The following is a 57,671-nucleotide window of genomic DNA, read 5'->3' on the forward strand; positions in this document are numbered from 1 at the left end:
CCTGTTCGTCCTCGTACATGACGGTGACGGTGCCCTTGTCCTCGTCCACCTGGGTGTCGGTGACGCGGGCCGAGAGGCGGATGTCCAGTCCCTGCTTGCCGAAGATCTTCAGGGCCTCCTGGGAGACCTGGTCGTCGCAGAAGGAGAGGAAGCGGTCCTGGGCCTCCAGCACCACCACTTCGGACCCCAGGCGGCGCCAGACGCTGCCCAGCTCCAGGCCGATGACGCCGCCGCCGATCACGCCCAGGCGCTTGGGTACCTCGTCGAAGGCGAGGGCGCCGGTGGAATCGACGATGTACTTGCCGTCATAGGGGGCGCACTTGAGTTCCACCGAGTGGGAGCCCGGCGCCAGGATGATGTGTTCCGGCTCCAGGATCTCTTCCTTGCCGTCGTGGGAAGAGAAGCAGACCTTGCGCTCCCCCTGAAGCTGGCCCTGGCCCTTGAGCCAGGTGACCTTGTTGGCCTTGAACAGGCCCTGGATGCCCTGGGTGAGGTTGCCGATGAGACGGTCCTTGCGGGCCATCATTCCGGCCAGATCCAGTTCCACGTCGCCCACATGCACGCCGTGGGTGTTCAGGTGCTTGCGGGTGTGTTCGTACAGCTCCGAGGATTCCAGCAGGGCCTTGGAGGGGATGCAGCCCACGTTCAGGCAGGTGCCCCCCAGGCGCTCCTTGCCCGCGTCATCCCGCCAGCGGTCGATACAGGCGGTCTTGAGTCCTAGCTGGGCGCAACGGATGGCGGCCACATAGCCTGCCGGGCCGGCGCCGATCACTACTACGTCATAGTCCTGCTGTGCCATGGTCTGGCTCCCGATCTTATTGTCTTGTGTTCATGTGGCCCGTGTCGCGGCCTCAACCGCCACACGGGCATGGTTCAGGATGATCCCTACACTTCCAGCAGCAGTCGGGCCGGGTCTTCCAGCATGTCCTTGATGGTCACCAGGAACTGCACGGCCTCGCGACCGTCGATGATGCGGTGATCGTAGGACAGGGCCAAGTACATCATGGGCCGGATCACCACCTGGCCGTTCTCGGCCATGGGGCGCTCCTGGATGCGGTGCATGCCCAGGATGGCGCTCTGGGGCGGGTTGATGATGGGGGTGGACAGCAGGGAGCCGAAGACACCGCCGTTGGAGATGGTGAAGGTGCCGCCGGTGAGGTCCTCCATGCCCAGACTGCCCGCCTCGGCCTTCTTGCCGAAGTCGTTGATGGTGCGCTCGACCTCCGACATGGTGAGGGTGTCCGTGTCCCGCAGGATGGGCACCACCAGCCCCCGGGGCGCGGAGACGGCGATGCCGATGTCGAAATAGCCGTGGTAGACGATGTCCTTGCCGTCGATGGAGGCGTTCACTTCGGGGAAGCGCTTGAGGGCCTCGGTGGCGGCCTTGACGAAGAAGGACATGAAGCCCAGGCGCACGCCGTGGCGTTTCTCGAAGCGGTCCTTGTACTGGGCCCGCAGGTCCATCACCGGCTTCATGTTCACCTCGTTGAAGGTGGTGAGCATGGCGGCGTTCTGCTGGGCCTCCACCAGGCGCTCGGCGATGCGTGCCCGCAGGCGGGTCATGGGGACACGCTTTTCCGGGCGGGCACCGCTGGGGCCGGTGGACGGGGCCGGCGGCGGGGCGCTGGGTGCCGGGGCCGCCTTGGCTTCCGGGGCGGTGGCAGGCGCTGCCGGTGCCTGGGCGGCCTCTGCCTCCAGGGTTTCCAGGTACTTGAGCACGTCTTCCTTGAGCAGGCGGCCGCCCTTGCCGGTGCCTTCGATCTCGGCCGGGTCCAGGCCGTGTTCGTTGACCAGGCGGCGTACCGCCGGACTCAGGGCCGGGTCATCCCCATCATCGGCGGCATCCCGCCCGGCGGTGGCGGTATCCGGTTGCTTCGCGGTTTTCCCCGCGTCCTTGCCGCCGTCATTACTGGCAGCCTTTTTCTTGCCGCCGCTCTTGCCGCCCTTGCCGGCTTTTTCCAGGCGGGCGATCACTTGCCCCGCGGTGACGATGGCACCCTCCTGCTCAATGATCTCCCCCATCACCCCGTCCTCGGGGGCGGGAACTTCCAGCACCACCTTGTCGGTTTCGATGTCGACCAGTATCTCGTCCCGCTTGACCTCGTCTCCGGGTTGCTTGTGCCAGCTGACGATGGTGGCATCCGAGACGGACTCGGGGAGTTGCGGGATTTTGACCTCTGTACTCATGGCGTGTGTGTCCTTATGGTTCCGGCCTTGGGACGCGGATGCGATGCACATCCGTTGGCCCCCTGTGTGTCTCTCGCCCTGGTGGTGGCCAGGTCAGTTCTGGCGCAGGGCCCGTTCGATCAGGGCTTCCTGCTGTTTCACGTGAACGTCCAGGTGGCCCACCGAGGGTGAGGCGGAGGCGGGCCGTGTGACATGCTGCAGGTAGCGGTCTTCGCCCAGCAGGGCGCGGATATGATGCTGGCTGGAGTACCAGGCACCCTGGTTGAGGGGCTCTTCCTGGACCCAGTAGAACTCGGTGGCGTTGGGGTATTGTGCCAGGATCCGGCTCAGTTCCTCTTCCGGGAAGGGATAGAGTTGCTCCAGGCGCAGGATGGCGATGCCGTGTTTCTCCTCGGCGCGGCGACGCTCCAGCAGGTCGTAGTAGACCTTGCCGGCACAGAGCACGATCCGGGTGACGCCCTGGGGATCCAGCGGATCGATCTCGTCGATGACGTTCTCGAAGCGGCCTTCGGTGAGGGATTCCAGGGTGCTCACCGCCAGCTTGTGGCGTAGCAGGCTCTTGGGTGTCATCACGATCAGCGGCTTGCGGTAAGGGCGGATCATCTGGCGTCGCAGCAGGTGGAAGATCTGTGCCGGGGTGGAGGGGACACAGACCTGCATGTTGTGCTGGGCGCACAGCTGCAGATAGCGTTCCAGGCGGGCGGATGAGTGTTCCGGGCCCTGGCCTTCATAGCCGTGGGGCAGCAGCATCACCAGGCCGCACAGACGTGCCCATTTCTGTTCGCCGGAGCTGATGAACTGGTCGATCACCACCTGGGCACCGTTGGCAAAGTCGCCGAACTGGGCTTCCCACAGGGTCAGGGTGTTGGGGGCCGCGGTGGCATAGCCGAACTCGAAGGCCAGTACCGCCTCTTCCGACAGCAGGGAGTCGATGACCAGGAACTCCTCCTGGTTCTCGGCCAGATTGCGTAGCGGTATCCAGCGGTTGCCGTCGCGCTGGTTGAACAGCACGGCGTGACGATGGAAGAAGGTGCCGCGGCCGCTGTCCTGCCCCGTCAGACGTACCGGGTAGCCTTCGGTGACCAGACTGGCGTAGGCGGAAATTTCGGCAAAACCCCAGTCCAGAGGCAATGAGCCGGCGGCCATCTTGCGACGGTCGTCCATGATCTTGGCCACCCGGGGGTGCAGCTCGAAGCCCTCGGGCAGGTCCACCATGCGTCGCCACAGCCCGCGCAGGGTATCCAGGCCGACCCGGGTCTCGGCGGGCTCCCGCCAGTCCCGGTCGAGGAAGGGCTTCCAGTCCACGGCCTTGTCGTAGGGGGATTCGGACTTGTCGATGACAAAGGGCATCAGACTGGTGCCGGCGTCCAGACGGGTGCGACAGGAGGCTTCCATGGCCCGGGCCTCTTCCCCGTCGAGGATGCCTTGCTGTTCCAGTCGCTCCGCGTAGCGGGCACGGGTGGTGGGCATGGACTTGATGCGCTGGTACATCACGGGCTGGGTGGCGGAGGGCTCATCGGCCTCGTTGTGGCCATGCCGTCGATAGCAGATCAGGTCGATGACCACGTCCTTCTTGAAGGTCATCCGGTAGTCGAGGGCGATCCGGGTGGCAAACAGCACCATCTCCGGGTCGTCGCCGTTCACGTGCAGGATGGGGGCGTTCACCATCTTGGCCACGTCGGTGCAGTAGGGGGTGGAGCGGGCATCCTTGAGGGTGCTGGTGGTGAAACCGATCTGGTTGTTGATGACGATGTGCACCGTGCCCTTGGTGGAGAAGCCCCGGGTCTGGGACATGTTCAGGGTTTCCATCACCACGCCCTGACCGGCAAAGGCGGCATCGCCGTGGATCACCACCGGCAGCACCTCGTCTCCGTCCCGGTCGTCACGGCGGGTCTGCCGGGCACGCACCGAGCCTTCCACCACCGGTCCCACGATTTCCAGGTGGGAGGGGTTGAAGGCCAGGGCCAGGTGCATGGGGCCGCCGGGGGTCTGGATGTCGGAGGAGAAGCCCATGTGGTATTTCACGTCGCCGGTGCCGGGGTGCCGGCGGCCGGTGCCCTCGAATTCCTGGAACAGCTCCGCCGGGGATTTGCCCAGGATGTTCACCAGCACGTTCAGGCGGCCCCGGTGGGCCATGCCCATGACCATCTCCCGAACCCCCTGCTCACCACCGCGCCGGATCAACTCGTCCAGCATGGGAATCAGGCTCTCGCCCCCTTCCAGGGAGAAGCGTTTCTGGCCCACATAGCGGTTGTGGAGGTAGCGCTCCAGGCCTTCGGCGGCGGTGAGGCGGTCGAGGATGTAGCGCTTGCGATCGGCGGTGAAGCCGGGTTCGCCGCGCACCGGCTCCAGGCGTTCCTGCAGCCAGCGTTTTTCGGTGGTCTCGGTGATGTGCATGTATTCGGCACCCAGGGTCTTGCAATAGGTGCTCTTGAGAATGCGGCCGATCTCCCGCAGGGAGGCCTCTTTCGGGCCGAACAGGGAACCGGTGTTGAAGACGGTGTCCAGGTCGCCTTCCGAGAGCTCGTGGTGTTCCAGGGTCAGTTCCGGCAGGGCGCTGGCGGGTTCATACAGGCCCAGCGGGTCCAGGTCCGCCTGCAGGTGGCCCAGGAAGCGATGGGCATTGATGTACTGAAGTACCCGGACCTGCTTGCGTTCATGTTCCAGGCTGCCCATGGGCAGGCCGCGCTGGGTGCCGGCCTCGGCCATCTGGCGGAATTCATCGCGGATCCGGCTGTGGATGACCTGGGGCTCCCGGCCGGCTCGGGTCATATCCTCGAAATAGGTTCGCCAGGCTTGTGACACCTGCTGGGGGTCTTCCAGGTAGGTCTCGTAGAGCTGGTCCAGGTAGGCGGCATTCCCGGCATCCAGATGGGAGGTGTTCCATTGGGCCTGCATGTCGCGGGTTTGGGTCGCTTTGGTCATCGGCGCGTCCGCTGGTGGCGTGAATAGCGTGAGTTTATGGTTTCGGGGGTCCCTATATATGTAGACCTTTCCGGCGTTCTATCCAAGAGGAATCACCCCCGGATTCACCCGGCCACGGGTTTTGATAGACTCCCCCGGATGGATGCTGCTCCCCTGCTTGAATCACTCAACGAAGCCCAGCGCGAAGCGGTGGGCAGTCCCTGCGGTCCTCTGCTGGTGCTGGCCGGTGCCGGCAGCGGCAAGACCCGCGTCCTGGTCCATCGGGTGGCCTGGCTGATCCAGGTGGAGGGACTCTCGCCCCACAGTATCCTCGCCGTGACCTTCACCAACAAGGCCGCCGGTGAGATGCGCGGGCGGCTGGAGAGCCTGCTGGGCATCCCGCCCCGGGGACTGTGGGTGGGGACCTTCCACGGTCTGGCCCATCGCCTGCTGCGTACCCACTGGCGCGAGGCCGGCCTGCCGCAAGCCTTTCAGATCCTCGATTCGGAGGATCAGTTCCGCCTGGTGAAGCGGGTACTCAAATCCCTGGAGCTGGACGAGGCCCGCTGGGTGCCCCGGCAGATGCAGTGGTACATCAACAGCCGCAAGGATGAAGGGGTACGGCCCGAACACATGCAGGACACCGGCGATCCGGTGAACCGGCAGATGATTCGCATCTACAGCGCCTACGAGGCCGCCTGCCGTCGCGCCGGGGTGGTGGATTTCGCCGAATTGCTGCTGCGCAGCCTGGAGCTGTTGCGGGACAACCCCGACCTGCTGGAACACTATCGCCATCGCTTCCGCCATATCCTGGTGGACGAGTTCCAGGATACCAATGCGATCCAGTATGCCTGGTTGCGACTACTGGCGGGTGAGCGCACGCCGGTGTTTGCCGTCGGCGACGACGATCAGTCCATCTACGGCTGGCGCGGTGCCCGCATCGAGCACATCCAGAAATTCTGCCGTGACTTTCCGGGTGCCCGCACCGTGCGCCTGGAGCAGAATTACCGCTCCACCGGGACCATCCTCCAGGCCGCCAATGCCCTGATCCGCAACAACGGTGAGCGTCTGGGCAAGGAACTGTGGACCGAGGATACCGCCGGTGCTCCGGTCACCCTCTATGCGGCCTACAACGAGCATGACGAGGCCCGCTTCGTGCTGGACCAGATCCGTGCCTGGCGGGCGGCGGGTGGCGCCTGCCGCGACGTGGCCATTCTCTACCGGTCCAATGCCCAGTCCCGGGTGTTCGAGGAGGTGCTGATCCAGGCCGCCGTGCCCTACCGCGTCTATGGCGGGCTGCGCTTTTTCGAACGGGCGGAAATCAAGGACGCCCTGGGGTATCTGCGCCTGGTGGAAAACCGGGCGGATGACACCGCCCTGGAGCGGATCATCAACCAGCCGGCCCGGGGGTTGGGAGAGCGGACCCTGGCCCTGATCCGGGAGCAGGCCCGTGAACAGGGCAGCAGCCTGTGGGCGGCCGCCGACCGTCTGTTGTCGCAGGGGACCCTGACCGCCCGCGCCGGCAATGCCCTGCGCGGCTTCATGCAACGGATCGATGCCATGCAGCAGGCCTGTCAGGGCATTGAACTCCACGAACAGGTGGAACATGTGGTGGCCCATTCCGGTCTGAGGGAACACTATGCCCAGGAGAAGGGTGAAAAGGCCCAGACCCGGCTGGACAACCTGGACGAACTGGTCAGTGCCGCCAGGGGCTTCGTGCCCGATGGCGAGGCCCAGGGAGACATGTCGCCCCTGACCGCCTTTCTCTCCCATGCCGCCCTGGAGGCGGGGGAAGGGGAGGCGGACCCCTGGGAGGACTGCATCCAGCTCATGACCCTGCATTCCGCCAAGGGGCTGGAGTTTCCGCTCGTGTTCCTGGTGGGCATGGAGGAGGGGCTGTTTCCCCATCGCATGTCCCTGGACGAACCCGGGCGCCTGGAAGAGGAGCGGCGACTGGCCTACGTGGGCATCACCCGCGCCTGTCGCCGGTTGGTGATGAGCTATGCGGAGACCCGTCGGCTGCACGGCCGGGAGACCTATAACGCCCCCTCCCGCTTTGTTGGGGAGCTGCCTGCCGAACTGTTGGAGGATGTCCGGCCCCGGGCCATGATCCGGCGCCCGATGCCCGAGAGTCCGGCCCGGCCCCCGGCGCGACCGTCTCCGTTCCGGGCACCGGCGCAGGAGGGTGGGCTGGCCATGGGCGCCCGGGTGCGTCATCCCAAGTTCGGGGAGGGCGTGATCACCGACCTGGAAGGGCAGGGCAAGTCGGCCCGGGTCCAGGTAAGATTTGCCGGCCAGGGCAGCAAGTGGCTGGTGGTGGGCTTTGCCAAGCTTGAGCCCATCTGACTGAGAGCACACAGAACCGAGGTCATCCATGCATCGACGGGATTTCCTGGGCAAGGCCGCCCTTACCGCCCTCGCGGCTGGCGGCGCCCTGACCGGTTGCGGTATTCCCCAGGGGAGTGAAACTTCGGCGCCGGACACCGGCCGTCGCTTCCACTGGCGCATGATCACGGCCTGGCCCCATGAGTCTCCCGGCCTGGGGGGCGGTGCGCAGCTACTGGCGCGAACCCTTCACGAGCTGTCCGACGGTCGCATTCAGGTCCGGATCTTCGCGGCGGATGATCTGGTGTCGCCCTTCGAGATCTTCGGGGCGGTCTCCCGCGGTGCCGCCGAGATCGGTCACGGTGCCGCCCATTACTGGCAGGGCCTGAGCGGTGCCGCGCAGTTCTTCACCGCGGTGCCGTTCGGCATGGGCGCCCTGGAGACCCAGGCCTGGCTGCATGCGGGTGGCGGTCTGGAGCTCTGGCGGGACCTGTACCGTCCCTTTGACGTGATCCCCTTTCCCTGCGGCAACACCGGAGCCCAGATGGGGGGCTGGTTCCGGCGCGAGATCCGGACCATCGAAGACTTCCGGGGGCTGCGCATCCGTGCCGTGGGGCTGGGGGGCGAGGTCCTGCGGCGCGCCGGTGCCGAGGTGATCCGGCTGCCCGGTGACGATCTGCCGGAGGCCATGCAGTCGGGGCTGCTGGAGGCGGCCGAGTGGATGGGGCCTTACGAGGACATGGCGCTGGGCCTGCATCGCCAGGCGCCCTATTACTACCACCCGGGCTGGCAGGCCCCCGGTTCCCAGGTGGAGGCCCTGATCAATCGGGACGCCTACGAGGCCCTGCCCCAGCACCTGCAGATTGCCGTGGCCCAGGCCTGCCGCCTGGCCGGCGAGCAGATGATCCATGAATTCCTGGCCCGCAATCAGCAGACCCTGGATCGACTGGTGAGTGAGCAAGGGGTTCAGCTGCGGCGTTTCCCGGATGCCGTGCTGGATGATCTGCGCCGGCTGAGCCAGGACATGTTGCTGGAGATGACGGCGGACGACCCCTTCATCCGCCGGGTTCATGCCTCCTACATGGGGTTCGCGTCGGAGATGGTCCGCTGGAAGGAAATTCACTCGATTTGACTGTGCGGGCCCCTTCCATGCTGGGAGACGGAAGCCATCAATGGACTTTCCACACGGTCGCTGCCAATTCCGCCAATCTCTTCTGGCGGGCCTCAATTCTGCCCTCGTCCCAGTCCTCGTAGTGTTCGGCGACACTACGGGTGATCTGAAACTGGCTGTTGCGGTACGCCTCCCGTTTGACATCATAGCCAACATTGCCAAGATCGCGGTTGGCGCCAGTTTCCATGGGGGTCATGTTGCCCAAGCGGTAGATACTTCGCTCCTGCTGGCTTTCATTCATGTGGTTCCATGCCTCGGAAGGACTTTCCGGCAGGATGTGCTCCAGATTGTAGGCGCTGCTTTCAAAGTCAAAATCCTGCCCGGAGCGCTGCTTTTCCAGTGCGAATAGAATGTATCTCACCACTTTCTTGTTGCGGCTGTTGGTGGTCTTCAGCGACTTGCTGGTGAAGGCGGCCTTGAATGTCCGATCGTCGGGGTACACATCGCCCAATGCGGCCAGCACCTCGGTCGCGTTGTGGTACTCGCCGTTGCTCAGTTTGCGGGCAATGTCGTTGTACACTCGCTCCTGATCGTGGGTTTGTAAACTGCAGATGACGTTATAGCGCAGCGACACCACCGCCACGGCACGCAGGATGCGGCTGAAACTGTCCCGGTCGGTGGTATAAAAGCGCCGGTAGCTGGCCACGAGCATCGCCAACGGCTGGCGCACATTGAACATCATCAGTTGCTGCAAGGCTTCCCGCTCTGGCGGCTGCCAACCGCTGTGCATGGGGTCGCGCAGGGCGGCATAGGTCTCGGCGGCGTGGTCCAGCTCTCGTACCAGCCCAAATGCGGCCTGCTTGGTGGCGATGCGTCGGCGAATGGTCTTGAACAGATCGGACTTGCGTACCAGCCGGTTGCAGCTGTTCCAGTACACCCGCAAGAACTCCGGGAAGCTCTCGCTACCGAGCAGGCCGACAATGCGCTCCCAGCGATCTTCCAGCGCCTTGATTTCAGCCTCATGGAGATCGCCGCTGCTGATCAACGAGAACAGGTAGTTTTTCAGCAAATCGGTGGCGGAAAGCCGCACCCCACGGGCATTCAAGGTTTCGAACACCTTGAAGGCGTTGAGCTCATCGGTGACCGTGATCACGGTGAAGAACAGTTTATCGACCAAGGCATCCAGCATGGCGGCAAAGCACCGACCGCTGTCGGCAGCCCGGCCAAACCGCTGGCTGAAGCGCTCCTTGAACCAGTGGAAGGCCTTGCGCAGCTGATGCTCGGAGGCATGTAGCCCCCGCTGGGGCATGGTCTCCAGGGGCACCAGATAGGTCTGGTAGAAGCGGTTGTTATGGCGGTTTAGTTCCAGCTTGGAGCGGGGCACCAGAGTGACCGGATCCACATAGCCGATGTAGCTATTCTGTAGCTGTTCCTTGCGTCGGGTGTTGTTGTCCGCATCATGGCCGGTAGCCACCAGATCCTGCAGATAGGACAAACCCGCCAGGATCATCACGCTGAGGGTGGTCAGGCGCTGCTGGCCATCGATAATGTCGAATCGCTTGCTGTCGGAGGATTGCAGCACCAGATAGCCCATGTAGTGGGCTGGCTCGCCATCCTCCTCGAACAGGGCGGTCATGTCCTGCCAGAGGTCGTCCCACTCGTCTTCGGACCAGGAATAATCCCGCTGAAACGGCGGCACCTTGTAAGTCAGCCCATTGCCCAAAAGCTGCCGAAAAGTGCTGTTGGTGGTGTTGAAATTCATGGCACTTCCAAGTTTAAATTCGGGTCATGGTTTGCCAGCAAGGACTCGATGCGCATCAACCAGTCATTAAACAGAACGCAGTGTTTGCGCATCGCATCGAGACCGACCTCAAGCGCCGCAAGCGAACCCATCAAAGGTTTTTCATAGCCAGGAACCAATCGCATGATGCGTTTGCTAGGCGCTGTAATCGGACTGTTGTTGATGTGCTCTGGCGTATCGAAGCTGTCTCTGATCTCACTGAATGCAACGGCCAAGCTGGGCTGATCGATCCCCTGGGCAAATGATTGCGGATCGCTGAAGAGTAAAGCCTCGAATTCATAAATCTGCACGAACGGGAGGAATCGACGCATAGGGTCTTCCCCGATCACTCGCTTGAGTTCATCAAACATGGCGTTTTGCAGCACTTGCGCTTTATCGCGAATGTCCGCCTGGCCTGGCAGCGCACCCTTACCAGGAAATCCTTGTGGAAGACCATAATAATCAAAAAATGTGGTGCAGTATGCGGTTCGATCACCCAGCAGGCGATTTTTAACGTCCACCAGCAGACGCTGAAATTTGAAGTTTCCACCCTTATGGCCAGGTTTGCCTACCAGGGCAGGAATGAGTTGAATGCCCTTGGGTAACATAGCCGGCGCAAGCAGCTCGTTGACGAACATTTCCTCGGTTTGGCCTTCACAGATCACATGAACACGAATCATCGGGAAGGCCTCCCGCCCAATACGTTCTTCTCCCACAGTTCACCGATGCTGTAATCCTCTAGCCAGCTTACAAAGTCATCTGCATCCAGCCGTTTGAATGCGCTACCGCCACCTTCGCGCTCGACGACAATCAAATCGTCAATCTCAAACTCGTTGAGAAGCGGGACTGACTGTGTGGATACGATGACCTGGGTACGCTTTGAAGCCGAACGTATCAAGGCGCCGAGCAACGTGATTGCATAGGGATGCAGCCCCAGCTCAGGCTCATCAATAATGATCGTCGTAGGCGGGTTGGGTTGCAGCAAGACCGTAACCAGGCAAATGAAACGAATCGAACCGTCCGAAAGTTGGCTGGGCCATAACGCATAATCGCTGTCGTTTTGCTTCCAAAGGAGCCGAATTTGCTGCTCTTCAGTGGGCAGTGTGATGGGGTTGAGGACAAAGTCATCGAAGAACGGAACTGCCAGGCGAACCGTCTTGCGTATCTGGCTGTAAACCTCAGGTGCCTCATTTTTTAGCCGGTAGAGAAATGCAGCCAAGTTAGAGGCATCCATGCGTAAATAGGCATTGTCATGAACAGCGCTTTGTCGCTTGACTCCGGCAGTATCACCCGTGTCATGGAAGTGATATACCCTCCATCCGGAGATAGCCTGATAACAAAAATCTGCAACTGAAGCTCCAGCACCTGACTGAGATCGCGCCTTAAGCTTGGATTCGACATGCCCTGTGCCAATGACCTTATCAGTTGGCCCAAAAAAAGCGCCAGAAAAGAAGATCCGCTCTTTCGTAAATGTAAAGCCAGCGTCTACATTAGGTTCGAGCACCAATTCGTACTCATTACTACCGAAGCAGACAAGTGTGCTCAGTGAGTGGGTTTCCTTAACTCCATAGCTCAGAACCCTATCTGCACCACCTTGCTTGCTTGTCCATACCTGCAGCCGTCCCTCGACTAGCTCCGAAAGCATGCGGAAGTAAGCCACAAAGTTACTTTTGCCAGCGCCATTGGCTCCAATAAGAATATTAAGATTCGACAGATGCAAGTCTTCAAGCCTGCGAATGGACTTGAACCCGCTAATGGACAAGGTTCGAATTGGGGTCATGGTAATCGTGGCTCAGTCATGGGGCTTTGGATGTCAAAGGCTGGGGTATCCCCACGTTTTGCGGGTAGAAATTTTTATGAAACAGTGGGGTAAAAGGGCCGGGTAGCCGTGGGTGAAGCGATCACCCGTAGCCACCCGGCCGAGATATCCAAGACAAAACTCATCCGCCAGCGCATGCACTTCCTCTTGGGTGATGCCCAGGTATCGCATGGTCACCGCCGGACTGCTGTGATTGAGGGCCATGCAAATCAGTTCGATGGGCTTGCCGGCATTGTGCATGGTCCAGTCCCGGATTTTCCGCATACTGTGGGTGCTCAGCTTGAGGTCGATGCTGCGCCTTTCGCCCACGGCCTTGAGAACGCGGGCCACCACTTAGCGGGACAGGGGCTGGCACAGTGCCTTGGCCTGATTGCTCTCGCCCTGGAATAGACAGACATGATCCGGGTGTTCCCGTCTTCTCCGGTCGAGTTCCGCCCGGGATTACGTTCCCCATCTGCGAGACATACCGACTAGAACCGGAAGATCACCCAGGCCGGCACCAGGATCTTGGCATCCAGCTCCGTCATGCGGGTCTCCAGCTGGCCGTCTCCGTCCGTGTCCACCAGGTAATAGGGGGGCGCGTTGGCCGGTGTGACCCGGATCATGTAAAGCTCCCCATGGAGCCGGTATTCCTCGATCCGTTCCCCCTCCCGCTCAATGATGGTCACTGTGGGCTCCAATAGCTCCCGGGTGGCCATGTCGCTGTCGTCCAGCAGCGGCGGCGGGGGAGGCGCCGCCTGCTCCTGGGCCGACAGGGGGAGGGCGGCCGGCCAGAACAGGAGGGCGGCAAGAACAACGGGCAGGGTGCGATAGCTGTTCACAGGTCCATCAGCCTCTCTCTCTCTTCGGAGGTCGGTTCCAGGCCGCCGAATTCGTAGAAATTGAAGATCGCGTCCACCACGGACTTGGCGTCATCCACGAGAGTATAGAGGTCCAGGTCTTCCTCGCTGATGGTGCCTTCCGTCACCAGGGTGGTTTCAAACCATTCCAGCAGCCCCCGCCAGAAGCTGCTGCCCACCAGGATGATGGGGATGCGCCGGGTCTTGTTGGTCTGCACCAGGGTGAGGATCTCCGCCAGTTCGTCCAGGGTGCCGAAGCCTCCGGGCAGCACCACATAGGCGGAGGCATATTTCACGAACATCACCTTGCGGGAGAAGAAATGCCGGAAATCCAGCGAGACATCCTGATAGGGGTTGGCCGTCTGCTCGTGGGGAAGCTGGATGTTCAGGCCGATGCTGGGGGACTTGCCGGCAAAGGCGCCCTTGTTGGCCGCCTCCATGATGCCGGGACCGCCACCGCTGACCACGGCAAAACCCGCGTCGGAGAGCTGACGGGCGATGTCCTCCGCCAGTGCATAGGTGGGGTGTCCGGGGGGGATGCGGGCGGAGCCGAAGATGCTCACCGACGGCTTGATGCGGGCAAGGCGCTCGAATCCTTCCACGAACTCCCCCATGATCTGGAATATCTTCCAGCTCTCGCGGGTGAGCATGGTGTCGTCCATGGGTTGCAGTCCCGGATGGCTGGCGCGTTCGTGGCTCTTCATGTCGGCCCCTTTTTCATTGTTGTGTACTCCGGCAAGGTTAGCCCTCCGGGCGGCCAGTGGCTAGTGGCTGGCCTGATCCCTTGCGCCCGGGTACCCTGTGGTCCCGGTCCTTGAACACTGCTGAGAACCCGCCTGGTGAACACTTCATCTCCCCTGATCCTGGTGGACGGATCTTCCTACCTCTACCGCGCCTTCCATGCCCTGCCTCCCCTGACCAATTCCCGCGGCGAGCCCACCGGGGCGATCTATGGTGTGGCCGGCATGTTGCGTAAGCTGATCGGTGAGTATCAGCCCAGCCACATGGCCGTGATCTTCGATGCCAAGGGCCGGACCTTCCGCGATGATCTCTATGCCGAGTACAAGGCCCATCGCCCACCCATGCCGGAGGAGCTGTCGGCCCAGGTGGCGCCCCTGCACGCGCTGGTACAGGCCATGGGCATTCCCATGCTGGTGGTGGCCGGCGTGGAGGCCGACGACGTCATCGGCACTCTGACCCGGCAGGCCCGCCGGGCGGGCATGGAGGTGATCATTTCCACCGGCGACAAGGACCTGGCCCAGCTGGTGGAGCCGGGGGTGACCTTGGTCAACACCATGAACGGCACCGTGATGGACGAGGCCGGGGTGGAGGAGAAGTTCGGTGTCCCCCCGGCGCGCATCGTGGATTACCTGACCCTGGTGGGAGATGCCGTGGACAATGTCCCCGGTGTGGACAAGGTGGGTCCGAAGACGGCGGTGAAATGGCTCAAGGCCCATGGCAGTCTGGACGAGATCATGGCCCGGGCCGACGAGATCAAGGGCAAGGTGGGGGAAAACCTGCGCACCGCCCTGGCCTGGTTGCCCCTGTCCCGGGAGCTGGTCACGGTGCGCTGTGACGTGGCACTGGACCGGGAGCCTTTGGACCTTCAGTTGCAGGGGGCCGACACGTCGCAATTGCGGGAGTTGTTGGCCCATCTGGAGTTCCGCCAATGGCAGGCCGAGTTGGAAGGGGGCGAACCGGTCCCCGAGCCGGACCCTGACGCGGCGCCCGAGGTCCGTTATGAAACCATCCTGGAAGCGGAGCAGCTGGAGCGCTGGATGACGCGACTGGCCGAGGCGCCGCTGTTCGCCTTCGACACCGAAACCACCAGCCTGGACTACATGCAGGCCCGGGTGGTGGGACTGTCCTTCAGCGTGACCCCCCATGAGGCGGCCTATCTGCCCCTGGCCCACGACTATGGGGATGTACCGGACCAACTGCCCCTGGACGAGACCCTGGAGAAGCTGCGCCCCCTGCTGGAAGATCCGGACCGACCCAAGCTGGGGCATCATCTGAAATACGATCGCAATGTCCTGCTCAACCACGGCATCGAGCTGCGGGGCATCACCCATGACACCATGCTGGCCTCCTACGTGCTCAACAGTACCGCCGGGCGCCACGACATGGACAGTCTGGCCCAGCGCTGCCTGGGGCTGAAGACCATCCACTACGAAGACGTGGCCGGCAAGGGGGCGAAGCAGATCCCGTTCTCCCAGGTGCGGCTGGACGAGGCCGCCCCCTATGCGGCCGAGGATGCGGACATCACCTTGCGGCTGCACCGGCATTTCTGGCCCCGGCTCAAGGACCTGGAGGGGCAGCGGCGGATCTACGAAACCCTCGAAATCCCCCTGGTCCCGGTACTCTCCCGGATGGAGCGAACCGGGGTGCTGGTGGACCCGGAACTGCTGTTCACCCAGAGTCATGAACTGGCCGACCGCATGGGCCAGATCGAGCGGGAGGCCTACGATCTGGCCGGCGCCGCCTTCAACCTGAGCTCACCCAAGCAGATTCAGGAGATCCTGTTCGAGCGCCAGCAGTTGCCTGTGATCCGCAAGACCCCCAAGGGCCAGCCCTCCACCGCCGAGGATGTCCTGGAACAGCTGGCCCTGGACTACCCTCTGCCGCGCCTGATCCTGGCGCATCGTGGGCTGTCCAAGCTCAAGTCCACCTACACCGACAGGCTGCCGGAGCGCATTGACCGGGATACGGGGCGGGTCCACACCTCCTATCATCAGGCGGTGGCCTCCACCGGGCGGCTGTCTTCCTCGGAGCCCAATCTGCAGAACATTCCCATCCGCACCCCGGAGGGCCGCCGCATCCGGCAGGCCTTCGTTGCGCCCGAGGGGCGCCGGATCCTGGCGGCGGACTATTCCCAGATCGAACTGCGCATCATGGCCCATCTGTCCGGTGACCGGGGGCTGTTGCAGGCCTTTGCCGACGGGCAGGATATCCACCGGGCCACCGCCGGCGAGGTCTTCGGCGTGGGGGTGGAGGCTGTGACCACGGAGCAGCGGCGGGCGGCCAAGGCCATCAATTTCGGTCTGATCTACGGCATGTCCGCCTTCGGGCTGGCCCGGCAGCTGGGGATCGACCGGGGTTCGGCCCAGGACTATGTGGACCGTTATTTTGCCCGCTATCCGGGGGTGAAGGCCTACATGGACGGCACCCGTGAGCAGGCCCGGGAGCAGGGGTACGTGGAAACCCTGTTCGGGCGTCGTCTCCATCTGCCGGATATCCGTGCCCGCAATGCCCAGGTGCGCGCCCAGGCGGAGCGGGTGGCCATCAATGCGCCCATGCAGGGCACCGCCGCGGACATCATCAAGCGGGCGATGCTGGCGGTGGACGGATGGATTCAGGCGGAATCCCCCGGTGTCACCATGATCATGCAGGTGCATGACGAGCTGGTGTTCGAGGTGGATGCGGCCGAGGTGGCCTCGGCCCGGGAGCGGATCACCGCGCTGATGTGCGGCGCGGCCGAATTGGATGTCCCGCTACTGGTGGAAGTGGGGGTGGGGGACAACTGGGACGCCGCCCATGCCTAGGGAAGCGCCGCACGATCCCTCGGTCATCGCTTCCGGCATGCCGTCGCTGGATTCCCGCTTTCGCGGGAATGACGCATTCAGGACGGCCCTGCCCCTGGGTGGAGGGGCGGCGATGGCGGAGGTGTCCCGGCCAGGGCGTTCCCGGTGGCGGAGGTGCCGGTGGCGGAGGTGCCTGTCCCGGTCCTGATGTTCCTGTCGGAATCCGCTGAAAACGGCGCTGAATCCGCCCTGATAGGCCCCTTTTTTGAGAGATCTTTCACAGATCCGAAAAGTCCCGCCGGCATCAAGAACTTCCCGGCGGGCAGATAGTCTTTAATCAGTGAGCACCATTTCCATGGGTGCTCCCCGCTTAACCCCCTAGGCGGGAAGCTCTGACTCCCCCAAGTCGAGCCCAACCTGACCCCGGACCACGTAAGTGCTCCGGGGTTTTTTTTCGGTACGCGGAAAATTTCTTCTTTACCCGACCTATTTGGTGAACCATGTGCGAAACGGGGAGTCATATCATACAAGCGCTGCAGCCCGGCGCTTCCCGCTTACCTCCCTGAGCGGGATGGCTCGAACTCCCCCAAGTCGAGCCGGATTCTGCCCCGGTCCACGCCAACCCCCAATGGCAGCCGGGGCTTTTTTATGCCTCTTCCATGGGGCATGCAGGGTTTTCTTCAGGGAACAGCCACCCGTCCAGTACGGAATGGGCATCATCCACCCCCTGTTTCTTCAGAGAAGAAAACGGCTGCACCGTTGCCTCCACTCCCTCGCCGCCGAGGGTCCGGGCCACTTGACGCACCGTATCCATCACCGGCCCCCGCTTGAGCTTGTCGGACTTGGTCAGCAGCACGTGCAGGGGAAGTCGGCGGGCATGGGCCCAGCCGATCATCTGCCAGTCATGGTCCGTCAGGGGATGACGGATATCCATGACCAGCACCAGCCCTTGCAGACAGGTGCGACGGGTCAGATAATCCTCCATCAATTTCCCCCAGCGACGCCGCATCGCTTCCGGCACCTTGGCATAGCCGTAGCCGGGCAGGTCCACCAGTCGACGTTCACCATCCAGGGCAAAAAAATTGATCAACTGGGTTCTACCGGGTGTCTTACTGGTGCGCGCCAGGGCGCGTTGCTGGCACAATGTGTTGATGGCGCTGGACTTGCCCGAATTGGACCGACCGGCAAAGGCCACTTCACGGCCCTGCTCCGGTGGCAGGCCCTTGAGGCTGGCGGCGCTGGTGAGGAATTCCGCCTGGTGATAGGCCGGGTTCATGGATGATCTGACTCGCTGTGTTGTCATGTCGGGTTGACCGTCGTCGACTTTTGCGACGGTGGAGTTAGTATGATATACATTGCGGCTATTTTTGAGGCTGCGCCCGGCGCGCGAGTCAGTGTCAGGTTACCAACGAAGCGCTTATTGTTTCAGGTTCAGGAGTCAACCCACGATGAAAAAACTTGTCCTTATCGCCGTCGCCACACTGGGTATGAGCATGTCGGCGTCGCTGCTGGCCGAGCCCGGTGACCCGGTGCGCGGCAAGGAACTCTCCAGCCCCTGCGTGGCCTGCCACCAGGCCGACGGCAACAGCGTGGTCCCGGCGTGGCCGAAGATCGCCGGCAAGGACGAGGCCTACCTGCTCAAGCAGCTGCGCGACTACAAGGCCGGTCGTCGTAGCCACGCCCTGATGAACCCCCAGGTCGCCGTGCTGGATGAGGAAGACCTGCCTCACCTGGCCGCCTACTTCGCCAGCCAGACCCCCGCACCGGGCCGTACCGCCGCCAGTGCGGAAAAGCTGGCTCTGGGCAAGCAGATCTACTTCGGCGGCAATACCGCCACGGGTGTGGCCGCCTGCGTGGCCTGCCATGGCCCCAACGGCAAGGGCAACCCCGCCGCCGTGTTCCCCAGCGTGTCCGCCCAGCACGGCGTGTACACCCTGGACCAGCTCAAGCAGTTCCGTGATGGTCTGCGTGCCAATGATCCCGGCCGCATGATGCGTAACGTGGCCGGCCGCATGACCGACGAGGAAATGTCCGCCGTGGCGGAGTACATCGCCACTCTGCCGGCCAAGTAAGACCGGATCGGCAAGACCTTTGAAAGGGTGGCCCGGCGGCCACCCTTTTTTGATTCCATCCGGCAGGTCCCGAGTCCCGGGGGTATTTGATCCAGGACAACAAGACCTGCTGATCACGTGGTTTTTGTGCCCGGTGGCAGAACTTGTCTGCCCTTGAGGGTCAAACAGGCAACCACTTTCCGACCCGAGAATCATGAGCAGCACGCCCACCGACCCGACGCCGCCAGGCCGGCGTTCCACCTTTGCCGTTCTGATGGCCTTCCTCGGGTCCATGGGCCTGGCCATCACGTTGCTGGTTGCGCTGGCCGTGGCCTCGGTGGTGGGTACCGTCCTGCAGCAGAACCAGTCCTACGAAACCTACCTGCTGGACTACGGCCCCTTCTGGCACGAACTGTTCCGTACTTTGGGCATCTATCACGTCTACTCCGCCGGCTGGTATCTGCTCATTCTCGTCTTTCTGGTGATCTCCACCAGCGTGTGTGTCTATCGCAGCACGCCGGCCATGATCCGTGACATGAGCCGGTTCCGGCTCGGGGTGAAGGACAAGTCCCTGCGCAGCTTTCAGCACAACGTGCAGCGGGATGCCCATCCCGAGGCGCCGGCGGTGCTCATGTCCCGGGCCGAGGCCGTGTTCCGGGCCCGGGGTTATCGTGTGCGGCAGGCGGATCAGGGTGATCACCGGGTGCTGTCGGCCATGCGCGGCAGTGCCGGCCGTCTGGGCTATTTCTTCACCCATGTGGCCATCGTGGTCATCTGTATCGGTGGTCTGGTGGACGGGCGTCTGCCCTTGATGCTGGCCGAACTCACCGGCCGACTGGAGATCGAAACCCGTCAGGTTCCCGTCTCGGAGATTCCCGAGCAGAGCCGTGTCTCCGTTTCCAACCCCTCATTCCGTGGCTCGGTGGAGATCCCGGAAGGGCAGCGGGTGGACGTGGCCTTCGTGACCATGCGGGACGGCTATGTGGTTCAGGAACTGCCGTTTCACATCGAGGTGAAGGCATTTCGGGTGGAGCGCCACGCCACCGGCCAGGAGCGTTCCTTTGAAACCGATCTGGTTATCCATGATGAATTGCTGGATGAACCCCTGGCGCATACCATCAGCGTGAACCATCCGCTGGTGCATCGGGGCTATACCATCTATCAGGCCAGTTTCAGGGACGGAGGGTCCCGCCTGAACCTGGACATGCATCCCCTGGGGCGGGGCGCCGACCGTCCCATGCCGCTTAATGCCCGCGTTTTCGGCACCTACTCCCAGACCGGTGAGGATGGTACCCGCCTGCGGGTGGAGTTCACCGATTTCAACGACACCAATCCGACTCTGATCGAGGAAGACGGCGTGCGCGAGCGCATGGACATGGGGCCGAGCTTCGAGTACGTGGTCCGGGACAGCAGCGGTGCCGGCTGGTTTCATCGCAACTTCCAGCAACCCATTGAACGGGATGGGCGCCGGTATCTGCTCAGTGGTGTGCGGCAGAATCCGGCGGAACCCTTCAGCTTCCTCTATATCCCCCTGGACCCCCAGGGGGATGGCGTGGATCGCTTCATGCGCTTTCTGGCTCGGCTGACCGATCCCGCCGTGGTGGCCGATGTGGTGGACGAGGCCACCCGGACCGCCGCCGGACAATTCGAGGGGGTGGATGAAGGAATCCGTGCCCAGGTGGCCGAGACCATGCGCGGTCTGCTGGAAACCTTTACCGTCGGCGGCTATGAAGAGGTGATCGCTCAGGTACAGGAACAGGCACCCGAGGGACAATGGGACCGGATGGCGGATATTTTCCTCCGGATCCTCAACTCCGGGCTGGATGCCATCTATCTGCGGGTGCTGGCGGAAGAAGGGATCGAGGTGGTCAGCGACGAGGATGAACGGTTTCTGGAAGATGCCCTGCGGGCCATCAATGCCCTGCCGTTCTACGGCTCGCCGTTCTTCCTGCGCCTGAACGATTTCGAGCATATCCAGGCCTCCGGCCTGATGATCACCCGGGCCCCCGGGCAGGCGGTGGTCTATGCCGGCAGCGTGATGCTGATCCTGGGCATCTTCCTGCTCCTGTATGTGAGCCATCGCCGTTGCTGGCTCTGGGTACAGCCCCGTCCCGAGGGTTCGGGTCTGGTGCTGGCGGGGACCAGCAACCGCAACACAACGGATTTCAACAGGGAATTCGATGAAATATCCCGGGCCGTTCTGGGTGAGTCACGGCCCATGCCGGCGGATCAGGATGCCCGCGCCCGACCATGATTTCGAATGCGAGGTAAGCACATGTCCGTCACCCAAGACACCGTAAGCGCCGAATATCCCGGTTATTTCCGTCGCCTGTCTCCGGCTGACTGGCTTTGGGCCGCCGGCGTGGTCGTGGCCACGATCTTCATCCTGGCCGTTTACGGCCACCGGATGGATATCTACCAGTCCGGAACCCTGGTGGTCACCGCTGCCTCCGGTCTGTGGCTGGGCTGGTTCTGGAAATCGTTCAAGGGCTATGCCCTGGCGGTGACCGGCATGAGCCTGCTGGGGGTGTTCAGCTACGGCGACACCCTGGCCAGTGCCCAGACCAATTTCTTCCTCAAGTACCTGGTCTCGGGCGAGGCCGCGGTCATGTGGATGTGTGCCTTGCTGTACATGTCCACCACCGCCTATCTGGCATCGTTGTTCCGGCGCGAGGCCGGCCGCGGCGTGATGCCGGCCCTGGTTACCGCCGCGGTGACCGGTGCCGTGGGCCTGCTGGGGCTGTGGATGGGGCGCAGTGGTCTGGTCCCGGGATTGGAATGGGCCAGCCCCCTGGTCCTGCTGGTGGCGGTGGGTGCCCTGCTGGGTCCCATTGCCAGCACCGACTTTGCCGCCCGAGTGGGCAGTGCACTGGCCTGGTGCGCCGCCGCCTTCGGCCTGGCCGGATTGCTGGTGCGCTGGCGTGAAACCTACCTGCATGACCCCACCTGGGGTTACATCCCGGTGAGCAACCTGTGGGAGGTCTTCGTCCTTTTCTGTGTCATCACGGTGCTGATGTACCTCTATTACCAGGGTCGTACCCGCAACCTGGGCATGGGCGGCTTCGTCATGATGGTGGTCAGCGCCGCCGTCGCCTTCCTGCTCTGGTACACCCTGGACCGGGAGGCCCATGTGGTACAGCCGCTGGTACCGGCCCTGCAGAGTTGGTGGATGAAGGTCCATGTCCCCACCAACTTCGTGGGCTACGGCGGCTTTGCCATTGCCGCCATGCTGGGCGTGGCCTATCTGATGCGGGTCCGTGGCGAGCGCCGCCGTCCCGACGGCCTGCTGGCCCGGCGGCTGCCCAGCCGCGAGGTGCTGGATGATGTGATGTACAAGTCCATCGCCATCGGCTTTGCCTTCTTCACCATTGCCACGGTGCTGGGCGCCATGTGGGCGGCGGAGGCCTGGGGTGCCTACTGGTCATGGGATCCGAAGGAGACCTGGGCCCTGATCGTGTGGCTGAACTATGCCGCCTGGCTGCACCTGCGCTTCACCAAGGGCTGGCGCGGCGTCCCCATGGCCTGGTGGGCCATCCTGGGCCTGCTCATCACCACGTTTGCCTTTGTCGGAGTGAACATGTTCCTGGGCGGGTTGCATTCCTATGGCAGTCTCTGAGTCCGGATACATGCAAGGCAACAACGGATATGATCATGCTGCCCTGGCGGACACCCTGTCCATCGGACCCAGCACCCCGCCGGTGGCGGGGGGGCAGCGGCTGCGGATTCTCAGCTACAACGTCCAGGTGGGCATCGCCTCGGGGCGCTTCCACCATTACCTGACCAACAGCTGGAAGCATGTGCTGCCCTACGAGGGGCGCATGGGTAACCTGAACAGCATCGCCCGCTTCATTTCCGGGTTCGATCTGGTGGGGTTGCAGGAACTGGACGCTGGCAGTCTGCGCAGCAACTTCATCAACCTGGCCGAATACCTGGCCCATCGGGGGGAATTCCCCTACTGGTACAGCCAGACCAACCGCAACCTGGGCAAGCTGGCCAAGCATAGCCTGGGGCTGCTATCCCGCTTCCGGCCCCACTCGGTGGTGGAGCATCGCCTGCCCGGTCGCATCCCCGGGCGGGGCGCCCTGGAGGCCCATTTCGGTGCCCATCATGGGGAGGACTCCCTGGTCATCATGCTGGTGCACCTGTCCCTGGGCCGCAAGGCCCGCATGTTGCAGATGCAGTACATCGCCGAGGTGCTGCGCGACCATGAGCACGTGGTGGTGATGGGCGACATGAACACCCCGGCCCATTCCCAGGAAGTGCAGCGTCTGGTCAGTCATACCCGGCTGCAGGAGCCCCTGGCCAGTGCCAAGACCTATCCCAGCTGGCGGCCCATGCATGCCTTCGACCACATCCTGGTGACCCCGGGGCTGGGGCTGGAGCAGGTCCATGTCTATAACCTGAACTATTCCGATCACCTGCCGGTGGGCGTGGAGCTGGTGATTCCCGAAACCGTGCGGATGGCCCATACCCGCATCGAACAGTTCTGCCAGTAATGCCTCCCAAGGCCGCTGTGGGAGCGGCCCTGGCCGCGAACAGCGTGGCCCATCAGTATCTCGCCCGAAACCTGCATCGGGTTGCACACTGGCATCCCCCCGCCTAAGCTGAAAGGCCACTCACCGACGGCGGGAGGCCTCCTGTGACCCGGACACCTCGGAACCAGCCCGTGATCTTCGGCGAAGTCCTGTTCGACTGCTTCGAGGATCGCTCCATCCTGGGCGGCGCGCCCTTCAACGTCGCCTGGAATCTCAGGGGACTGGGGGCGGATCCGCTCTTTGTCGGCGCCGTGGGGGATGATGAACTGGGCCGTCGTGTCATGCAGGCCCTGAATCACTGGGACATGCGTCCGGAGGGATTGCAAATGGACCCCGGTCATCCCACCGGCCAGGTCAGGGTGACCCTCAAGGGCGGCGAGCCTCGCTATGACATCCTCCCCGACCAGGCCTACGACCACATCGACACCGCTTTGGCCCTGGCGGCAGCTCCCGCCCGGGCCGGGGTGCTCTACCACGGCAGTCTGGCCCTGCGCGATCCCGTCTCCCGACAGGCCCTGGAAGCGCTGCGCGAGCAGCTGTCGGTCCCGGTGTTCATGGACGTGAACCTGCGCGCTCCCTGGTGGGATCGTGACACCGTGCAGGGGTGGATGGCCCATGCCCACTGGGTCAAGCTCAACCAGGATGAACTGACGGCGCTGTCCCCGGCGCCCGATGAGCCGGATCTGGTGGTTCAGGCCCGTCTTACCCTGGAACGGTACGGGTTGTCGGCGGTGATCGTCACCCGGGCGTCGGAGGGTGCGATGGTGCTCACCCGCGAGGGTGAGCTTCACCAAAGATCGGCGCCGCCGGTGACGGGGTTGGTGGATACCGTGGGGGCCGGAGACGCCTTCAGTGCCGTCACCCTGACCGGCATTCTGCAGGGCTGGGACTGGGAAACCATCCTGACCCGCGCGGCGGATTTTGCCGCCAAGGTCTGTACCCTGCACGGGGCCACCACGGAGGATCGGGAGTTTTATCAGGGAAGCGTCAATCCGTGGAAGGCCTCATGAGGTTTCCGTATCCATGTCCGATTTCACGGTGCGGCCGGCAAACAGGTAGTACAGCAGGATACCGGCCATGATGGTGAGCAGCCCGTACAGGGCCACGCTTGGCCTGCTGTAGAGAACGTATCCGATGATCCAGCCGTTACCGGCGATGAAGATCAGCGGTGTCCAAGGGTAGGCCAGGGTTCTGTAGGCCCGCTGGCGTTGTGGCTGCTTGTGCCGAAGATACATCAGGCCGAGTACCGCCCCGCTGGATGAGATGGACAGGGTAAAGCCGATGTAAATGAGCAGGGCATCGTAACTGGTCGTCAAGATGATGATGGTGGCCAGGATGCCCTGAAAGGCAATGGCCCATGCGGGGGTGCGGTGTGTTCGGTGGACCTCGCCGCATTGCCTGAAAAAGACACCATCCCGCGCCATGGCGAAATAGACCCTGGGACCTGCCATGATCATGGCGCTGATGACGGACAGCAGTCCCAGTGCGATGCCCAGGCTGAACAGTGTGCCGATTTCATCGCCAAAGAGCGCGGTAGCCGCGGCATTCCCGATATCCAGCACGCCGCTCATGTGCTCCGGTGGCAGCGCGTAGATATAGACGATATTGATCAGCAGATACAGACCACTGACCAGCAGGGTGCCGATTGCCAGGGACAGGGGCAGGTTACGCCCCGGATTCCTGATCTCGCCGCCCAGGTAGGCGGCAGCATTCCAGCCACTGTACGCGAACAGGACGAATACCAGAGAGACGGCCAGACCTTCTCCGGTCAACTGGAAGTCCGCGATCGTTTGCGAAAAATGGTCTGTATTGCCCGCACCGAAGGCCAGTCCTCCAATGATGAAGGTGGCCACAAACAGAATTTTCAGGGCGGTGAGCAGGTTCTGGGTGCCGGCTCCCAGCTTCAGGCTATGCAGGTGGATCAGGGACAGCACCAGGATGACGCTGCACGCCACGACTGAAGCGCTGGAGAAGGTCACCAGGGCATGATGACCGATGTCCAGGGTCAGCCAGGGTTTCATGCCCTCCCCTCCCAGAAAATAGACGGAGAAGGCGATGGCCGCGGCCGCAATGGGGGCGGAGAACCCCACGATCAGGGATATCCAGCCTGACAGGAATGCAGGTAATGGCCCGAAGGCTTCCCGTAAATAGGCGTACTCCCCCCCGGCCCGGGGGATCATGGCCCCCAGTTCTCCGTAGCAAAGCGCCCCGGTCAGGGCAAACAGCCCGCCGAGGACCCAGCATGCCATGACGATGCCGGGATGACCCAGTTCTCCCATCATGAAGCCGGACGTGGTGAAAATGCCGCTGCCTATCATGTTGGCGATGACAATGACAGTTGCGGTGGTGAGTCCGATCTCACGCCCGAGACCATCCTTGGAGCCGTGGCCATCCGACATCAGAGGCTGCTCCAGATGTAGATGATGTGTGGACCCTGGATCCGGTCTGCCGCCTTCTCGACGATGTTGCTCAAAGTGCCATGGGTCACCTGTTCACGTCCGGAATCGCCTGCGTGAGTCACGATGGAGATGGCGGTATCCGGGGCAAAATGGGGCTTGAGCCTGTCCGTGAATTCGTCCAGATTCCGATTCATGAAGATCACCAGGGTTGACCCGGCATCGGCCAGTTTGCGCAGGTTTTCCGCTTCAGTCCGCGCGCTGGTGATGGTGATGGAGGCGTGCCGCCCGGATCCGACGACGCTCCGTCCCATGGCGGCGTTGGCGGCATTGAAGCTGGACATGCCCGGAATGATGACCGGCGACAGGTCATGAAATTCCTTAACGTATCCCATATGGGGGCCATAGAGGGTGGGATCGCCGTTATCCAGAATCACAACACGTTTGCCTTGTGCGATGGCGTCACGAATGATGGCCCGAACGGTGTTTTCCATGACATCCGCATCCGCGTCACTCAGATCTCTCCTGGCCAGGCTCTGGAACAGGCCGTGTCCGGCGTCGTGAATCTCCTTGCCATCGAGCAGATGTTCAAATTTTTCCCGTGATTGCCGCATGGTGAAGATGACATCTGCGCCCTGGATGATTTCCATGGCCCGTTGTGTCATGTGCCCGATATCTCCGGTACCTGTGCTGACCAGAAAGAGTCCGCCACCGGTTTCCTGTGTCTGTGCCTGGAGAGACAGGGGTGAACAAAGCATCATCAGGAGGATGGATGCACCAAAAAGCCGGTTTCTGCATGGGCGGTTGAAAATACGCATGGATGAATCCCACCTGTTGTGAGCGTGATTGATAAGAAAACACCAAAGAATGGAAACTACGGGGCAAGCCCCGGCCGTGCCCCCCTTGAAAGAGGGAGGCACGGGCTTGTGGCTGATCATTGGAATCCTGCTGAGCAGGAATTAAGGATTCAGTACATCCCTGAGGGGATGAATGTCAGAACTGATAACGGGCCATCATTCTGATGTCTCGCCCCGGTTCCAGCGTGGCGCCGTCATCCCCGATGGTGGTCTGTTCGCTATAGCTGCGATCAAACAGATTTCTCACTGCCAGCGACAGTGATAATGCAGGTATGCTTGCAGGCTGCCATTGGGCCTGTAAGTGATGGAGGGTATGGCCGGAACGGTCAATCTCACCGTCTTCCAGTCCTGCCTGGGCGACGAGGGTGTACCCCATGGTCATATTTTCGTCGATTCGCCAGACATGATCCCAGACCAGTCGATCGCCGGTATTGCTACCCACGCGCCGAATGGTTGTGATCCGGTCACCGTTCTGATCCACCGTTTTGGCATGCAGGTATGAAAGGGTTGTCTGATAACGACCACTCTGCCAGGAGGTCCTGGCTTCCCACCCCTTGCTGGTGACCCGGTCATCGTTATAAAAACCCGTGACTGGCTGGCCGCGGCTACCACCTATCTGAACGATCAGATTGTCAATGTCATTATGAAAATAGGTCAGGGAGGCATCGAAACGATCGGCATCACGAATCAGGCCCCGTGCCTGATAGCGAAAGCCGGCTTCCTTCTGCTGTGAGCTTTCCGGTCTGAAACTTCGACCGAAACTGCGTTTGCCGGTTTGTGCATTGAATGTGGGTGTGTCCACGGCTGATGCCAGCCAGCCGATGGGTATGACGCCGGTACTGCGCACCGCTTCTCCGTAGTTGGCAAACGTACTCCAGCCCTTGCCAATGTTGACTTCGATACCTGCATTGGGGGAGATTTCGTTGCCACTGATTGCGATGCGGCCGTAGTCGGTTTCATAACGGTCAAACCTTGCTCCGCCGGAGAGTGTCAGTCTGCCGATATAGACATGGTCCTGAATGAACAAGCCCAGGTTGTTCAGGTTGTTTCTGTGTCCCTGGCGTTCGCCATTGTTGTAGATCTCTCCATCTTCCGTGTAATAGTCGATGCCTGTTACCAGATTGTGTGTGCTTGAAATCCAGTCGATAACGGCATTGTTTCTCAGTTCAAAACCTTTTCCGGTACTGGTGGTTTCATTGTTTCTGGTCTGATTGTTCAAGGTGTTTTCATTATTGAACAGGTTCAGTGAGAGATTGACCAGAGGGGTATGTAGTGCATGATAGCGGTAGTTGACGATGTAGGTGTCCCTGTCATTGATCTGATATTCAAGCGGGGCATCCGGGTCGTATGCACCATCACCGGCCGCCCAGCGATAGAGCCCACTGTTTCGGCTTCTTTCAGCACTCAGCCGGAGTGAATGACCTTCGTTTTCCAGAAGGCTGAACTTGATAAAGTAATGGCGATCCCGCCCCGCGGAGCCGTGTACCCTGTCGCCTCCACCGGTTTCATAGTCTTCGCGATTGACGCCCTTGATATGGGCCATCAATCCACTGTGACTGCCCAGCCGGGTATACGCGGTTGCGGCACCGTGATCGGAGCGGTCAGCGGTGTAATAGCCTGCCCTTATCGTTGCACCTGACTGCTGATCAGGGGACAGCAGATCCTGCGCGTCGACGGTCTCGAATCGTATTGCCCCTCCCAGCGCTCCGGCCCCCCGGTCAGCCCCCGGGCCGGCCAGCACTTCCACCCGTTTCAGCAGGTCGGGATCCAGTGAGCCGATACCACCATGATGCTGGAACAGGCTGCGTCCCTGTATGGCGCCGTCAATGGTGATGTTCAGATTGGAGGCATCAATCCCCCTCAGATAGAGGCGTTGAGCATTGTGTGATCCACCCCCGATGGTGATGACGCTCTGATCCCGGAAGACATCCGCCACCGAGGCGGCAAGATTCCGCGTCATCTGTTCCGTGGGGATGATTTGCGTATTGTCAATGTGTGAGCCCTCGATGCTGATGGGCTGCATGTCGACCTGGGTCACATTGCCTTCGGCTTGGGCGGCCAGGGAGGCCGTCATGCACAGTAAAGTACTGACAGCGGCAGGTAACTTAAGAGTCATGGGCGTTTTTTCATGGAAGGCGTTAATGAGTATGTTTATCATTTGATGGAGAATGCTATCTCCTGGCCCATGCGGAAAGAAGATAGGCTTTGTGAACGACTTGTCCCGAAAATGGAACGTGTGACCAGATGAGTGACTTTGAGGCGTTGAAGGCCCTGATTGCACTGCGGGATCATGGCAATCTCACCGCGGCCGCACGGTTTTTGGGCCGTCCCAAATCCACCTTGAGTCGACGTCTGGCGTTGCTGGAACAGGATCTGGGGTTGCGGCTCACCCGCCAGTCAGGGGGCCGGCTGAGCCTTTCCGAGGTGGGTCAGTGCTATGCGGACTATGGGGAAAGAATTCTTTCGCTGTCCGAAGAGGCCCGCGAGGCGGCGCAATCCCTGTCCAGTGACAGGCGCCGCAATCTGTGTGTCTGGATCAGCCATGAAATGGCCTGGGGATGGGCGATCTGGGTGATGAACGATTTCCTGGCCCGTTATCCGGAATATTCCCTGGAAGCCAGGGTGCTGCTACCGGGCGCTCAACCGCCGCTTGACGAGGTGGATGTCTGGCTGGCCTGCGGCCAGGTTCAGGCCCATGGGTTGGCCTGTCAGCCTCTGGGTCGCTGGCAGCGTCGTCTCTACGCCGCCAGCGACCCGGATGCATGCTGCTGTCACCTTGAGGATCCGGATCAGATAGAGCGTTGCTCCTGGATAGAGCTGACCGGTGAATCGGATGCCATCCATCTGCGCCACAGGGATTCCGGCCATTCCCGGCACATCAATCCCCATGCCCGGCTGCGGGTTAATTCCCTGCAGACCCTGGCCGATGGCATTGCACGGGGATATGGCGTCGGGATGTTGCCGGCCTGGGTCGCTGAATGTCCCAGGCACGGGATCATGCGCGGCAGACTGGCCCGGATACTGGCGGACTGGGAAATCATGCCCACGGATCTGTTCATGCTGGTCCGATCCGGCTTAAGGTCCAAGTCAGTGGAATGCCTGACGGCGCACATGAAATCTCAACTGCCTGTGCGCTGGCGGCTGTGATCTTCATTGAGCATCTGCGCCAGCTCCGGCGGGCTGGCGGCACCGAAGTACAGGGTTCGATGGGGGAAGGGGATCTCCACCCCCTCGGCATCAAAGGTCTGCTTCACCCGTCTCAGGAACTCCCGTCCCACCTCCCACTGCTTGATGGGCAGGGTCTTGATGCGTCCCAGCCCGGCCCGGAAGTTCCGGACTCCCGCTTTCGCGGGAGTGACGGCAGTGGGGCCTCATCCCCGGTCCTTTTGTGAGCGTGATTGATAAGAAAACACCAAAGAATGGAAACTACGGGGCAAGCCCCGGCCGTGCCCCCCTTGAAAGAGGGAGGCACGGGCTTGTGGCTGATCATTGGAATCCTGCTGAGCAGGAATTAAGGATTCAGTACATCCCTGAGGGGATGAATGTCAGAACTGATAACGGGCCATCATTCTGATGTCTCGCCCCGGTTCCAGCGTGGCGCCGTCATCCCCGATGGTGGTCTGTTCGCTATAGCTGCGATCAAACAGATTTCTCACTGCCAGCGACAGTGATAATGCAGGTATGCTTGCAGGCTGCCATTGGGCCTGTAAGTGATGGAGGGTATGGCCGGAACGGTCAATCTCACCGTCTTCCAGTCCTGCCTGGGCGACGAGGGTGTACCCCATGGTCATATTTTCGTCGATTCGCCAGACATGATCCCAGACCAGTCGATCGCCGGTATTGCTACCCACGCGCCGAATGGTTGTGATCCGGTCACCGTTCTGATCCACCGTTTTGGCATGCAGGTATGAAAGGGTTGTCTGATAACGACCACTCTGCCAGGAGGTCCTGGCTTCCCACCCCTTGCTGGTGACCCGGTCATCGTTATAAAAACCCGTGACTGGCTGGCCGCGGCTACCACCTATCTGAACGATCAGATTGTCAATGTCATTATGAAAATAGGTCAGGGAGGCATCGAAACGATCGGCATCACGAATCAGGCCCCGTGCCTGATAGCGAAAGCCGGCTTCCTTCTGCTGTGAGCTTTCCGGTCTGAAACTTCGACCGAAACTGCGTTTGCCGGTTTGTGCATTGAATGTGGGTGTGTCCACGGCTGATGCCAGCCAGCCGATGGGTATGACGCCGGTACTGCGCACCGCTTCTCCGTAGTTGGCAAACGTACTCCAGCCCTTGCCAATGTTGACTTCGATACCTGCATTGGGGGAGATTTCGTTGCCACTGATTGCGATGCGGCCGTAGTCGGTTTCATAACGGTCAAACCTTGCTCCGCCGGAGAGTGTCAGTCTGCCGATATAGACATGGTCCTGAATGAACAAGCCCAGGTTGTTCAGGTTGTTTCTGTGTCCCTGGCGTTCGCCATTGTTGTAGATCTCTCCATCTTCCGTGTAATAGTCGATGCCTGTTACCAGATTGTGTGTGCTTGAAATCCAGTCGATAACGGCATTGTTTCTCAGTTCAAAACCTTTTCCGGTACTGGTGGTTTCATTGTTTCTGGTCTGATTGTTCAAGGTGTTTTCATTATTGAACAGGTTCAGTGAGAGATTGACCAGAGGGGTATGTAGTGCATGATAGCGGTAGTTGACGATGTAGGTGTCCCTGTCATTGATCTGATATTCAAGCGGGGCATCCGGGTCGTATGCACCATCACCGGCCGCCCAGCGATAGAGCCCACTGTTTCGGCTTCTTTCAGCACTCAGCCGGAGTGAATGACCTTCGTTTTCCAGAAGGCTGAACTTGATAAAGTAATGGCGATCCCGCCCCGCGGAGCCGTGTACCCTGTCGCCTCCACCGGTTTCATAGTCTTCGCGATTGACGCCCTTGATATGGGCCATCAATCCACTGTGACTGCCCAGCCGGGTATACGCGGTTGCGGCACCGTGATCGGAGCGGTCAGCGGTGTAATAGCCTGCCCTTATCGTTGCACCTGACTGCTGATCAGGGGACAGCAGATCCTGCGCGTCGACGGTCTCGAATCGTATTGCCCCTCCCAGCGCTCCGGCCCCCCGGTCAGCCCCCGGGCCGGCCAGCACTTCCACCCGTTTCAGCAGGTCGGGATCCAGTGAGCCGATACCACCATGATGCTGGAACAGGCTGCGTCCCTGTATGGCGCCGTCAATGGTGATGTTCAGATTGGAGGCATCAATCCCCCTCAGATAGAGGCGTTGAGCATTGTGTGATCCACCCCCGATGGTGATGACGCTCTGATCCCGGAAGACATCCGCCACCGAGGCGGCAAGATTCCGCGTCATCTGTTCCGTGGGGATGATTTGCGTATTGTCAATGTGTGAGCCCTCGATGCTGATGGGCTGCATGTCGACCTGGGTCACATTGCCTTCGGCTTGGGCGGCCAGGGAGGCCGTCATGCACAGTAAAGTACTGACAGCGGCAGGTAACTTAAGAGTCATGGGCGTTTTTTCATGGAAGGCGTTAATGAGTATGTTTATCATTTGATGGAGAATGCTATCTCCTGGCCCATGCGGAAAGAAGATAGGCTTTGTGAACGACTTGTCCCGAAAATGGAACGTGTGACCAGATGAGTGACTTTGAGGCGTTGAAGGCCCTGATTGCACTGCGGGATCATGGCAATCTCACCGCGGCCGCACGGTTTTTGGGCCGTCCCAAATCCACCTTGAGTCGACGTCTGGCGTTGCTGGAACAGGATCTGGGGTTGCGGCTCACCCGCCAGTCAGGGGGCCGGCTGAGCCTTTCCGAGGTGGGTCAGTGCTATGCGGACTATGGGGAAAGAATTCTTTCGCTGTCCGAAGAGGCCCGCGAGGCGGCGCAATCCCTGTCCAGTGACAGGCGCCGCAATCTGTGTGTCTGGATCAGCCATGAAATGGCCTGGGGATGGGCGATCTGGGTGATGAACGATTTCCTGGCCCGTTATCCGGAATATTCCCTGGAAGCCAGGGTGCTGCTACCGGGCGCTCAACCGCCGCTTGACGAGGTGGATGTCTGGCTGGCCTGCGGCCAGGTTCAGGCCCATGGGTTGGCCTGTCAGCCTCTGGGTCGCTGGCAGCGTCGTCTCTACGCCGCCAGCGACCCGGATGCATGCTGCTGTCACCTTGAGGATCCGGATCAGATAGAGCGTTGCTCCTGGATAGAGCTGACCGGTGAATCGGATGCCATCCATCTGCGCCACAGGGATTCCGGCCATTCCCGGCACATCAATCCCCATGCCCGGCTGCGGGTTAATTCCCTGCAGACCCTGGCCGATGGCATTGCACGGGGATATGGCGTCGGGATGTTGCCGGCCTGGGTCGCTGAATGTCCCAGGCACGGGATCATGCGCGGCAGACTGGCCCGGATACTGGCGGACTGGGAAATCATGCCCACGGATCTGTTCATGCTGGTCCGATCCGGCTTAAGGTCCAAGTCAGTGGAATGCCTGACGGCGCACATGAAATCTCAACTGCCTGTGCGCTGGCGGCTGTGATCTTCATTGAGCATCTGCGCCAGCTCCGGCGGGCTGGCGGCACCGAAGTACAGGGTTCGATGGGGGAAGGGGATCTCCACCCCCTCGGCATCAAAGGTCTGCTTCACCCGTCTCAGGAACTCCCGTCCCACCTCCCACTGCTTGATGGGCAGGGTCTTGATGCGTCCCAGCCCGGCCCGGAAGTTCCGGACTCCCGCTTTCGCGGGAGTGACGGCAGTGGGGCCTCATCCCCGGTCCTTTTGTGAGCGTGATTGATAAGAAAACACCAAAGAATGGAAACTACGGGGCAAGCCCCGGCCGTGCCCCCCTTGAAAGAGGGAGGCACGGGCTTGTGGCTGATCATTGGAATCCTGCTGAGCAGGAATTAAGGATTCAGTACATCCCTGAGGGGATGAATGTCAGAACTGATAACGGGCCATCATTCTGATGTCTCGCCCCGGTTCCAGCGTGGCGCCGTCATCCCCGATGGTGGTCTGTTCGCTATAGCTGCGATCAAACAGATTTCTCACTGCCAGCGACAGTGATAATGCAGGTATGCTTGCAGGCTGCCATTGGGCCTGTAAGTGATGGAGGGTATGGCCGGAACGGTCAATCTCACCGTCTTCCAGTCCTGCCTGGGCGACGAGGGTGTACCCCATGGTCATATTTTCGTCGATTCGCCAGACATGATCCCAGACCAGTCGATCGCCGGTATTGCTACCCACGCGCCGAATGGTTGTGATCCGGTCACCGTTCTGATCCACCGTTTTGGCATGCAGGTATGAAAGGGTTGTCTGATAACGACCACTCTGCCAGGAGGTCCTGGCTTCCCACCCCTTGCTGGTGACCCGGTCATCGTTATAAAAACCCGTGACTGGCTGGCCGCGGCTACCACCTATCTGAACGATCAGATTGTCAATGTCATTATGAAAATAGGTCAGGGAGGCATCGAAACGATCGGCATCACGAATCAGGCCCCGTGCCTGATAGCGAAAGCCGGCTTCCTTCTGCTGTGAGCTTTCCGGTCTGAAACTTCGACCGAAACTGCGTTTGCCGGTTTGTGCATTGAATGTGGGTGTGTCCACGGCTGATGCCAGCCAGCCGATGGGTATGACGCCGGTACTGCGCACCGCTTCTCCGTAGTTGGCAAACGTACTCCAGCCCTTGCCAATGTTGACTTCGATACCTGCATTGGGGGAGATTTCGTTGCCACTGATTGCGATGCGGCCGTAGTCGGTTTCATAACGGTCAAACCTTGCTCCGCCGGAGAGTGTCAGTCTGCCGATATAGACATGGTCCTGAATGAACAAGCCCAGGTTGTTCAGGTTGTTTCTGTGTCCCTGGCGTTCGCCATTGTTGTAGATCTCTCCATCTTCCGTGTAATAGTCGATGCCTGTTACCAGATTGTGTGTGCTTGAAATCCAGTCGATAACGGCATTGTTTCTCAGTTCAAAACCTTTTCCGGTACTGGTGGTTTCATTGTTTCTGGTCTGATTGTTCAAGGTGTTTTCATTATTGAACAGGTTCAGTGAGAGATTGACCAGAGGGGTATGTAGTGCATGATAGCGGTAGTTGACGATGTAGGTGTCCCTGTCATTGATCTGATATTCAAGCGGGGCATCCGGGTCGTATGCACCATCACCGGCCGCCCAGCGATAGAGCCCACTGTTTCGGCTTCTTTCAGCACTCAGCCGGAGTGAATGACCTTCGTTTTCCAGAAGGCTGAACTTGATAAAGTAATGGCGATCCCGCCCCGCGGAGCCGTGTACCCTGTCGCCTCCACCGGTTTCATAGTCTTCGCGATTGACGCCCTTGATATGGGCCATCAATCCACTGTGACTGCCCAGCCGGGTATACGCGGTTGCGGCACCGTGATCGGAGCGGTCAGCGGTGTAATAGCCTGCCCTTATCGTTGCACCTGACTGCTGATCAGGGGACAGCAGATCCTGCGCGTCGACGGTCTCGAATCGTATTGCCCCTCCCAGCGCTCCGGCCCCCCGGTCAGCCCCCGGGCCGGCCAGCACTTCCACCCGTTTCAGCAGGTCGGGATCCAGTGAGCCGATACCACCATGATGCTGGAACAGGCTGCGTCCCTGTATGGCGCCGTCAATGGTGATGTTCAGATTGGAGGCATCAATCCCCCTCAGATAGAGGCGTTGAGCATTGTGTGATCCACCCCCGATGGTGATGACGCTCTGATCCCGGAAGACATCCGCCACCGAGGCGGCAAGATTCCGCGTCATCTGTTCCGTGGGGATGATTTGCGTATTGTCAATGTGTGAGCCCTCGATGCTGATGGGCTGCATGTCGACCTGGGTCACATTGCCTTCGGCTTGGGCGGCCAGGGAGGCCGTCATGCACAGTAAAGTACTGACAGCGGCAGGTAACTTAAGAGTCATGGGCGTTTTTTCATGGAAGGCGTTAATGAGTATGTTTATCATTTGATGGAGAATGCTATCTCCTGGCCCATGCGGAAAGAAGATAGGCTTTGTGAACGACTTGTCCCGAAAATGGAACGTGTGACCAGATGAGTGACTTTGAGGCGTTGAAGGCCCTGATTGCACTGCGGGATCATGGCAATCTCACCGCGGCCGCACGGTTTTTGGGCCGTCCCAAATCCACCTTGAGTCGACGTCTGGCGTTGCTGGAACAGGATCTGGGGTTGCGGCTCACCCGCCAGTCAGGGGGCCGGCTGAGCCTTTCCGAGGTGGGTCAGTGCTATGCGGACTATGGGGAAAGAATTCTTTCGCTGTCCGAAGAGGCCCGCGAGGCGGCGCAATCCCTGTCCAGTGACAGGCGCCGCAATCTGTGTGTCTGGATCAGCCATGAAATGGCCTGGGGATGGGCGATCTGGGTGATGAACGATTTCCTGGCCCGTTATCCGGAATATTCCCTGGAAGCCAGGGTGCTGCTACCGGGCGCTCAACCGCCGCTTGACGAGGTGGATGTCTGGCTGGCCTGCGGCCAGGTTCAGGCCCATGGGTTGGCCTGTCAGCCTCTGGGTCGCTGGCAGCGTCGTCTCTACGCCGCCAGCGACCCGGATGCATGCTGCTGTCACCTTGAGGATCCGGATCAGATAGAGCGTTGCTCCTGGATAGAGCTGACCGGTGAATCGGATGCCATCCATCTGCGCCACAGGGATTCCGGCCATTCCCGGCACATCAATCCCCATGCCCGGCTGCGGGTTAATTCCCTGCAGACCCTGGCCGATGGCATTGCACGGGGATATGGCGTCGGGATGTTGCCGGCCTGGGTCGCTGAATGTCCCAGGCACGGGATCATGCGCGGCAGACTGGCCCGGATACTGGCGGACTGGGAAATCATGCCCACGGATCTGTTCATGCTGGTCCGATCCGGCTTAAGGTCCAAGTCAGTGGAATGCCTGACGGCGCACATGAAATCTCAACTGCCTGTGCGCTGGCGGCTGTGATCTTCATTGAGCATCTGCGCCAGCTCCGGCGGGCTGGCGGCACCGAAGTACAGGGTTCGATGGGGGAAGGGGATCTCCACCCCCTCGGCATCAAAGGTCTGCTTCACCCGTCTCAGGAACTCCCGTCCCACCTCCCACTGCTTGATGGGCAGGGTCTTGATGCGTCCCAGCCCGGCCCGGAAGTTCCGGACTCCCGCTTTCGCGGGAGTGACGGCAGTGGGGCCTCATCCCCGGTCCTTTTGTGAGCGTGATTGATAAGAAAACACCAAAGAATGGAAACTACGGGGCAAGCCCCGGCCGTGCCCCCCTTGAAAGAGGGAGGCACGGGCTTGTGGCTGATCATTGGAATCCTGCTGAGCAGGAATTAAGGATTCAGTACATCCCTGAGGGGATGAATGTCAGAACTGATAACGGGCCATCATTCTGATGTCTCGCCCCGGTTCCAGCGTGGCGCCGTCATCCCCGATGGTGGTCTGTTCGCTATAGCTGCGATCAAACAGATTTCTCACTGCCAGCGACAGTGATAATGCAGGTATGCTTGCAGGCTGCCATTGGGCCTGTAAGTGATGGAGGGTATGGCCGGAACGGTCAATCTCACCGTCTTCCAGTCCTGCCTGGGCGACGAGGGTGTACCCCATGGTCATATTTTCGTCGATTCGCCAGACATGATCCCAGACCAGTCGATCGCCGGTATTGCTACCCACGCGCCGAATGGTTGTGATCCGGTCACCGTTCTGATCCACCGTTTTGGCATGCAGGTATGAAAGGGTTGTCTGATAACGACCACTCTGCCAGGAGGTCCTGGCTTCCCACCCCTTGCTGGTGACCCGGTCATCGTTATAAAAACCCGTGACTGGCTGGCCGCGGCTACCACCTATCTGAACGATCAGATTGTCAATGTCATTATGAAAATAGGTCAGGGAGGCATCGAAACGATCGGCATCACGAATCAGGCCCCGTGCCTGATAGCGAAAGCCGGCTTCCTTCTGCTGTGAGCTTTCCGGTCTGAAACTTCGACCGAAACTGCGTTTGCCGGTTTGTGCATTGAATGTGGGTGTGTCCACGGCTGATGCCAGCCAGCCGATGGGTATGACGCCGGTACTGCGCACCGCTTCTCCGTAGTTGGCAAACGTACTCCAGCCCTTGCCAATGTTGACTTCGATACCTGCATTGGGGGAGATTTCGTTGCCACTGATTGCGATGCGGCCGTAGTCGGTTTCATAACGGTCAAACCTTGCTCCGCCGGAGAGTGTCAGTCTGCCGATATAGACATGGTCCTGAATGAACAAGCCCAGGTTGTTCAGGTTGTTTCTGTGTCCCTGGCGTTCGCCATTGTTGTAGATCTCTCCATCTTCCGTGTAATAGTCGATGCCTGTTACCAGATTGTGTGTGCTTGAAATCCAGTCGATAACGGCATTGTTTCTCAGTTCAAAACCTTTTCCGGTACTGGTGGTTTCATTGTTTCTGGTCTGATTGTTCAAGGTGTTTTCATTATTGAACAGGTTCAGTGAGAGATTGACCAGAGGGGTATGTAGTGCATGATAGCGGTAGTTGACGATGTAGGTGTCCCTGTCATTGATCTGATATTCAAGCGGGGCATCCGGGTCGTATGCACCATCACCGGCCGCCCAGCGATAGAGCCCACTGTTTCGGCTTCTTTCAGCACTCAGCCGGAGTGAATGACCTTCGTTTTCCAGAAGGCTGAACTTGATAAAGTAATGGCGATCCCGCCCCGCGGAGCCGTGTACCCTGTCGCCTCCACCGGTTTCATAGTCTTCGCGATTGACGCCCTTGATATGGGCCATCAATCCACTGTGACTGCCCAGCCGGGTATACGCGGTTGCGGCACCGTGATCGGAGCGGTCAGCGGTGTAATAGCCTGCCCTTATCGTTGCACCTGACTGCTGATCAGGGGACAGCAGATCCTGCGCGTCGACGGTCTCGAATCGTATTGCCCCTCCCAGCGCTCCGGCCCCCCGGTCAGCCCCCGGGCCGGCCAGCACTTCCACCCGTTTCAGCAGGTCGGGATCCAGTGAGCCGATACCACCATGATGCTGGAACAGGCTGCGTCCCTGTATGGCGCCGTCAATGGTGATGTTCAGATTGGAGGCATCAATCCCCCTCAGATAGAGGCGTTGAGCATTGTGTGATCCACCCCCGATGGTGATGACGCTCTGATCCCGGAAGACATCCGCCACCGAGGCGGCAAGATTCCGCGTCATCTGTTCCGTGGGGATGATTTGCGTATTGTCAATGTGTGAGCCCTCGATGCTGATGGGCTGCATGTCGACCTGGGTCACATTGCCTTCGGCTTGGGCGGCCAGGGAGGCCGTCATGCACAGTAAAGTACTGACAGCGGCAGGTAACTTAAGAGTCATGGGCGTTTTTTCATGGAAGGCGTTAATGAGTATGTTTATCATTTGATGGAGAATGCTATCTCCTGGCCCATGCGGAAAGAAGATAGGCTTTGTGAACGACTTGTCCCGAAAATGGAACGTGTGACCAGATGAGTGACTTTGAGGCGTTGAAGGCCCTGATTGCACTGCGGGATCATGGCAATCTCACCGCGGCCGCACGGTTTTTGGGCCGTCCCAAATCCACCTTGAGTCGACGTCTGGCGTTGCTGGAACAGGATCTGGGGTTGCGGCTCACCCGCCAGTCAGGGGGCCGGCTGAGCCTTTCCGAGGTGGGTCAGTGCTATGCGGACTATGGGGAAAGAATTCTTTCGCTGTCCGAAGAGGCCCGCGAGGCGGCGCAATCCCTGTCCAGTGACAGGCGCCGCAATCTGTGTGTCTGGATCAGCCATGAAATGGCCTGGGGATGGGCGATCTGGGTGATGAACGATTTCCTGGCCCGTTATCCGGAATATTCCCTGGAAGCCAGGGTGCTGCTACCGGGCGCTCAACCGCCGCTTGACGAGGTGGATGTCTGGCTGGCCTGCGGCCAGGTTCAGGCCCATGGGTTGGCCTGTCAGCCTCTGGGTCGCTGGCAGCGTCGTCTCTACGCCGCCAGCGACCCGGATGCATGCTGCTGTCACCTTGAGGATCCGGATCAGATAGAGCGTTGCTCCTGGATAGAGCTGACCGGTGAATCGGATGCCATCCATCTGCGCCACAGGGATTCCGGCCATTCCCGGCACATCAATCCCCATGCCCGGCTGCGGGTTAATTCCCTGCAGACCCTGGCCGATGGCATTGCACGGGGATATGGCGTCGGGATGTTGCCGGCCTGGGTCGCTGAATGTCCCAGGCACGGGATCATGCGCGGCAGACTGGCCCGGATACTGGCGGACTGGGAAATCATGCCCACGGATCTGTTCATGCTGGTCCGATCCGGCTTAAGGTCCAAGTCAGTGGAATGCCTGACGGCGCACATGAAATCTCAACTGCCTGTGCGCTGGCGGCTGTGATCTTCATTGAGCATCTGCGCCAGCTCCGGCGGGCTGGCGGCACCGAAGTACAGGGTTCGATGGGGGAAGGGGATCTCCACCCCCTCGGCATCAAAGGTCTGCTTCACCCGTCTCAGGAACTCCCGTCCCACCTCCCACTGCTTGATGGGCAGGGTCTTGATGCGTCCCAGCCCGGCCCGGAAGTTCCGGACTCCCGCTTTCGCGGGAGTGACGGCAGTGGGGCCTCATCCCCGGTCCTTTTGTGAGCGTGATTGATAAGAAAACACCAAAGAATGGAAACTACGGGGCAAGCCCCGGCCGTGCCCCCCTTGAAAGAGGGAGGCACGGGCTTGTGGCTGATCATTGGAATCCTGCTGAGCAGGAATTAAGGATTCAGTACATCCCTGAGGGGATGAATGTCAGAACTGATAACGGGCCATCATTCTGATGTCTCGCCCCGGTTCCAGCGTGGCGCCGTCATCCCCGATGGTGGTCTGTTCGCTATAGCTGCGATCAAACAGATTTCTCACTGCCAGCGACAGTGATAATGCAGGTATGCTTGCAGGCTGCCATTGGGCCTGTAAGTGATGGAGGGTATGGCCGGAACGGTCAATCTCACCGTCTTCCAGTCCTGCCTGGGCGACGAGGGTGTACCCCATGGTCATATTTTCGTCGATTCGCCAGACATGATCCCAGACCAGTCGATCGCCGGTATTGCTACCCACGCGCCGAATGGTTGTGATCCGGTCACCGTTCTGATCCACCGTTTTGGCATGCAGGTATGAAAGGGTTGTCTGATAACGACCACTCTGCCAGGAGGTCCTGGCTTCCCACCCCTTGCTGGTGACCCGGTCATCGTTATAAAAACCCGTGACTGGCTGGCCGCGGCTACCACCTATCTGAACGATCAGATTGTCAATGTCATTATGAAAATAGGTCAGGGAGGCATCGAAACGATCGGCATCACGAATCAGGCCCCGTGCCTGATAGCGAAAGCCGGCTTCCTTCTGCTGTGAGCTTTCCGGTCTGAAACTTCGACCGAAACTGCGTTTGCCGGTTTGTGCATTGAATGTGGGTGTGTCCACGGCTGATGCCAGCCAGCCGATGGGTATGACGCCGGTACTGCGCACCGCTTCTCCGTAGTTGGCAAACGTACTCCAGCCCTTGCCAATGTTGACTTCGATACCTGCATTGGGGGAGATTTCGTTGCCACTGATTGCGATGCGGCCGTAGTCGGTTTCATAACGGTCAAACCTTGCTCCGCCGGAGAGTGTCAGTCTGCCGATATAGACATGGTCCTGAATGAACAAGCCCAGGTTGTTCAGGTTGTTTCTGTGTCCCTGGCGTTCGCCATTGTTGTAGATCTCTCCATCTTCCGTGTAATAGTCGATGCCTGTTACCAGATTGTGTGTGCTTGAAATCCAGTCGATAACGGCATTGTTTCTCAGTTCAAAACCTTTTCCGGTACTGGTGGTTTCATTGTTTCTGGTCTGATTGTTCAAGGTGTTTTCATTATTGAACAGGTTCAGTGAGAGATTGACCAGAGGGGTATGTAGTGCATGATAGCGGTAGTTGACGATGTAGGTGTCCCTGTCATTGATCTGATATTCAAGCGGGGCATCCGGGTCGTATGCACCATCACCGGCCGCCCAGCGATAGAGCCCACTGTTTCGGCTTCTTTCAGCACTCAGCCGGAGTGAATGACCTTCGTTTTCCAGAAGGCTGAACTTGATAAAGTAATGGCGATCCCGCCCCGCGGAGCCGTGTACCCTGTCGCCTCCACCGGTTTCATAGTCTTCGCGATTGACGCCCTTGATATGGGCCATCAATCCACTGTGACTGCCCAGCCGGGTATACGCGGTTGCGGCACCGTGATCGGAGCGGTCAGCGGTGTAATAGCCTGCCCTTATCGTTGCACCTGACTGCTGATCAGGGGACAGCAGATCCTGCGCGTCGACGGTCTCGAATCGTATTGCCCCTCCCAGCGCTCCGGCCCCCCGGTCAGCCCCCGGGCCGGCCAGCACTTCCACCCGTTTCAGCAGGTCGGGATCCAGTGAGCCGATACCACCATGATGCTGGAACAGGCTGCGTCCCTGTATGGCGCCGTCAATGGTGATGTTCAGATTGGAGGCATCAATCCCCCTCAGATAGAGGCGTTGAGCATTGTGTGATCCACCCCCGATGGTGATGACGCTCTGATCCCGGAAGACATCCGCCACCGAGGCGGCAAGATTCCGCGTCATCTGTTCCGTGGGGATGATTTGCGTATTGTCAATGTGTGAGCCCTCGATGCTGATGGGCTGCATGTCGACCTGGGTCACATTGCCTTCGGCTTGGGCGGCCAGGGAGGCCGTCATGCACAGTAAAGTACTGACAGCGGCAGGTAACTTAAGAGTCATGGGCGTTTTTTCATGGAAGGCGTTAATGAGTATGTTTATCATTTGATGGAGAATGCTATCTCCTGGCCCATGCGGAAAGAAGATAGGCTTTGTGAACGACTTGTCCCGAAAATGGAACGTGTGACCAGATGAGTGACTTTGAGGCGTTGAAGGCCCTGATTGCACTGCGGGATCATGGCAATCTCACCGCGGCCGCACGGTTTTTGGGCCGTCCCAAATCCACCTTGAGTCGACGTCTGGCGTTGCTGGAACAGGATCTGGGGTTGCGGCTCACCCGCCAGTCAGGGGGCCGGCTGAGCCTTTCCGAGGTGGGTCAGTGCTATGCGGACTATGGGGAAAGAATTCTTTCGCTGTCCGAAGAGGCCCGCGAGGCGGCGCAATCCCTGTCCAGTGACAGGCGCCGCAATCTGTGTGTCTGGATCAGCCATGAAATGGCCTGGGGATGGGCGATCTGGGTGATGAACGATTTCCTGGCCCGTTATCCGGAATATTCCCTGGAAGCCAGGGTGCTGCTACCGGGCGCTCAACCGCCGCTTGACGAGGTGGATGTCTGGCTGGCCTGCGGCCAGGTTCAGGCCCATGGGTTGGCCTGTCAGCCTCTGGGTCGCTGGCAGCGTCGTCTCTACGCCGCCAGCGACCCGGATGCATGCTGCTGTCACCTTGAGGATCCGGATCAGATAGAGCGTTGCTCCTGGATAGAGCTGACCGGTGAATCGGATGCCATCCATCTGCGCCACAGGGATTCCGGCCATTCCCGGCACATCAATCCCCATGCCCGGCTGCGGGTTAATTCCCTGCAGACCCTGGCCGATGGCATTGCACGGGGATATGGCGTCGGGATGTTGCCGGCCTGGGTCGCTGAATGTCCCAGGCACGGGATCATGCGCGGCAGACTGGCCCGGATACTGGCGGACTGGGAAATCATGCCCACGGATCTGTTCATGCTGGTCCGATCCGGCTTAAGGTCCAAGTCAGTGGAATGCCTGACGGCGCACATGAAATCTCAACTGCCTGTGCGCTGGCGGCTGTGATCTTCATTGAGCATCTGCGCCAGCTCCGGCGGGCTGGCGGCACCGAAGTACAGGGTTCGATGGGGGAAGGGGATCTCCACCCCCTCGGCATCAAAGGTCTGCTTCACCCGTCTCAGGAACTCCCGTCCCACCTCCCACTGCTTGATGGGCAGGGTCTTGATGCGTCCCAGCCCGGCCCGGAAGTTCCGGACTCCCGCTTTCGCGGGAGTGACGGCAGTGGGGCCTCATCCCCGGTCCTTTTGTGAGCGTGATTGATAAGAAAACACCAAAGAATGGAAACTACGGGGCAAGCCCCGGCCGTGCCCCCCTTGAAAGAGGGAGGCACGGGCTTGTGGCTGATCATTGGAATCCTGCTGAGCAGGAATTAAGGATTCAGTACATCCCTGAGGGGATGAATGTCAGAACTGATAACGGGCCATCATTCTGATGTCTCGCCCCGGTTCCAGCGTGGCGCCGTCATCCCCGATGGTGGTCTGTTCGCTATAGCTGCGATCAAACAGATTTCTCACTGCCAGCGACAGTGATAATGCAGGTATGCTTGCAGGCTGCCATTGGGCCTGTAAGTGATGGAGGGTATGGCCGGAACGGTCAATCTCACCGTCTTCCAGTCCTGCCTGGGCGACGAGGGTGTACCCCATGGTCATATTTTCGTCGATTCGCCAGACATGATCCCAGACCAGTCGATCGCCGGTATTGCTACCCACGCGCCGAATGGTTGTGATCCGGTCACCGTTCTGATCCACCGTTTTGGCATGCAGGTATGAAAGGGTTGTCTGATAACGACCACTCTGCCAGGAGGTCCTGGCTTCCCACCCCTTGCTGGTGACCCGGTCATCGTTATAAAAACCCGTGACTGGCTGGCCGCGGCTACCACCTATCTGAACGATCAGATTGTCAATGTCATTATGAAAATAGGTCAGGGAGGCATCGAAACGATCGGCATCACGAATCAGGCCCCGTGCCTGATAGCGAAAGCCGGCTTCCTTCTGCTGTGAGCTTTCCGGTCTGAAACTTCGACCGAAACTGCGTTTGCCGGTTTGTGCATTGAATGTGGGTGTGTCCACGGCTGATGCCAGCCAGCCGATGGGTATGACGCCGGTACTGCGCACCGCTTCTCCGTAGTTGGCAAACGTACTCCAGCCCTTGCCAATGTTGACTTCGATACCTGCATTGGGGGAGATTTCGTTGCCACTGATTGCGATGCGGCCGTAGTCGGTTTCATAACGGTCAAACCTTGCTCCGCCGGAGAGTGTCAGTCTGCCGATATAGACATGGTCCTGAATGAACAAGCCCAGGTTGTTCAGGTTGTTTCTGTGTCCCTGGCGTTCGCCATTGTTGTAGATCTCTCCATCTTCCGTGTAATAGTCGATGCCTGTTACCAGATTGTGTGTGCTTGAAATCCAGTCGATAACGGCATTGTTTCTCAGTTCAAAACCTTTTCCGGTACTGGTGGTTTCATTGTTTCTGGTCTGATTGTTCAAGGTGTTTTCATTATTGAACAGGTTCAGTGAGAGATTGACCAGAGGGGTATGTAGTGCATGATAGCGGTAGTTGACGATGTAGGTGTCCCTGTCATTGATCTGATATTCAAGCGGGGCATCCGGGTCGTATGCACCATCACCGGCCGCCCAGCGATAGAGCCCACTGTTTCGGCTTCTTTCAGCACTCAGCCGGAGTGAATGACCTTCGTTTTCCAGAAGGCTGAACTTGATAAAGTAATGGCGATCCCGCCCCGCGGAGCCGTGTACCCTGTCGCCTCCACCGGTTTCATAGTCTTCGCGATTGACGCCCTTGATATGGGCCATCAATCCACTGTGACTGCCCAGCCGGGTATACGCGGTTGCGGCACCGTGATCGGAGCGGTCAGCGGTGTAATAGCCTGCCCTTATCGTTGCACCTGACTGCTGATCAGGGGACAGCAGATCCTGCGCGTCGACGGTCTCGAATCGTATTGCCCCTCCCAGCGCTCCGGCCCCCCGGTCAGCCCCCGGGCCGGCCAGCACTTCCACCCGTTTCAGCAGGTCGGGATCCAGTGAGCCGATACCACCATGATGCTGGAACAGGCTGCGTCCCTGTATGGCGCCGTCAATGGTGATGTTCAGATTGGAGGCATCAATCCCCCTCAGATAGAGGCGTTGAGCATTGTGTGATCCACCCCCGATGGTGATGACGCTCTGATCCCGGAAGACATCCGCCACCGAGGCGGCAAGATTCCGCGTCATCTGTTCCGTGGGGATGATTTGCGTATTGTCAATGTGTGAGCCCTCGATGCTGATGGGCTGCATGTCGACCTGGGTCACATTGCCTTCGGCTTGGGCGGCCAGGGAGGCCGTCATGCACAGTAAAGTACTGACAGCGGCAGGTAACTTAAGAGTCATGGGCGTTTTTTCATGGAAGGCGTTAATGAGTATGTTTATCATTTGATGGAGAATGCTATCTCCTGGCCCATGCGGAAAGAAGATAGGCTTTGTGAACGACTTGTCCCGAAAATGGAACGTGTGACCAGATGAGTGACTTTGAGGCGTTGAAGGCCCTGATTGCACTGCGGGATCATGGCAATCTCACCGCGGCCGCACGGTTTTTGGGCCGTCCCAAATCCACCTTGAGTCGACGTCTGGCGTTGCTGGAACAGGATCTGGGGTTGCGGCTCACCCGCCAGTCAGGGGGCCGGCTGAGCCTTTCCGAGGTGGGTCAGTGCTATGCGGACTATGGGGAAAGAATTCTTTCGCTGTCCGAAGAGGCCCGCGAGGCGGCGCAATCCCTGTCCAGTGACAGGCGCCGCAATCTGTGTGTCTGGATCAGCCATGAAATGGCCTGGGGATGGGCGATCTGGGTGATGAACGATTTCCTGGCCCGTTATCCGGAATATTCCCTGGAAGCCAGGGTGCTGCTACCGGGCGCTCAACCGCCGCTTGACGAGGTGGATGTCTGGCTGGCCTGCGGCCAGGTTCAGGCCCATGGGTTGGCCTGTCAGCCTCTGGGTCGCTGGCAGCGTCGTCTCTACGCCGCCAGCGACCCGGATGCATGCTGCTGTCACCTTGAGGATCCGGATCAGATAGAGCGTTGCTCCTGGATAGAGCTGACCGGTGAATCGGATGCCATCCATCTGCGCCACAGGGATTCCGGCCATTCCCGGCACATCAATCCCCATGCCCGGCTGCGGGTTAATTCCCTGCAGACCCTGGCCGATGGCATTGCACGGGGATATGGCGTCGGGATGTTGCCGGCCTGGGTCGCTGAATGTCCCAGGCACGGGATCATGCGCGGCAGACTGGCCCGGATACTGGCGGACTGGGAAATCATGCCCACGGATCTGTTCATGCTGGTCCGATCCGGCTTAAGGTCCAAGTCAGTGGAATGCCTGACGGCGCACATGAAATCTCAACTGCCTGTGCGCTGGCGGCTGTGATCTTCATTGAGCATCTGCGCCAGCTCCGGCGGGCTGGCGGCACCGAAGTACAGGGTTCGATGGGGGAAGGGGATCTCCACCCCCTCGGCATCAAAGGTCTGCTTCACCCGTCTCAGGAACTCCCGTCCCACCTCCCACTGCTTGATGGGCAGGGTCTTGATGCGTCCCAGCCCGGCCCGGAAGTTCCGGACTCCCGCTTTCGCGGGAGTGACGGCAGTGGGGCCTCATCCCCGGTCCTTTTGTGAGCGTGATTGATAAGAAAACACCAAAGAATGGAAACTACGGGGCAAGCCCCGGCCGTGCCCCCCTTGAAAGAGGGAGGCACGGGCTTGTGGCTGATCATTGGAATCCTGCTGAGCAGGAATTAAGGATTCAGTACATCCCTGAGGGGATGAATGTCAGAACTGATAACGGGCCATCATTCTGATGTCTCGCCCCGGTTCCAGCGTGGCGCCGTCATCCCCGATGGTGGTCTGTTCGCTATAGCTGCGATCAAACAGATTTCTCACTGCCAGCGACAGTGATAATGCAGGTATGCTTGCAGGCTGCCATTGGGCCTGTAAGTGATGGAGGGTATGGCCGGAACGGTCAATCTCACCGTCTTCCAGTCCTGCCTGGGCGACGAGGGTGTACCCCATGGTCATATTTTCGTCGATTCGCCAGACATGATCCCAGACCAGTCGATCGCCGGTATTGCTACCCACGCGCCGAATGGTTGTGATCCGGTCACCGTTCTGATCCACCGTTTTGGCATGCAGGTATGAAAGGGTTGTCTGATAACGACCACTCTGCCAGGAGGTCCTGGCTTCCCACCCCTTGCTGGTGACCCGGTCATCGTTATAAAAACCCGTGACTGGCTGGCCGCGGCTACCACCTATCTGAACGATCAGATTGTCAATGTCATTATGAAAATAGGTCAGGGAGGCATCGAAACGATCGGCATCACGAATCAGGCCCCGTGCCTGATAGCGAAAGCCGGCTTCCTTCTGCTGTGAGCTTTCCGGTCTGAAACTTCGACCGAAACTGCGTTTGCCGGTTTGTGCATTGAATGTGGGTGTGTCCACGGCTGATGCCAGCCAGCCGATGGGTATGACGCCGGTACTGCGCACCGCTTCTCCGTAGTTGGCAAACGTACTCCAGCCCTTGCCAATGTTGACTTCGATACCTGCATTGGGGGAGATTTCGTTGCCACTGATTGCGATGCGGCCGTAGTCGGTTTCATAACGGTCAAACCTTGCTCCGCCGGAGAGTGTCAGTCTGCCGATATAGACATGGTCCTGAATGAACAAGCCCAGGTTGTTCAGGTTGTTTCTGTGTCCCTGGCGTTCGCCATTGTTGTAGATCTCTCCATCTTCCGTGTAATAGTCGATGCCTGTTACCAGATTGTGTGTGCTTGAAATCCAGTCGATAACGGCATTGTTTCTCAGTTCAAAACCTTTTCCGGTACTGGTGGTTTCATTGTTTCTGGTCTGATTGTTCAAGGTGTTTTCATTATTGAACAGGTTCAGTGAGAGATTGACCAGAGGGGTATGTAGTGCATGATAGCGGTAGTTGACGATGTAGGTGTCCCTGTCATTGATCTGATATTCAAGCGGGGCATCCGGGTCGTATGCACCATCACCGGCCGCCCAGCGATAGAGCCCACTGTTTCGGCTTCTTTCAGCACTCAGCCGGAGTGAATGACCTTCGTTTTCCAGAAGGCTGAACTTGATAAAGTAATGGCGATCCCGCCCCGCGGAGCCGTGTACCCTGTCGCCTCCACCGGTTTCATAGTCTTCGCGATTGACGCCCTTGATATGGGCCATCAATCCACTGTGACTGCCCAGCCGGGTATACGCGGTTGCGGCACCGTGATCGGAGCGGTCAGCGGTGTAATAGCCTGCCCTTATCGTTGCACCTGACTGCTGATCAGGGGACAGCAGATCCTGCGCGTCGACGGTCTCGAATCGTATTGCCCCTCCCAGCGCTCCGGCCCCCCGGTCAGCCCCCGGGCCGGCCAGCACTTCCACCCGTTTCAGCAGGTCGGGATCCAGTGAGCCGATACCACCATGATGCTGGAACAGGCTGCGTCCCTGTATGGCGCCGTCAATGGTGATGTTCAGATTGGAGGCATCAATCCCCCTCAGATAGAGGCGTTGAGCATTGTGTGATCCACCCCCGATGGTGATGACGCTCTGATCCCGGAAGACATCCGCCACCGAGGCGGCAAGATTCCGCGTCATCTGTTCCGTGGGGATGATTTGCGTATTGTCAATGTGTGAGCCCTCGATGCTGATGGGCTGCATGTCGACCTGGGTCACATTGCCTTCGGCTTGGGCGGCCAGGGAGGCCGTCATGCACAGTAAAGTACTGACAGCGGCAGGTAACTTAAGAGTCATGGGCGTTTTTTCATGGAAGGCGTTAATGAGTATGTTTATCATTTGATGGAGAATGCTATCTCCTGGCCCATGCGGAAAGAAGATAGGCTTTGTGAACGACTTGTCCCGAAAATGGAACGTGTGACCAGATGAGTGACTTTGAGGCGTTGAAGGCCCTGATTGCACTGCGGGATCATGGCAATCTCACCGCGGCCGCACGGTTTTTGGGCCGTCCCAAATCCACCTTGAGTCGACGTCTGGCGTTGCTGGAACAGGATCTGGGGTTGCGGCTCACCCGCCAGTCAGGGGGCCGGCTGAGCCTTTCCGAGGTGGGTCAGTGCTATGCGGACTATGGGGAAAGAATTCTTTCGCTGTCCGAAGAGGCCCGCGAGGCGGCGCAATCCCTGTCCAGTGACAGGCGCCGCAATCTGTGTGTCTGGATCAGCCATGAAATGGCCTGGGGATGGGCGATCTGGGTGATGAACGATTTCCTGGCCCGTTATCCGGAATATTCCCTGGAAGCCAGGGTGCTGCTACCGGGCGCTCAACCGCCGCTTGACGAGGTGGATGTCTGGCTGGCCTGCGGCCAGGTTCAGGCCCATGGGTTGGCCTGTCAGCCTCTGGGTCGCTGGCAGCGTCGTCTCTACGCCGCCAGCGACCCGGATGCATGCTGCTGTCACCTTGAGGATCCGGATCAGATAGAGCGTTGCTCCTGGATAGAGCTGACCGGTGAATCGGATGCCATCCATCTGCGCCACAGGGATTCCGGCCATTCCCGGCACATCAATCCCCATGCCCGGCTGCGGGTTAATTCCCTGCAGACCCTGGCCGATGGCATTGCACGGGGATATGGCGTCGGGATGTTGCCGGCCTGGGTCGCTGAATGTCCCAGGCACGGGATCATGCGCGGCAGACTGGCCCGGATACTGGCGGACTGGGAAATCATGCCCACGGATCTGTTCATGCTGGTCCGATCCGGCTTAAGGTCCAAGTCAGTGGAATGCCTGACGGCGCACATGAAATCTCAACTGCCTGTGCGCTGGCGGCTGTGATCTTCATTGAGCATCTGCGCCAGCTCCGGCGGGCTGGCGGCACCGAAGTACAGGGTTCGATGGGGGAAGGGGATCTCCACCCCCTCGGCATCAAAGGTCTGCTTCACCCGTCTCAGGAACTCCCGTCCCACCTCCCACTGCTTGATGGGCAGGGTCTTGATGCGTCCCAGCCCGGCCCGGAAGTTCCGGACTCCCGCTTTCGCGGGAGTGACGGCAGTGGGGCCTCATCCCCGGTCCTTCTCCCGGGGGAGATGCCCTGATCAGACCCTCCAGCCCAGCGCCTCGGCCCGGCGTCGGGCCAGGGCAGGGATGTCCTGGGCCACGAAGTGGCTGTGCAGTACCTGTACCCCGATCATGTGATTGATCACCGCATCCAGCTGCACCTGGGTGGAGGCGGAGGTCTCCGGCGACTCATGCAGCGCGAACAGGGCCTTCACTCCAGCCGGGTCCAGCAGGCCCGCATCCTGGATGGCCTGATCCGACAGGTACTGGTCCGCCAGGGCCTTCATCGCCGCCCACTTCTTCGGGTCCGTGTGGGCCGGCGGGGCCATGAAGGCGAACTTCTCGCGCTCATACAGCACCTTGGGCAGCAGTCCCTTCATGGCCTCCCGCAGCACGTACTTCTCGGTCCGGCCCTTGATGCGCATGGACGGCGGCAGGTGTACCGCCAGATCCGCCAGATGGTGGTCCAGGAACGGCGGTCTGGCTTCCATGGAATTGGCCATGTCCACCCTGTCACCGCCCCAGGTGAGGATCTGACCTTCCAGCATGGTCTTGATCCAGACGTACTGGGCCTTGTCCAGGGGATGGCGGCCTTCGATCATGTCGCCGTCCAGGGCTTCGGCAATGGCGCGGCCCGGCTCGTAACCCCGGACCGCATCCCGGTGATGGACGGCCATCAGGCCCGGGGCATGGGCGGCGCTGGCCAGCCAGGGCTGCAGACAGGAAGGGGTGAAGCCCACCAGGGCATCCAGGGCCGGGTCATGCAGTTCGTTTTCCGCCAGCATGGCTCCCTTGAAGAGCTGGTTGCTCTCCGCCAGCAGCTGTTCCCAGCTGGCCCGCTCAGCCGGAGACAGGGTGTCCAGGCCATGCAGGAACATGTCCCGACGGAAGGAGGGGTAGCCGGCAAACAGCTCGTCGGAACCCTCCCCGGTGACCACCACCCGGTAGCCGGCCCGGTTCACGTGGCGGCTCATCAGGAGCTTGGCCACTCCCAGGGTGTTGTAGATGGTGCGTTCCGCGTGCCAGAGGGTTTCCACCAGGTTGTCGTAGAGGTGGCCGGCATCCAGGCGCATGATGTCCTGGTCCGCCCCCACGCTGCGGGCCATCTCCTGGGCAATGGCGGTCTCGTCGTAGTCGGCGTTGTCGAAGCCGATGGTGAAGGCTTTGACCGCCGACTGCTGGTGGGCTGCCGACAGGCCCAGGGTGATGCAGGAGTCGATGCCGCCGGAGAGATAGCAGGCCACCGGCACGTCCGCCTCCAGGCGCAACTGCACCGCCTCCATGAGCTTTTCCCGGATGCCCTCGATGTAGAACGCCTCGTCCTTTTCCTCGCCCCGTTCCGACAGCAGGGGAAAGTCCATGTCCCAGTAGCGGTCGTCGCGGATCTGGAACTTGCCGTGACGACGCTCGATGGTGACCACGTGTCCGGGCTTGACCTGATGGATGCCCTCGAAGGCGGTGCTGCCGGGGACCATGGTCTGCATCAGCTGGTGATACAGGCCCCGGGACTCGAACCGGCGCGGCACGTCCGGATGGGCGAACAGCACCTTCAGTTCGGAACCGAACACCACGCTGCCGTTGACCTCGGTCCAGTACAGGGGTTTGACGCCGAACCGGTCGCGGATCAGCATCAGGCGATCCCGCTGGCGATCATAGAGGGCGATGGCGAACTCACCCCGCAGTTGGGGCAGCATGTCTTCCAGACCCTGGCCCCGATACAGGTGCAGCACCATCTCGGAATCGCTTTTGGTGCGGAATCTTGCCCCTCGGGAGGTGAGGTCGGTGCGGATGCGCTTGTAGTCGTAGAGTTCGCCGTTGACCGCCAGCATCAGGTTGCCGTCCTCGGACAGGAAGGGCTGGCGGCCCCGGTTCTCGTCCAGGTCGATGATGGTCAGGCGGGCATGGGAAAAGCCCACCCCGCGGTCGTCCTGTACCTTGTAACCGAAACCGTCGGGGCCGCGATGGTGCTGGATGGCGGCCATGGCCACCAGGTTTATGGGATCAACGGGTTTTTGCGGGTCGGCATGAATGACGCCGGCGATACCACACATAGGGCACTCCTTGAGGCTGTGAATTCGACATCTGCGCGGGAGCCGGCCCGTGGATCCAATGGGCACGGCAGTTCGCCGGCAAGGCCGGCTCCCGCGAGGCGGGGGATCAGGGGGTGTCCATCACTTCGCTGATGCGACGGACGATGCAGGTGAGCAGGGCCATGCGGATGAAGACCGCCCCCCGGGCCTGGGCGAAGTACCAGTTGTGGGGGGTGCCGTCCAGATCCGTGGACAGCTCCTCCCCCCGCGCCAGGGGATGCAGGATGATGGCCCCCTGCTTGAGGGGAGAGGCGGTGGACAGCTTGAGGTCTGCACCCATTTCCTCGTAGCCGTCACCCACCCAGGCAATGGCGTTGATATACACCACGTCCAGCCCGGGCAGTTCGGTGTTCAGGTCCTGGGCCACGCGCACCGACAGGCCCTGTTCGGCCAGTTCTTCCTGCTGACCCGGGTCGAAGGGCTCGGTTTCGTCGGTGAGGATCACGACCTCGCTGAAGGCGCTGGAGAAACGGGCCAGCAACAGCAGCAGGCTGCGCACGGTCCGCATGCGGTTGGGGACGCCGATGATGCCCACCCGAACCCGCCGGTTCGCCGGCAGCTCCGGGTCCAGCAGTTCCGGTCGCCATTTGAAGATGGTGTACAGGTCCGCCATGGCCTGGGTGGGATGCTCGTCGATGCCGTTGCCGGCATTGACGATGGGGATGCGCAGGGTGTCGAGCATCTCGTAGATGGCCCGGTCCTGATTGCTGCGCAGGACGATCACGTCACCATAGTTGTTGAACATCTCGGCGATGTCCGCCAGGGATTCTCCCTTGGCCATGCCCGTGCTCTTGGGGTCGGTGATGGACATGATGTCGCCGCCCAGCCGGTGCCAGGCGCTCTCGAAGGAGAGGCGGGTACGGGTGCTGGGCTCGTAGAAGGCACTGATCAGGATCTTGCCCTGCAGGGGCAGGTGCATCAGTGCCGGGGTGCTCTCGTACTGGGCCGCCAGGCGGAACAGCTGGGTGAGGGTGTCCCGGTCGAACTGGCGCGACGACACCACGTGGCGGCTGGACAGGGCCACCAGGTGCCGGGGGTCTTCGGCGATGCTTTCCATGAGTGCCTTGGGGCGCTCGATGCCGGCGGTGCCGTCCTTGGGCCTGAGCGGCTTTTGCAGCTGGGCGTCGACTACCATCGTTGCGTGTCTCCTGATGCGTCTTGAAAGCCCCTCTCCCACGGGGTGAGGGGGGAGGGAATATCCATCTCAGGCGGCCCCTTCCACCTTGGAAATCTCCGTCAGGGCCTGTTGCGTGCTCATCACCCGGGCATAGCGGTCCTTCATGGTGAGGATCGTGGCTCGCTCCAGTTCCGGGGTCACGGTGGCCACGGCGTCCTCGATGAGGGTGACGTAGAAGCCCAGGTCGCAGGCATCGCGGATGGCGGTGGAGACGCACTCGTTGCTGTAGACCCCGACGATGAACAGTGCCGTCACTTCCAGATTGCGCAGCACGTACTCCAGGTTGGTGGAGGTGAAAACCCCGCTGGCGGTCTTGTTGATGATGATCTCGTCCCCCTGGGGTGCCACCACCTCCAGAAACTCCGCTTCCTTGGAGCCGGGCGCCGCGTGCAGACCCAGGCGCTTGTGTCCCGGCCCGCGGTCACGTCCGTCCCGGGTCAGGGACTGGATGCGGGTATGGATCACCTCCAGGCCCAGGGATCGGAAACCATCCTGCAGCCGGCGCACATTGGGCAGTACCAGCCGGTCCAGGCGGTCGAAGTAGTAATCCTGGGCTTCCGGCGGCAGGCCGGAGCGCTCGGCGTCGGCAAACACCCCCCAGCCCCGGGCCGCGTCCAGGTACTGCAGGTCAACGCACAGCAGTGCCGCGTGATGGGAGACCAGGGCCCGGTTCAGGGCCCGGTTGGTGATCAGGGTTTCCCGGTACTGCTCCCGCAGTGGGTCGATGTTGTCGTAGGCCGGATCACGGCCGGAGGTCTTGTCTTTCATCGCAGTGTCTCCGTGTCCCGGGCCGCCAGCGACAGCACCGCCTGCAGCATGAGGTTGGCGCCCCGTTCAATATCTTCCCAGTTGGTCCACTCGGCGGGGGAATGGCTGCGTCCTTCCAGGCTGGGCACGAACACCATGCCGGTGCGGGCGATGCAGGACATGATCTGGGCATCGTGAGCGGCACCGCTGGGCATGCGCAGATGGGCAAAGCCGAGGGCGTCCGCCTTGTCCGACAGCAACTGCACCAGACCCGGATCGCAGCGCTGGGGCGGCAGCTCCGAGAGCACCTCGAATTCAAACATCAGACCCCGGCGACGGGCCATGGTGGACAGGGTGCGGCGGAAGGCGTCGGACAGCCCCTTGAGGGTGTCCGGGTCCGTGTCCCGCACATCCAGGGAAAAGGTGGTATGGCCGGGTACCGTGTTGGCGGCGCCGGGACGCAATTCCACCCGGCCGATGGTGGCCCGGCTGTGGGGGCTGCCGTGCTCCTCCAGAATGCGGTCGATCTCGCCGGCAAACTCGGCCAGGCCCTGGAAGGTGTCGTTGCGCATGTCCATGGGGGTGGTGCCCGCGTGGTTGGTCTGGCCCTTGAGCTGGACCTCCCACTTGAACAGGCCGGTGATGGCCTCCACCACGCCGACGCTGATATCGCCCCGATCCAGCACCGGTCCCTGCTCGATGTGCATTTCCAGATAGGCGTGAATGGATTCCTTGGAACGGCGGGCGAACAGGGCGGCATTGGCATCCAGGCCCCAGGCCGCCATGGCCTCGGTGAGGCTGATGCCGTCCAGATCCCGGGCGTTGTGGACCTGGGCCGGACTGAGCTGCCCCGCCATGGCCTGGGAGCCGAACAGACCGCCGAATCGCCCCTCCTCGTCGGTGAAGTTCACCACTTCCAGGGGGTGACGCAGGGTGATGCCGGATTCCTTGACCGTGCGCAACACCTCCAGCCCCACCAGCACCCCGAGGGCGCCGTCCAGGGGGCCGCCCCCGGGCACCGTGTCCAGATGGGAGCCCATCATCACGCTGGGGCGGCTGCCGTCCCAGTCTAGGCGACCGTGCAGATTGGCGGCGCCGTCCTCATAAAAATCCAGATCGGCGGCCAGGATACGTTCCTTGAACCAGCGTCGCCCGGCCAGATCCCCCTCGCTGAAGGCCATGCGATGGATGCCCCGGTCGGCATCCCGGCCGATGGCGGAAAGATCCTGGATATCCTGCTGCAGACGCTGGAAATCAATGCGGGCGTGGGTCATGGGCGCTCCCGGAAAGGGGGTCGGGGGAATCAGTCGTCGGCGATGGGCCGCAGGGCGGCCTGCTCGTCGCGGGCCTCCATGGTGTCCAGCAGCAGGCCCAGGCCGGTTTCCAGTCGGGCCAGTTCCATCGGCGGCATGGCGCGCAGGGCCCGGTTCAGGGCGCCCTGGGCCGGGGCAGGCGCATTGTCCAGCAGCGCCTGACCGGCGGCGGTCAGATAAAGACTGACCACCCGCTGATCCCTGTCCGCCCGGCGCCGCTCCATCAACCCCCTGGATTCCAGCTTGTCCAGCATGTTGGACGCGGTGGAGGCATGGATGGACAGGCGCTGGGACAGGTCACTCACGTTCAGGCCCGGTTCCAGGTGCATTTCCCACAGGGCCCAGAGCTGGGCGGCACTCACTCCGCAGTCGGTGCTGATCCGCCGGGAATGGGCCTGCAGGGAACGAAACAGCACTCGTAAGTGCTGAATCACCAGCTGCACCCGGTCATCGTTGCCGGCCGGAGAAATGGCGGTGGGGGAGTCGGTTTGCACCATGGATAGGGGCGATCTTTTTGCACAAAGTGTTTTTGTACAATAACATCAGTCCGGTGAATGACACAAATCAAAGGGGGCACACATGCTGGAATCCCTGTGCAACGACATCACCACTCACCGGGAATTTTCCTATCTGCTGCTGCGGCGGTTTCAGGGCATGGGACGCGCCTTCGTGCTGCGTTCCGACCTGCAGGATGAATACCAGGCACTGGCCGCGGAGCATCCCGAGCCGCCGCCGGAACACAGTCCACTGGTGCAACTGGTGGAGGATGTCCAGGAGGCCGTCATCGCCGCGCCCTGGGTGTGTCTGTCCGTGCGCCCGCGGGTGGGTCGCTGGTGGTACCTGCGCATTCATGCCGACGAACTGGCCGTGGAGCCGCTGACCGTGGGCGAGTTCCTCGCCTTCAAGGAGCATCTGGTCAGTCCCCGTCGGCTCCATGACAAGCCCCTGGAGTTCGATATCGGCGCCTTCCAGCGCAACTTCCCCAGCATGCGCGAATCCCGCTCCATCGGCCGCGGTCTGGAATTCCTCAATCGCAAGCTCTCCAGCCAGCTCTTCGACCGGGATGGGGTGGGGCTGCACAAGCTGTTCCTGTTCCTGCGCGAGCACCGCAGCAACGGCCGGCAACTGATGATCAACGACCGCCTGAGGGACGTGGACACCCTGCGCTCCGCCATTCGCGCCGCCGAAAAACGGCTGCGGACGCATAGCCACGACACCCCCTGGGCGGACGTGGCCCACGCCCTGCAGGATCTGGGCCTGGAGCCCGGCTGGGGCAAGGACGTGGGGCGGGTGTTGGAGAGCCTTCGGCTGCTGTCGGATCTGCTGGAAGCGCCTTCGCCGGAGACCCTGGAGCGGTTCCTGGCCCGCATCCCCATGATCTTCAGTATGCTGATCCTGTCGCCCCACGGTTTCTTCGGCCAGGCCAACGTGCTGGGATTGCCGGACACCGGGGGGCAGGTGGTTTACATCCTCGACCAGGTGCGTGCCCTGGAGCGGGAGATGCACCGCCGCCTGGAGGAACAGGGGCTGGACATCCAGCCCCGCATCCTGGTGATGACCCGGCTGATTCCGGAGGCCCGGGGCACCACTTGCGATCAGCCGGAGGAGGCCATCTCCGGCACCCAGAATGCCAAAATCCTGCGGGTGCCCTTTCGCAACCGGGACGGCGAGGTGGTGTCCCAGTGGATCTCCCGCTTCGAGATCTGGCCCTATCTGGAGCGCTATGCCGATGATGTGGAGACCCGGGTCAAGGCGGAACTGGGGGGGCGTCCCGACCTGATCGTGGGCAACTACTCCGACGGCAACCTGGTGGCCACCCTGCTGTCCGCGCGCATGCAGGTCACCCAGTGCAACATCGCCCACGCCCTGGAAAAGACCAAGTACCTCTACTCGGACCTGTACTGGAAGGACAACGAGGACCAGTATCACTTCTCCTGCCAGTTCACCGCCGACCTGATCGCCATGAACGCGGCGGACTTCATCATCACCAGCACTTATCAGGAGATCGCTGGTACCGACCACGCCATCGGCCAGTACGAGAGTTACGACGCCTTCACCCTGCCGGACCTGTACCGGGTGGTGAAGGGGGTGGATGTCTTCGACCCTCGGTTCAATATCGTCTCGCCGGGGGCGGACGCGGAGGTCTACTTCTCCTATCAGGACACCGAGCGACGCATCCGGGGCCTGCATGAGGAG

Annotated in this window: 47 protein-coding genes (2 of these 47 cut by a window edge); 16 read left to right on the forward strand and 31 right to left on the reverse strand. The window is 60.7% G+C overall.

Annotation, left to right across the window (positions count from 1 at the left end):
- From lpdA to ACLF6L_RS00270, 3 genes are all read right to left on the reverse strand, one after another.
- Positions 1–799: the 5' portion of a dihydrolipoyl dehydrogenase gene (lpdA, locus tag ACLF6L_RS00260; protein ID WP_412852098.1), read on the reverse strand. The gene continues 647 nt to the left of window position 1, outside the view; 799 of the gene's 1,446 nt are visible here — the first part of the coding sequence; it begins with the start codon at positions 797–799; its stop codon lies off the left edge, out of view.
- Positions 800–885: 86 nt separating this feature from the next.
- A complete protein-coding gene (odhB, locus tag ACLF6L_RS00265; RefSeq protein ID WP_238617180.1) occupies positions 886–2,187 on the reverse strand; it encodes a 2-oxoglutarate dehydrogenase complex dihydrolipoyllysine-residue succinyltransferase in 1,302 nt (433 codons plus the stop codon).
- Between the two features lie 93 nt (positions 2,188–2,280).
- Entirely contained in the window at positions 2,281–5,112 is a 2,832-nt protein-coding gene (locus tag ACLF6L_RS00270; RefSeq protein ID WP_238617181.1) for a 2-oxoglutarate dehydrogenase E1 component, read from the reverse strand.
- Positions 5,113–5,250: 138 nt separating this feature from the next.
- Here ACLF6L_RS00270 and uvrD point away from each other — a divergent pair, with 138 nt between their 5' ends.
- Positions 5,251–7,437 (forward strand): DNA helicase II, encoded by a 2,187-nt coding sequence (gene uvrD / locus ACLF6L_RS00275; protein ID WP_412852099.1) that lies wholly within the window; start codon positions 5,251–5,253, stop codon positions 7,435–7,437.
- Positions 7,438–7,465: 28 nt separating this feature from the next.
- Positions 7,466–8,548 carry a TRAP transporter substrate-binding protein gene (locus ACLF6L_RS00280; RefSeq protein ID WP_412852100.1) on the forward strand — a complete coding sequence of 361 codons (1,083 nt, stop codon included), beginning with the start codon at positions 7,466–7,468 and terminating at the stop codon, positions 8,546–8,548.
- Positions 8,549–8,585: 37 nt separating this feature from the next.
- On the opposite strand, the gene ACLF6L_RS00285 is transcribed toward ACLF6L_RS00280, so the two are convergent.
- The 6 genes from ACLF6L_RS00285 to ACLF6L_RS00310 all read right to left on the reverse strand — a co-directional run bounded on the left by ACLF6L_RS00285 (position 8,586) and on the right by ACLF6L_RS00310 (position 13,669).
- Complete coding sequence (locus tag ACLF6L_RS00285) at positions 8,586–10,289, reverse strand: DUF262 domain-containing protein (protein ID WP_412852101.1); 1,704 nt, start codon at positions 10,287–10,289, stop codon at positions 8,586–8,588.
- Complete coding sequence (locus ACLF6L_RS00290; RefSeq protein WP_412852102.1) at positions 10,286–10,987, reverse strand: DUF4276 family protein; 702 nt, start codon at positions 10,985–10,987, stop codon at positions 10,286–10,288. The genes ACLF6L_RS00285 and ACLF6L_RS00290 overlap by 4 nt, the downstream gene beginning before the upstream one ends.
- Positions 10,984–12,087: an AAA family ATPase gene (locus tag ACLF6L_RS00295; protein WP_412852103.1), complete on the reverse strand. Its 1,104-nt coding sequence runs from the start codon at positions 12,085–12,087 to the stop codon at positions 10,984–10,986. Before ACLF6L_RS00295 ends, ACLF6L_RS00290 begins: the two co-directional genes overlap by 4 nt.
- A 33-nt stretch (positions 12,088–12,120) precedes the next feature.
- Positions 12,121–12,366 carry a hypothetical protein gene (locus ACLF6L_RS00300; RefSeq protein ID WP_412852104.1) on the reverse strand — a complete coding sequence of 82 codons (246 nt, stop codon included), beginning with the start codon at positions 12,364–12,366 and terminating at the stop codon, positions 12,121–12,123.
- Between the two features lie 230 nt (positions 12,367–12,596).
- Complete coding sequence (locus ACLF6L_RS00305) at positions 12,597–12,947, reverse strand: DUF2782 domain-containing protein (protein WP_238617189.1); 351 nt, start codon at positions 12,945–12,947, stop codon at positions 12,597–12,599.
- On the reverse strand, positions 12,944–13,669 hold the full coding sequence (locus tag ACLF6L_RS00310) for a TIGR00730 family Rossman fold protein (protein ID WP_008932970.1): 726 nt from the start codon (positions 13,667–13,669) through the stop codon (positions 12,944–12,946). Before ACLF6L_RS00310 ends, ACLF6L_RS00305 begins: the two co-directional genes overlap by 4 nt.
- Positions 13,670–13,804: 135 nt before the next feature.
- On the opposite strand from ACLF6L_RS00310, the gene polA reads away from it, so the two are divergent.
- The gene (polA, locus tag ACLF6L_RS00315; protein WP_412852105.1) at positions 13,805–16,507 is read left to right on the forward strand and encodes a DNA polymerase I; all 2,703 of its coding nucleotides are present in this window, start codon (positions 13,805–13,807) and stop codon (positions 16,505–16,507) included.
- 625 nt (positions 16,508–17,132) lie between these two features.
- Here the strand turns inward: polA and yihA are convergent.
- Positions 17,133–17,762, reverse strand: coding sequence for a ribosome biogenesis GTP-binding protein YihA/YsxC (yihA, locus tag ACLF6L_RS00320; RefSeq protein WP_238617249.1), 630 nt, complete (start codon positions 17,760–17,762; stop codon positions 17,133–17,135).
- A gap of 172 nt (positions 17,763–17,934) precedes the next feature.
- Between yihA and ACLF6L_RS00325 the strand changes: the two genes are divergently transcribed.
- From ACLF6L_RS00325 to ACLF6L_RS00345, 5 genes are all read left to right on the forward strand, one after another.
- Positions 17,935–18,558: a c-type cytochrome gene (locus tag ACLF6L_RS00325; protein ID WP_238617191.1), complete on the forward strand. Its 624-nt coding sequence runs from the start codon at positions 17,935–17,937 to the stop codon at positions 18,556–18,558.
- Positions 18,559–18,751: 193 nt separating this feature from the next.
- Positions 18,752–20,791, forward strand: coding sequence for a cytochrome c biogenesis protein ResB (locus ACLF6L_RS00330; RefSeq protein ID WP_238617192.1), 2,040 nt, complete (start codon positions 18,752–18,754; stop codon positions 20,789–20,791).
- 21 nt (positions 20,792–20,812) lie between these two features.
- Entirely contained in the window at positions 20,813–22,153 is a 1,341-nt protein-coding gene (gene ccsB, locus ACLF6L_RS00335) for a c-type cytochrome biogenesis protein CcsB (RefSeq protein WP_238617193.1), read from the forward strand.
- A gap of 10 nt (positions 22,154–22,163) precedes the next feature.
- Positions 22,164–23,033 carry an endonuclease/exonuclease/phosphatase family protein gene (locus tag ACLF6L_RS00340; RefSeq protein WP_008932964.1) on the forward strand — a complete coding sequence of 290 codons (870 nt, stop codon included), beginning with the start codon at positions 22,164–22,166 and terminating at the stop codon, positions 23,031–23,033.
- A gap of 170 nt (positions 23,034–23,203) precedes the next feature.
- A complete protein-coding gene (locus tag ACLF6L_RS00345; protein WP_412852106.1) occupies positions 23,204–24,082 on the forward strand; it encodes a carbohydrate kinase family protein in 879 nt (292 codons plus the stop codon).
- Here ACLF6L_RS00345 and ACLF6L_RS00350 read toward each other — a convergent pair.
- The 3 genes from ACLF6L_RS00350 to ACLF6L_RS00360 are packed head-to-tail and all read right to left on the reverse strand — an operon-like array spanning position 24,077 to position 28,399.
- Positions 24,077–25,471: an APC family permease gene (locus ACLF6L_RS00350; protein WP_412852107.1), complete on the reverse strand. Its 1,395-nt coding sequence runs from the start codon at positions 25,469–25,471 to the stop codon at positions 24,077–24,079. The two genes, ACLF6L_RS00345 and ACLF6L_RS00350, sit on opposite strands and share 6 nt — an antisense overlap.
- Positions 25,471–26,406 (reverse strand): SAM-dependent methyltransferase, encoded by a 936-nt coding sequence (locus ACLF6L_RS00355; RefSeq protein ID WP_412852108.1) that lies wholly within the window; start codon positions 26,404–26,406, stop codon positions 25,471–25,473. The genes ACLF6L_RS00350 and ACLF6L_RS00355 overlap by 1 nt, the downstream gene beginning before the upstream one ends.
- Before the next feature lie 55 nt (positions 26,407–26,461).
- Positions 26,462–28,399 (reverse strand): TonB-dependent receptor domain-containing protein, encoded by a 1,938-nt coding sequence (locus ACLF6L_RS00360; RefSeq protein ID WP_412852109.1) that lies wholly within the window; start codon positions 28,397–28,399, stop codon positions 26,462–26,464.
- A 170-nt stretch (positions 28,400–28,569) separates the two neighbouring features.
- Here ACLF6L_RS00360 and ACLF6L_RS00365 point away from each other — a divergent pair, with 170 nt between their 5' ends.
- Complete coding sequence (locus ACLF6L_RS00365) at positions 28,570–29,472, forward strand: LysR family transcriptional regulator (RefSeq protein WP_200171637.1); 903 nt, start codon at positions 28,570–28,572, stop codon at positions 29,470–29,472.
- Here the strand turns inward: ACLF6L_RS00365 and ACLF6L_RS00370 are convergent.
- Entirely contained in the window at positions 29,445–29,603 is a 159-nt protein-coding gene (locus ACLF6L_RS00370) for a hypothetical protein (protein WP_412852110.1), read from the reverse strand. The genes ACLF6L_RS00365 and ACLF6L_RS00370 overlap by 28 nt on opposite strands.
- A 267-nt stretch (positions 29,604–29,870) precedes the next feature.
- Positions 29,871–31,808: a TonB-dependent receptor domain-containing protein gene (locus tag ACLF6L_RS00375; protein WP_412852109.1), complete on the reverse strand. Its 1,938-nt coding sequence runs from the start codon at positions 31,806–31,808 to the stop codon at positions 29,871–29,873.
- A 170-nt stretch (positions 31,809–31,978) separates the two neighbouring features.
- Here ACLF6L_RS00375 and ACLF6L_RS00380 point away from each other — a divergent pair, with 170 nt between their 5' ends.
- Positions 31,979–32,881 carry a LysR family transcriptional regulator gene (locus ACLF6L_RS00380; RefSeq protein WP_200171637.1) on the forward strand — a complete coding sequence of 301 codons (903 nt, stop codon included), beginning with the start codon at positions 31,979–31,981 and terminating at the stop codon, positions 32,879–32,881.
- Here the strand turns inward: ACLF6L_RS00380 and ACLF6L_RS00385 are convergent.
- On the reverse strand, positions 32,854–33,012 hold the full coding sequence (locus ACLF6L_RS00385) for a hypothetical protein (RefSeq protein WP_412852110.1): 159 nt from the start codon (positions 33,010–33,012) through the stop codon (positions 32,854–32,856). The two genes, ACLF6L_RS00380 and ACLF6L_RS00385, sit on opposite strands and share 28 nt — an antisense overlap.
- Before the next feature lie 267 nt (positions 33,013–33,279).
- Entirely contained in the window at positions 33,280–35,217 is a 1,938-nt protein-coding gene (locus ACLF6L_RS00390) for a TonB-dependent receptor domain-containing protein (protein WP_412852109.1), read from the reverse strand.
- Between the two features lie 170 nt (positions 35,218–35,387).
- Between ACLF6L_RS00390 and ACLF6L_RS00395 the strand changes: the two genes are divergently transcribed.
- Positions 35,388–36,290: a LysR family transcriptional regulator gene (locus tag ACLF6L_RS00395; protein ID WP_200171637.1), complete on the forward strand. Its 903-nt coding sequence runs from the start codon at positions 35,388–35,390 to the stop codon at positions 36,288–36,290.
- Here ACLF6L_RS00395 and ACLF6L_RS00400 read toward each other — a convergent pair.
- Positions 36,263–36,421, reverse strand: coding sequence for a hypothetical protein (locus ACLF6L_RS00400; protein WP_412852110.1), 159 nt, complete (start codon positions 36,419–36,421; stop codon positions 36,263–36,265). The genes ACLF6L_RS00395 and ACLF6L_RS00400 overlap by 28 nt on opposite strands.
- A gap of 267 nt (positions 36,422–36,688) precedes the next feature.
- Positions 36,689–38,626, reverse strand: coding sequence for a TonB-dependent receptor domain-containing protein (locus ACLF6L_RS00405; RefSeq protein WP_412852109.1), 1,938 nt, complete (start codon positions 38,624–38,626; stop codon positions 36,689–36,691).
- 170 nt (positions 38,627–38,796) lie between these two features.
- Between ACLF6L_RS00405 and ACLF6L_RS00410 the strand changes: the two genes are divergently transcribed.
- Entirely contained in the window at positions 38,797–39,699 is a 903-nt protein-coding gene (locus tag ACLF6L_RS00410) for a LysR family transcriptional regulator (protein ID WP_200171637.1), read from the forward strand.
- On the opposite strand, the gene ACLF6L_RS00415 is transcribed toward ACLF6L_RS00410, so the two are convergent.
- Together ACLF6L_RS00415 and ACLF6L_RS00420 are read right to left on the reverse strand one after the other, a co-directional pair.
- Positions 39,672–39,830, reverse strand: coding sequence for a hypothetical protein (locus ACLF6L_RS00415; protein WP_412852110.1), 159 nt, complete (start codon positions 39,828–39,830; stop codon positions 39,672–39,674). The two genes, ACLF6L_RS00410 and ACLF6L_RS00415, sit on opposite strands and share 28 nt — an antisense overlap.
- Before the next feature lie 267 nt (positions 39,831–40,097).
- Positions 40,098–42,035, reverse strand: a complete 1,938-nt coding sequence (locus ACLF6L_RS00420) for a TonB-dependent receptor domain-containing protein (protein WP_412852109.1) — start codon at positions 42,033–42,035, stop codon at positions 40,098–40,100.
- A gap of 170 nt (positions 42,036–42,205) precedes the next feature.
- Here ACLF6L_RS00420 and ACLF6L_RS00425 point away from each other — a divergent pair, with 170 nt between their 5' ends.
- A complete protein-coding gene (locus ACLF6L_RS00425; RefSeq protein ID WP_200171637.1) occupies positions 42,206–43,108 on the forward strand; it encodes a LysR family transcriptional regulator in 903 nt (300 codons plus the stop codon).
- Here ACLF6L_RS00425 and ACLF6L_RS00430 read toward each other — a convergent pair.
- Both ACLF6L_RS00430 and ACLF6L_RS00435 read right to left on the reverse strand, forming a co-directional pair.
- Entirely contained in the window at positions 43,081–43,239 is a 159-nt protein-coding gene (locus ACLF6L_RS00430; RefSeq protein ID WP_412852110.1) for a hypothetical protein, read from the reverse strand. The two genes, ACLF6L_RS00425 and ACLF6L_RS00430, sit on opposite strands and share 28 nt — an antisense overlap.
- A 267-nt stretch (positions 43,240–43,506) precedes the next feature.
- Positions 43,507–45,444, reverse strand: coding sequence for a TonB-dependent receptor domain-containing protein (locus ACLF6L_RS00435; protein WP_412852109.1), 1,938 nt, complete (start codon positions 45,442–45,444; stop codon positions 43,507–43,509).
- 170 nt (positions 45,445–45,614) lie between these two features.
- On the opposite strand from ACLF6L_RS00435, the gene ACLF6L_RS00440 reads away from it, so the two are divergent.
- Complete coding sequence (locus ACLF6L_RS00440; protein ID WP_200171637.1) at positions 45,615–46,517, forward strand: LysR family transcriptional regulator; 903 nt, start codon at positions 45,615–45,617, stop codon at positions 46,515–46,517.
- Here the strand turns inward: ACLF6L_RS00440 and ACLF6L_RS00445 are convergent.
- Together ACLF6L_RS00445 and ACLF6L_RS00450 are read right to left on the reverse strand one after the other, a co-directional pair.
- On the reverse strand, positions 46,490–46,648 hold the full coding sequence (locus ACLF6L_RS00445) for a hypothetical protein (protein ID WP_412852110.1): 159 nt from the start codon (positions 46,646–46,648) through the stop codon (positions 46,490–46,492). The genes ACLF6L_RS00440 and ACLF6L_RS00445 overlap by 28 nt on opposite strands.
- Before the next feature lie 267 nt (positions 46,649–46,915).
- On the reverse strand, positions 46,916–48,853 hold the full coding sequence (locus ACLF6L_RS00450; protein WP_412852109.1) for a TonB-dependent receptor domain-containing protein: 1,938 nt from the start codon (positions 48,851–48,853) through the stop codon (positions 46,916–46,918).
- 170 nt (positions 48,854–49,023) lie between these two features.
- Here ACLF6L_RS00450 and ACLF6L_RS00455 point away from each other — a divergent pair, with 170 nt between their 5' ends.
- Entirely contained in the window at positions 49,024–49,926 is a 903-nt protein-coding gene (locus tag ACLF6L_RS00455; protein ID WP_200171637.1) for a LysR family transcriptional regulator, read from the forward strand.
- Here ACLF6L_RS00455 and ACLF6L_RS00460 read toward each other — a convergent pair.
- The 6 genes from ACLF6L_RS00460 to ACLF6L_RS00485 all read right to left on the reverse strand — a co-directional run bounded on the left by ACLF6L_RS00460 (position 49,899) and on the right by ACLF6L_RS00485 (position 55,972).
- Complete coding sequence (locus tag ACLF6L_RS00460) at positions 49,899–50,057, reverse strand: hypothetical protein (RefSeq protein WP_412852110.1); 159 nt, start codon at positions 50,055–50,057, stop codon at positions 49,899–49,901. The two genes, ACLF6L_RS00455 and ACLF6L_RS00460, sit on opposite strands and share 28 nt — an antisense overlap.
- Before the next feature lie 129 nt (positions 50,058–50,186).
- A complete protein-coding gene (gene asnB / locus ACLF6L_RS00465) occupies positions 50,187–52,199 on the reverse strand; it encodes an asparagine synthase (glutamine-hydrolyzing) (RefSeq protein ID WP_200171638.1) in 2,013 nt (670 codons plus the stop codon).
- A gap of 106 nt (positions 52,200–52,305) precedes the next feature.
- Positions 52,306–53,373, reverse strand: a complete 1,068-nt coding sequence (locus tag ACLF6L_RS00470; protein WP_238617197.1) for an aspartate carbamoyltransferase — start codon at positions 53,371–53,373, stop codon at positions 52,306–52,308.
- 69 nt (positions 53,374–53,442) lie between these two features.
- Entirely contained in the window at positions 53,443–54,183 is a 741-nt protein-coding gene (locus ACLF6L_RS00475; RefSeq protein ID WP_412852111.1) for a cysteine hydrolase family protein, read from the reverse strand.
- Complete coding sequence (locus tag ACLF6L_RS00480) at positions 54,180–55,436, reverse strand: Zn-dependent hydrolase (RefSeq protein ID WP_238617199.1); 1,257 nt, start codon at positions 55,434–55,436, stop codon at positions 54,180–54,182. Before ACLF6L_RS00480 ends, ACLF6L_RS00475 begins: the two co-directional genes overlap by 4 nt.
- Positions 55,437–55,465: 29 nt before the next feature.
- Complete coding sequence (locus ACLF6L_RS00485; RefSeq protein WP_008932958.1) at positions 55,466–55,972, reverse strand: MarR family winged helix-turn-helix transcriptional regulator; 507 nt, start codon at positions 55,970–55,972, stop codon at positions 55,466–55,468.
- A gap of 82 nt (positions 55,973–56,054) precedes the next feature.
- Between ACLF6L_RS00485 and ACLF6L_RS00490 the strand changes: the two genes are divergently transcribed.
- Positions 56,055–57,671: the 5' portion of a sucrose synthase gene (locus ACLF6L_RS00490; protein ID WP_412852112.1), read on the forward strand. Its footprint extends 768 nt past the window's final position; 1,617 of the gene's 2,385 nt are visible here — the first part of the coding sequence; it begins with the start codon at positions 56,055–56,057; its stop codon lies off the right edge, out of view.

The organism is Ectothiorhodospira shaposhnikovii (assembly GCF_047222355.1).
GTDB lineage: Bacteria > Pseudomonadota > Gammaproteobacteria > Ectothiorhodospirales > Ectothiorhodospiraceae > Ectothiorhodospira.

Coding starts and splice junctions, on each gene's coding strand:
- odhB (WP_238617180.1), bottom strand. CDS start 2,187: ATGAGTACAGAGGTCAAAATCCCGCAACTCCCCGAGTCCGTCTCGGAT.
- ACLF6L_RS00270 (WP_238617181.1), bottom strand. CDS start 5,112: ATGACCAAAGCGACCCAAACCCGCGACATGCAGGCCCAATGGAACACC.
- uvrD (WP_412852099.1), top strand. CDS start 5,251: ATGGATGCTGCTCCCCTGCTTGAATCACTCAACGAAGCCCAGCGCGAA.
- ACLF6L_RS00280 (WP_412852100.1), top strand. CDS start 7,466: ATGCATCGACGGGATTTCCTGGGCAAGGCCGCCCTTACCGCCCTCGCG.
- ACLF6L_RS00285 (WP_412852101.1), bottom strand. CDS start 10,289: ATGAATTTCAACACCACCAACAGCACTTTTCGGCAGCTTTTGGGCAAT.
- ACLF6L_RS00290 (WP_412852102.1), bottom strand. CDS start 10,987: ATGATTCGTGTTCATGTGATCTGTGAAGGCCAAACCGAGGAAATGTTC.
- ACLF6L_RS00295 (WP_412852103.1), bottom strand. CDS start 12,087: ATGACCCCAATTCGAACCTTGTCCATTAGCGGGTTCAAGTCCATTCGC.
- ACLF6L_RS00300 (WP_412852104.1), bottom strand. CDS start 12,366: ATGCACAATGCCGGCAAGCCCATCGAACTGATTTGCATGGCCCTCAAT.
- ACLF6L_RS00310 (WP_008932970.1), bottom strand. CDS start 13,669: ATGAAGAGCCACGAACGCGCCAGCCATCCGGGACTGCAACCCATGGAC.
- yihA (WP_238617249.1), bottom strand. CDS start 17,762: ATGAACCCGGCCTATCACCAGGCGGAATTCCTCACCAGCGCCGCCAGC.
- ACLF6L_RS00325 (WP_238617191.1), top strand. CDS start 17,935: ATGAAAAAACTTGTCCTTATCGCCGTCGCCACACTGGGTATGAGCATG.
- ACLF6L_RS00330 (WP_238617192.1), top strand. CDS start 18,752: ATGAGCAGCACGCCCACCGACCCGACGCCGCCAGGCCGGCGTTCCACC.
- ccsB (WP_238617193.1), top strand. CDS start 20,813: ATGTCCGTCACCCAAGACACCGTAAGCGCCGAATATCCCGGTTATTTC.
- ACLF6L_RS00340 (WP_008932964.1), top strand. CDS start 22,164: ATGCAAGGCAACAACGGATATGATCATGCTGCCCTGGCGGACACCCTG.
- ACLF6L_RS00350 (WP_412852107.1), bottom strand. CDS start 25,471: ATGTCGGATGGCCACGGCTCCAAGGATGGTCTCGGGCGTGAGATCGGA.
- ACLF6L_RS00355 (WP_412852108.1), bottom strand. CDS start 26,406: ATGATCAGCCACAAGCCCGTGCCTCCCTCTTTCAAGGGGGGCACGGCC.
- ACLF6L_RS00360 (WP_412852109.1), bottom strand. CDS start 28,399: ATGACGGCCTCCCTGGCCGCCCAAGCCGAAGGCAATGTGACCCAGGTC.
- ACLF6L_RS00365 (WP_200171637.1), top strand. CDS start 28,570: ATGAGTGACTTTGAGGCGTTGAAGGCCCTGATTGCACTGCGGGATCAT.
- ACLF6L_RS00375 (WP_412852109.1), bottom strand. CDS start 31,808: ATGACGGCCTCCCTGGCCGCCCAAGCCGAAGGCAATGTGACCCAGGTC.
- ACLF6L_RS00380 (WP_200171637.1), top strand. CDS start 31,979: ATGAGTGACTTTGAGGCGTTGAAGGCCCTGATTGCACTGCGGGATCAT.
- ACLF6L_RS00390 (WP_412852109.1), bottom strand. CDS start 35,217: ATGACGGCCTCCCTGGCCGCCCAAGCCGAAGGCAATGTGACCCAGGTC.
- ACLF6L_RS00395 (WP_200171637.1), top strand. CDS start 35,388: ATGAGTGACTTTGAGGCGTTGAAGGCCCTGATTGCACTGCGGGATCAT.
- ACLF6L_RS00405 (WP_412852109.1), bottom strand. CDS start 38,626: ATGACGGCCTCCCTGGCCGCCCAAGCCGAAGGCAATGTGACCCAGGTC.
- ACLF6L_RS00410 (WP_200171637.1), top strand. CDS start 38,797: ATGAGTGACTTTGAGGCGTTGAAGGCCCTGATTGCACTGCGGGATCAT.
- ACLF6L_RS00420 (WP_412852109.1), bottom strand. CDS start 42,035: ATGACGGCCTCCCTGGCCGCCCAAGCCGAAGGCAATGTGACCCAGGTC.
- ACLF6L_RS00425 (WP_200171637.1), top strand. CDS start 42,206: ATGAGTGACTTTGAGGCGTTGAAGGCCCTGATTGCACTGCGGGATCAT.
- ACLF6L_RS00435 (WP_412852109.1), bottom strand. CDS start 45,444: ATGACGGCCTCCCTGGCCGCCCAAGCCGAAGGCAATGTGACCCAGGTC.
- ACLF6L_RS00440 (WP_200171637.1), top strand. CDS start 45,615: ATGAGTGACTTTGAGGCGTTGAAGGCCCTGATTGCACTGCGGGATCAT.
- ACLF6L_RS00450 (WP_412852109.1), bottom strand. CDS start 48,853: ATGACGGCCTCCCTGGCCGCCCAAGCCGAAGGCAATGTGACCCAGGTC.
- ACLF6L_RS00455 (WP_200171637.1), top strand. CDS start 49,024: ATGAGTGACTTTGAGGCGTTGAAGGCCCTGATTGCACTGCGGGATCAT.
- asnB (WP_200171638.1), bottom strand. CDS start 52,199: ATGTGTGGTATCGCCGGCGTCATTCATGCCGACCCGCAAAAACCCGTT.
- ACLF6L_RS00470 (WP_238617197.1), bottom strand. CDS start 53,373: ATGGTAGTCGACGCCCAGCTGCAAAAGCCGCTCAGGCCCAAGGACGGC.
- ACLF6L_RS00475 (WP_412852111.1), bottom strand. CDS start 54,183: ATGAAAGACAAGACCTCCGGCCGTGATCCGGCCTACGACAACATCGAC.
- ACLF6L_RS00480 (WP_238617199.1), bottom strand. CDS start 55,436: ATGACCCACGCCCGCATTGATTTCCAGCGTCTGCAGCAGGATATCCAG.
- ACLF6L_RS00485 (WP_008932958.1), bottom strand. CDS start 55,972: ATGGTGCAAACCGACTCCCCCACCGCCATTTCTCCGGCCGGCAACGAT.